This is a genomic window from Pseudoleptotrichia goodfellowii (assembly GCF_007990505.1).
Taxonomy (GTDB): Bacteria; Fusobacteriota; Fusobacteriia; order Fusobacteriales; family Leptotrichiaceae; genus Pseudoleptotrichia; species Pseudoleptotrichia goodfellowii.
In genome coordinates this window covers 2,249,185-2,290,729 of sequence record NZ_AP019822.1, presented here as the reverse complement: position 1 = coordinate 2,290,729, position 41,545 = coordinate 2,249,185, and the positions used below count along the sequence as shown (strand labels likewise).

At 28.6% G+C, this 41,545-nt stretch carries 46 protein-coding genes and 1 pseudogene (1 of these 47 cut by a window edge); 42 read left to right on the top strand and 5 right to left on the bottom strand.

Annotated features, from left to right (window positions below):
- Positions 1 to 61 precede the first annotated feature (61 nt).
- The 12 genes and pseudogenes from FVE72_RS11115 to mnmG form a co-directional block, all read left to right on the top strand.
- A pseudogene (locus FVE72_RS11115) lies at positions 62 to 544 on the top strand (ABC transporter substrate-binding protein); the annotation flags it as partial.
- A gap of 9 nt (positions 545 to 553) precedes the next feature.
- The gene (locus FVE72_RS11110) at positions 554 to 1,339 is read left to right on the top strand and encodes an ABC transporter ATP-binding protein (protein WP_026738375.1); all 786 of its coding nucleotides are present in this window, start codon (positions 554 to 556) and stop codon (positions 1,337 to 1,339) included.
- Positions 1,323 to 2,135 carry an ABC transporter ATP-binding protein gene (locus tag FVE72_RS11105; protein ID WP_232049451.1) on the top strand — a complete coding sequence of 271 codons (813 nt, stop codon included), beginning with the start codon at positions 1,323 to 1,325 and terminating at the stop codon, positions 2,133 to 2,135. Before FVE72_RS11110 ends, FVE72_RS11105 begins: the two co-directional genes overlap by 17 nt.
- A gap of 153 nt (positions 2,136 to 2,288) precedes the next feature.
- Positions 2,289 to 2,426 carry a 50S ribosomal protein L34 gene (rpmH, locus tag FVE72_RS11100; RefSeq protein WP_026738373.1) on the top strand — a complete coding sequence of 46 codons (138 nt, stop codon included), beginning with the start codon at positions 2,289 to 2,291 and terminating at the stop codon, positions 2,424 to 2,426.
- Positions 2,427 to 2,486: 60 nt separating this feature from the next.
- Positions 2,487 to 2,813, top strand: coding sequence for a ribonuclease P protein component (rnpA, locus tag FVE72_RS11095; protein WP_036056236.1), 327 nt, complete (start codon positions 2,487 to 2,489; stop codon positions 2,811 to 2,813).
- Entirely contained in the window at positions 2,813 to 3,022 is a 210-nt protein-coding gene (yidD, locus tag FVE72_RS11090) for a membrane protein insertion efficiency factor YidD (protein WP_026738371.1), read from the top strand. Before rnpA ends, yidD begins: the two co-directional genes overlap by 1 nt.
- Positions 3,023 to 3,043: 21 nt before the next feature.
- Entirely contained in the window at positions 3,044 to 3,718 is a 675-nt protein-coding gene (locus FVE72_RS11085) for a YidC/Oxa1 family membrane protein insertase (RefSeq protein WP_051411803.1), read from the top strand.
- Between the two features lie 4 nt (positions 3,719 to 3,722).
- On the top strand, positions 3,723 to 4,592 hold the full coding sequence (locus tag FVE72_RS11080; RefSeq protein WP_146966596.1) for a Jag family protein: 870 nt from the start codon (positions 3,723 to 3,725) through the stop codon (positions 4,590 to 4,592).
- Positions 4,593 to 4,615: 23 nt separating this feature from the next.
- Complete coding sequence (gene mnmE / locus FVE72_RS11075; RefSeq protein ID WP_026738369.1) at positions 4,616 to 5,983, top strand: tRNA uridine-5-carboxymethylaminomethyl(34) synthesis GTPase MnmE; 1,368 nt, start codon at positions 4,616 to 4,618, stop codon at positions 5,981 to 5,983.
- A 12-nt stretch (positions 5,984 to 5,995) separates the two neighbouring features.
- Positions 5,996 to 6,766 carry a ParA family protein gene (locus FVE72_RS11070; protein ID WP_006807097.1) on the top strand — a complete coding sequence of 257 codons (771 nt, stop codon included), beginning with the start codon at positions 5,996 to 5,998 and terminating at the stop codon, positions 6,764 to 6,766.
- Positions 6,760 to 7,677, top strand: coding sequence for a ParB/RepB/Spo0J family partition protein (locus FVE72_RS11065; RefSeq protein WP_026738368.1), 918 nt, complete (start codon positions 6,760 to 6,762; stop codon positions 7,675 to 7,677). Before FVE72_RS11070 ends, FVE72_RS11065 begins: the two co-directional genes overlap by 7 nt.
- A 1-nt stretch (position 7,678) precedes the next feature.
- Complete coding sequence (gene mnmG / locus FVE72_RS11060) at positions 7,679 to 9,583, top strand: tRNA uridine-5-carboxymethylaminomethyl(34) synthesis enzyme MnmG (protein WP_026738367.1); 1,905 nt, start codon at positions 7,679 to 7,681, stop codon at positions 9,581 to 9,583.
- A 276-nt stretch (positions 9,584 to 9,859) separates the two neighbouring features.
- Here the strand turns inward: mnmG and FVE72_RS11055 are convergent, their stop codons facing one another.
- The 3 genes from FVE72_RS11055 to FVE72_RS11045 form a co-directional block, all read right to left on the bottom strand.
- On the bottom strand, positions 9,860 to 10,546 hold the full coding sequence (locus tag FVE72_RS11055) for a TMEM164-related integral membrane acyltransferase (protein WP_026738366.1): 687 nt from the start codon (positions 10,544 to 10,546) through the stop codon (positions 9,860 to 9,862).
- Between the two features lie 137 nt (positions 10,547 to 10,683).
- Positions 10,684 to 11,295 carry an outer membrane beta-barrel protein gene (locus tag FVE72_RS11050; protein WP_006807096.1) on the bottom strand — a complete coding sequence of 204 codons (612 nt, stop codon included), beginning with the start codon at positions 11,293 to 11,295 and terminating at the stop codon, positions 10,684 to 10,686.
- 91 nt (positions 11,296 to 11,386) lie between these two features.
- On the bottom strand, positions 11,387 to 12,667 hold the full coding sequence (locus tag FVE72_RS11045; RefSeq protein ID WP_026738365.1) for an O-antigen ligase family protein: 1,281 nt from the start codon (positions 12,665 to 12,667) through the stop codon (positions 11,387 to 11,389).
- A gap of 180 nt (positions 12,668 to 12,847) precedes the next feature.
- Between FVE72_RS11045 and FVE72_RS11040 the strand changes: the two genes are divergently transcribed.
- From FVE72_RS11040 to FVE72_RS10915, 26 genes are all read left to right on the top strand, one after another.
- Positions 12,848 to 14,143, top strand: a complete 1,296-nt coding sequence (locus tag FVE72_RS11040) for a sugar transferase (RefSeq protein WP_026738364.1) — start codon at positions 12,848 to 12,850, stop codon at positions 14,141 to 14,143.
- A 28-nt stretch (positions 14,144 to 14,171) separates the two neighbouring features.
- A complete protein-coding gene (locus tag FVE72_RS11035; RefSeq protein ID WP_026738363.1) occupies positions 14,172 to 15,131 on the top strand; it encodes a type I phosphomannose isomerase catalytic subunit in 960 nt (319 codons plus the stop codon).
- Between the two features lie 33 nt (positions 15,132 to 15,164).
- Complete coding sequence (gene rfbA, locus FVE72_RS11030; RefSeq protein WP_026738362.1) at positions 15,165 to 16,028, top strand: glucose-1-phosphate thymidylyltransferase RfbA; 864 nt, start codon at positions 15,165 to 15,167, stop codon at positions 16,026 to 16,028.
- Positions 16,029 to 16,052: 24 nt separating this feature from the next.
- On the top strand, positions 16,053 to 17,129 hold the full coding sequence (locus FVE72_RS11025) for a mannose-1-phosphate guanylyltransferase (protein ID WP_036056231.1): 1,077 nt from the start codon (positions 16,053 to 16,055) through the stop codon (positions 17,127 to 17,129).
- Positions 17,130 to 17,160: 31 nt separating this feature from the next.
- Entirely contained in the window at positions 17,161 to 18,192 is a 1,032-nt protein-coding gene (gene gmd, locus FVE72_RS11020) for a GDP-mannose 4,6-dehydratase (RefSeq protein ID WP_026738360.1), read from the top strand.
- Positions 18,193 to 18,209: 17 nt separating this feature from the next.
- A complete protein-coding gene (locus FVE72_RS11015; protein ID WP_026738359.1) occupies positions 18,210 to 18,566 on the top strand; it encodes a cupin domain-containing protein in 357 nt (118 codons plus the stop codon).
- The gene (locus tag FVE72_RS11010; RefSeq protein WP_051411802.1) at positions 18,541 to 19,464 is read left to right on the top strand and encodes a sugar nucleotide-binding protein; all 924 of its coding nucleotides are present in this window, start codon (positions 18,541 to 18,543) and stop codon (positions 19,462 to 19,464) included. The genes FVE72_RS11015 and FVE72_RS11010 overlap by 26 nt, the downstream gene beginning before the upstream one ends.
- A gap of 49 nt (positions 19,465 to 19,513) precedes the next feature.
- A complete protein-coding gene (locus tag FVE72_RS11005) occupies positions 19,514 to 20,803 on the top strand; it encodes a glycosyltransferase family protein (RefSeq protein ID WP_026738357.1) in 1,290 nt (429 codons plus the stop codon).
- A 3-nt stretch (positions 20,804 to 20,806) separates the two neighbouring features.
- Positions 20,807 to 21,580, top strand: coding sequence for an ABC transporter permease (locus tag FVE72_RS11000; RefSeq protein WP_026738356.1), 774 nt, complete (start codon positions 20,807 to 20,809; stop codon positions 21,578 to 21,580).
- Positions 21,577 to 22,338, top strand: a complete 762-nt coding sequence (locus FVE72_RS10995) for an ABC transporter ATP-binding protein (protein ID WP_051411801.1) — start codon at positions 21,577 to 21,579, stop codon at positions 22,336 to 22,338. Before FVE72_RS11000 ends, FVE72_RS10995 begins: the two co-directional genes overlap by 4 nt.
- Before the next feature lie 80 nt (positions 22,339 to 22,418).
- Entirely contained in the window at positions 22,419 to 22,706 is a 288-nt protein-coding gene (locus FVE72_RS10990) for a hypothetical protein (RefSeq protein WP_026738355.1), read from the top strand.
- A gap of 42 nt (positions 22,707 to 22,748) precedes the next feature.
- Positions 22,749 to 23,645, top strand: a complete 897-nt coding sequence (locus tag FVE72_RS10985) for an alginate O-acetyltransferase AlgX-related protein (protein ID WP_026738354.1) — start codon at positions 22,749 to 22,751, stop codon at positions 23,643 to 23,645.
- Between the two features lie 286 nt (positions 23,646 to 23,931).
- Positions 23,932 to 25,083, top strand: a complete 1,152-nt coding sequence (locus FVE72_RS10980) for an MBOAT family O-acyltransferase (protein ID WP_197734917.1) — start codon at positions 23,932 to 23,934, stop codon at positions 25,081 to 25,083.
- Positions 25,084 to 25,176: 93 nt separating this feature from the next.
- Positions 25,177 to 25,521, top strand: a complete 345-nt coding sequence (locus tag FVE72_RS10975; protein ID WP_081724214.1) for an RloB domain-containing protein — start codon at positions 25,177 to 25,179, stop codon at positions 25,519 to 25,521.
- Positions 25,522 to 25,545: 24 nt separating this feature from the next.
- On the top strand, positions 25,546 to 26,646 hold the full coding sequence (locus tag FVE72_RS10970; protein ID WP_026738351.1) for a glycosyltransferase: 1,101 nt from the start codon (positions 25,546 to 25,548) through the stop codon (positions 26,644 to 26,646).
- A gap of 60 nt (positions 26,647 to 26,706) precedes the next feature.
- Positions 26,707 to 27,753, top strand: a complete 1,047-nt coding sequence (locus tag FVE72_RS10965; protein WP_026738350.1) for a glycosyltransferase family 4 protein — start codon at positions 26,707 to 26,709, stop codon at positions 27,751 to 27,753.
- Positions 27,754 to 27,766: 13 nt separating this feature from the next.
- On the top strand, positions 27,767 to 28,882 hold the full coding sequence (locus FVE72_RS10960; RefSeq protein ID WP_036056229.1) for a glycosyltransferase family 4 protein: 1,116 nt from the start codon (positions 27,767 to 27,769) through the stop codon (positions 28,880 to 28,882).
- A gap of 28 nt (positions 28,883 to 28,910) precedes the next feature.
- Positions 28,911 to 29,768 carry a dTDP-4-dehydrorhamnose reductase gene (gene rfbD / locus FVE72_RS10955; RefSeq protein WP_026738348.1) on the top strand — a complete coding sequence of 286 codons (858 nt, stop codon included), beginning with the start codon at positions 28,911 to 28,913 and terminating at the stop codon, positions 29,766 to 29,768.
- A complete protein-coding gene (locus tag FVE72_RS10950) occupies positions 29,768 to 30,349 on the top strand; it encodes a DapH/DapD/GlmU-related protein (protein ID WP_026738347.1) in 582 nt (193 codons plus the stop codon). The genes rfbD and FVE72_RS10950 overlap by 1 nt, the downstream gene beginning before the upstream one ends.
- An 18-nt stretch (positions 30,350 to 30,367) precedes the next feature.
- On the top strand, positions 30,368 to 31,375 hold the full coding sequence (locus FVE72_RS10945; RefSeq protein WP_026738346.1) for a glycoside hydrolase family 16 protein: 1,008 nt from the start codon (positions 30,368 to 30,370) through the stop codon (positions 31,373 to 31,375).
- 14 nt (positions 31,376 to 31,389) lie between these two features.
- Positions 31,390 to 33,108, top strand: coding sequence for a phospho-sugar mutase (locus FVE72_RS10940; protein ID WP_026738345.1), 1,719 nt, complete (start codon positions 31,390 to 31,392; stop codon positions 33,106 to 33,108).
- An 83-nt stretch (positions 33,109 to 33,191) separates the two neighbouring features.
- Positions 33,192 to 34,400 (top strand): dTDP-glucose 4,6-dehydratase, encoded by a 1,209-nt coding sequence (locus FVE72_RS10935; RefSeq protein WP_026738344.1) that lies wholly within the window; start codon positions 33,192 to 33,194, stop codon positions 34,398 to 34,400.
- Between the two features lie 45 nt (positions 34,401 to 34,445).
- Positions 34,446 to 35,018: a dTDP-4-dehydrorhamnose 3,5-epimerase gene (rfbC, locus tag FVE72_RS10930; RefSeq protein WP_026738343.1), complete on the top strand. Its 573-nt coding sequence runs from the start codon at positions 34,446 to 34,448 to the stop codon at positions 35,016 to 35,018.
- Positions 35,019 to 35,230: 212 nt separating this feature from the next.
- Entirely contained in the window at positions 35,231 to 35,446 is a 216-nt protein-coding gene (locus tag FVE72_RS10925; protein WP_026738342.1) for a Thoeris anti-defense Tad2 family protein, read from the top strand.
- A gap of 182 nt (positions 35,447 to 35,628) precedes the next feature.
- Entirely contained in the window at positions 35,629 to 35,826 is a 198-nt protein-coding gene (locus FVE72_RS10920; RefSeq protein WP_026738341.1) for a hypothetical protein, read from the top strand.
- Between the two features lie 234 nt (positions 35,827 to 36,060).
- Positions 36,061 to 36,816 carry a hypothetical protein gene (locus FVE72_RS10915; RefSeq protein WP_026738340.1) on the top strand — a complete coding sequence of 252 codons (756 nt, stop codon included), beginning with the start codon at positions 36,061 to 36,063 and terminating at the stop codon, positions 36,814 to 36,816.
- 90 nt (positions 36,817 to 36,906) lie between these two features.
- Here FVE72_RS10915 and FVE72_RS10910 read toward each other — a convergent pair whose 3' ends face one another.
- On the bottom strand, positions 36,907 to 37,986 hold the full coding sequence (locus FVE72_RS10910) for a helix-turn-helix transcriptional regulator (protein WP_026738339.1): 1,080 nt from the start codon (positions 37,984 to 37,986) through the stop codon (positions 36,907 to 36,909).
- A gap of 70 nt (positions 37,987 to 38,056) precedes the next feature.
- Entirely contained in the window at positions 38,057 to 38,407 is a 351-nt protein-coding gene (locus FVE72_RS10905; protein ID WP_051411800.1) for a type II toxin-antitoxin system RelE/ParE family toxin, read from the bottom strand.
- A 73-nt stretch (positions 38,408 to 38,480) separates the two neighbouring features.
- Between FVE72_RS10905 and FVE72_RS10900 the strand changes: the two genes are divergently transcribed.
- The 4 genes in view from FVE72_RS10900 to FVE72_RS10885 are tightly spaced (at most 29 nt apart) and all read left to right on the top strand, a layout consistent with a single transcriptional unit that may run on beyond the window.
- Positions 38,481 to 39,386: a glycosyltransferase gene (locus FVE72_RS10900; protein WP_026738338.1), complete on the top strand. Its 906-nt coding sequence runs from the start codon at positions 38,481 to 38,483 to the stop codon at positions 39,384 to 39,386.
- A 10-nt stretch (positions 39,387 to 39,396) separates the two neighbouring features.
- Positions 39,397 to 40,413, top strand: a complete 1,017-nt coding sequence (locus FVE72_RS10895; RefSeq protein WP_026738337.1) for a glycosyltransferase family 9 protein — start codon at positions 39,397 to 39,399, stop codon at positions 40,411 to 40,413.
- Between the two features lie 3 nt (positions 40,414 to 40,416).
- The gene (locus FVE72_RS10890; protein WP_051411799.1) at positions 40,417 to 41,445 is read left to right on the top strand and encodes a glycosyltransferase; all 1,029 of its coding nucleotides are present in this window, start codon (positions 40,417 to 40,419) and stop codon (positions 41,443 to 41,445) included.
- A gap of 29 nt (positions 41,446 to 41,474) precedes the next feature.
- A protein-coding gene (locus FVE72_RS10885) for a glycosyltransferase (protein ID WP_051411798.1) crosses the window boundary here: on the top strand, positions 41,475 to 41,545 show its 5' end (the start). Its footprint extends 898 nt past the window's final position; the window shows 71 of its 969 coding nt (coding positions 1-71); it begins with the start codon at positions 41,475 to 41,477; its stop codon lies off the right edge, out of view.

The window sequence follows — 41,545 nt, the reverse complement described above, 5'->3', positions numbered from 1 at the left end:
ACAAAAACTCCTACACCTTTAAACATAAAAAAAATAAAACCTTAACTATTATATCATAAAAAAACTTGACTTGACTTTCGTAATTTATACAAGTAGAGAAGAATTGGGAGTTTACGCTCAGGCACTTCAGGCTAATATGAAAGATATAGGAATAAAAGTTACTCTAAAACCTGTAAGCTATGAAACGACTTTAAGCATGAGAGATGCTTCAAACTTTGATTTACTCATTTGGAACGTACTTGCTGCAAATACCGGAGATCCTGAAAAATACTTGAATGAAAACTGGTACAGTAAAGCAAAAACAAATCAGGTAGGATATTCCAATCCTGAAGTGGACAAATTATTGACAGATCTGTCAAAAGAATTTGATGCAGCAAAAAGAAAAGATATGATAGTAAAAATACAGCAGCTGATTATGAATGATGCAGCTACTTTATTCTTCGGATATGAAACAACATTCTTATATAGCAATAAATCCGTAGAAGGATTGAAAATGTATCCTATGGATTACTACTGGATAACAAAAGACGTATCTAAAAAATAAGGAGAACCTATGCTGGAGATAAAAAATATAAAAATTCAATACGGGGATAAAGATCCGGTAGTTGAAAATTTCTCTATGTCATTAAAAAAAGGTCAGATAATAACAATAGTAGGAGAAAGCGGTAGCGGAAAATCTACCATTCTTTCTTCTATTTTAGGATTATTGCCTAATGACGGAAAAGTAGTTTCGGGAGATTTGATTTATAACGGCAAATCTCTTTTGAATAAAGACATTAACGAATGGAGAAAATTAAGAGGAACTGAAATTACAATGATTTCACAGGATTCAGGAGGAACTTTGAATCCTATAAGAAAAATAGGAAAACAGTTTGTAGAATACATTCAGATCCATTCAAATTTATCAACTAAAGAAGCTGAAGAAAAAGCCAAATCTTTATTTTCCAAAGTAAATTTGCCTGACCCGGATATTATTATGAAAAGTTATCCTCATCAGCTGTCGGGAGGAATGAAACAAAGAGTGGGAATAGCTATGGCTCTGACTTTCGAGCCTAAAATAATACTGGCTGACGAGCCTACAAGTGCTCTGGATGTAATAACTCAGGAACAGATAGTAAAAGAAATTATGAATTTAAGAGAAATAAGTGATACATCGATAATCATGGTAACACACAATTTAGGAGTTGCAGCTTATATTTCCGATTGGATAATAGTTATGCAGAAGGGAAAAGTAGTTGATGAAGGTACAGCAGAAGATGTTATAAGCAATCCGAAAAGTGACTATACAAAACAACTGTTAAAAGCAGTTCCTGAAATAGGAGGTGAAAGACTTGTATAAAGAAAATGATATAATTCTGGAAACTAAAAATCTTACTAAAATTTATGAAAAGTCCGACAACAAAAAAGTAATTGCGTGTAACAATGTAAATTTACAGATACACAAAGGAAAAACATTGGGAATAGTGGGAGAATCGGGTTCAGGAAAATCAACTCTTGTAAATATGCTTATGGATCTTGAAAAACCCACTTCAGGAGAAATACTTTATCACGGAAAAGACATAAGTAAGTTTACAAAAGAAGAAGTCTGGCTGAACAGACAGAATATACAGATAGTCTTTCAGGATCCGTGGTCCGCTTTCAATCCTAAAATGAATGTAATGCAGATACTTACAGAGCCTCTTATGAATTATAACAGACTTAAGAAATCCGAAAGAAAGGAAAAAGCCGTAGAACTTTTAAAAATGGTTGATTTGCCCGAAAAATTTGTAACAAAATATCCTCAGAATATGAGTGGAGGGCAAAGACAGAGACTGGGAATAGCAAGGGCTATTTCATTGGAACCTGAAATACTTATATACGACGAAGCAACTTCCGCACTGGACGTATCCATTCAGAAAACTGTAGTTGAACTCCTTGTCAGACTTCAGAAAGAAAAAGGGATAACAATGATTTTTATATGTCATGATATTGCATTGATAGAGTCTTTTGCCCATCAGATCGCTGTTATGTATCATGGAGATGTAGTGGAATTTATCGAAGGAGGACAAATCTCCGAAAAGGCGAAACATCCTTATACAAAAGCATTGTTAAATGCCATATTTCCTGTGCATGAGAAAAAAGAAACTACAAAATAATTCCCAAAATACTTAACTGTATTATAAATAATTTCATGAAATTGCAATTTTTAAGAAATATTTCTTGACTTTTTTGCAAATTTTGTTTATTATATTATGTAAATAACTTAAATAATAGAGAATTATTAAATATAATTTGAGAAAGGAAAGAAAATGACAAAAAGAACATACCAACCGAATAAAAGAAAAAGAAAAAAAGATCACGGATTCAGATCAAGAATGAAAACTAAAAGCGGAAGAAACGTTTTAAAAAGAAGAAGAGACAAAGGAAGAGCGAAACTTTCAGCATAACCCGGTGATAAAAAAACAACACCGGGTTTTTGACAAAATATAAAGCTAAAGAGTACAAATATGCAGATTAATAAAATAAAGAAAAATAAAGATTTTTCTTTTATATATAATAATTCTAAGAAAGTATACACAAGGTATGCTATTATTTTTATAAAAGAAAATAATAAAAATGAACAGAGATTCGGCTTTGTAGCCAGTAAAAAAACAGGAAAAGCTGTTCAGCGAAACAGAATTAAAAGACTTTTTAGAGAATTTGTAAAAGTAAACAAATCAAAATTTAAAGAGAGTTCAGATTATATTTTTGTAGGAAAATCAAATTTGAAAGAAAATATAAAAAGTTTAAAATATAAAGACATTGAAAAGGATATGTTAAAGGCGGTAAAATGATGAAACATATACTTTTGTTTTTGATAAAAATATATCAGAAATTTTTTTCCGGAGCTTTCGGGAGAAAATGCAGATTTTATCCGACTTGTTCGGAATATGCAAGACAGGCTGTTACAAAATACGGTGCGATAAAAGGAGTATATTTAAGTGTAAAAAGGGTCTTGAAATGTCATCCTTTTCATAAAGGCGGCTACGATCCTTTGAAATAATAAAAATGGAGGAAATTGAAAATGGCGAAAGCAAAAGGAGGCTTTCTTAGAATACCTGCGTTGGAAGCTCTTGTTGTTACAATATTGAAGGCAATAAACGGGATAGTAGGGAATTACGGAATAGCAATAATAATAGTCACTATAATAGTAAGAATATTAATATTTCCTTTGACTTTAAAACAGGAAAAGTCGATGAAAAGAATGAGGGAACTGCAACCTCAATTAGATAAATTAAAAGAGAAGTATAAAGACGATCAGCAGATGTTACAGCAAAAAACAATGGAAATATACAAAGAAAATAATGTGAATCCTTTAGGAGGATGTCTTCCTATATTGATTCAGATGCCTATATTTATAGCATTGTTTTATGCTTTCAGCGGAGATGCTATACCTAATGATGCCACTTTTCTTTGGTTTCATTTGAAGCATCCTGACAATCTTTTTAAAATAGGAACATTTGCTGTTAATTTACTTCCAATTTTAAATACAGTAGTAACTTTCTTCCAGCAAAAAATGATGTCGGGACCGTCAAAAGAACAGGGAGTAAACAGTCAGATGCAGTCAATGATGTATACAATGCCTATATTGATGCTTGTACTTTTCTATAACATGCCGTCAGGTGTAACATTGTATTATCTCGTGTCGGGAGTACTTTCAGTTGCTCAGCAATATATCATAATGAAAGGGAGAGACTGATTAAATGGATAAAATAATATTAAATGCACAAAACAGAGAAGAACTTGATAAAATGATTAAAAGAACTTTGACTTTGGAAAAAGACGAAACTTTTAAAATAACAGTTATTAAAGAGCCTAAGAAAATATTATTTTTTAATCTTAAAGGAAAATATCAGATTGATATTGTAAAAAAATATGAAATTGAAAAAAATGAATTTAAAAATGACAGATATGAAAAGAAAAATTTTGAAAAATTCGATAAATTTGAGAAAAAAGATGTAAGAAAAGATAAAAGAAATAACAGAGAAAATTTTAAAAAAGAAAAAAATGAAAAATACGGTTTTGAAAATAAAAAGTTTTCAGGAAACAGGGCAAACAGAAACTTTGAACAAAATGTAAATACTTCAGGAAATAAAGAAAATGAAGTAAAAGAAATAAGAAACGATGATTCTAATTATGACAAAATAAGAAGTTTCATGAAAGAATTTATAGTAAATTCAAAACTGGATTTAAGAGTAGTGGACATAAAAAGAATTGGAGAAAGATACGTTGTAAATGTTGACGGAAAAGATATAAGATACTTGATAGGAGAAAAAGGAAGTACATTAAACAGTGTTGAATATTTGCTAAGTTCCGTTAAAAACTTTAAAAATATAAGAGTAGTAATAGATTCCAATGATTATAAGCAGAAAAGAGAAGAATCTTTAAGAGATTTGGCGAGAAAAAAAGGGAAAAAAGTATTGGAAACAGGAAGAAACGTTAAACTTAATCCTATGTCTGCGAGAGAAAGAAAAATAATACATGAAGAAATATCTTTTATGAAAGGTCTGAAAACAGAAAGTGTAGGAGAAGAGCCTAAAAGATATCTGGTAATAAAGAGAACAAAAGATTAAAAAATTCAAAATGAGGTATAACAATGTTATTTGATACGATAGCTGCCATTTCCACTCCTAAGGGAGAAGGGGGAATAGGAATAATAAGAATATCGGGAGATAAATCATTTGAAATTTTAAGCAAAATATTTAATATGAAAAACCCAAATAAAGATTTGGGTTTTTATAAATTTAATTACGGATTTGTCCACGATAACGGGAAAATAATAGATGAAGTTATGACCGTAAGAATGAAAGCCCCTAAAACATATACTTGTGAAGATATAGTCGAGATAAACTGTCACGGGGGAAATCTTATAACCGAAAAAGTTCTCGAACTGGTTTTAAAAAACGGAGCAAGACACGCGGAACAGGGAGAATTTACAAAAAGAGCTTTTATGAACGGGAGAATAGATTTATCACAGGCTGAAGCGGTTATAGATCTGATACAGGGGAAGACTGAAAAAAGTATCTCTCTTTCAATGGATCAGCTGAGAGGGGATTTGAAGGAAAAAATAAATAAGTTTAAAAAGGCTTTACTTGATGTAACAGCCCATGTAAATGTAGTCCTCGATTATCCCGAAGAAGGGATAGACGATCCTCTGCTTGAAAATCTGAGAGAAAATCTTGAAAAAGTATATAAAGAAGCGAATATCCTTATAGAATCTTACGATAAAGGGAAAAAGATAAAAGAAGGTATAAAAACCGTAATAGTCGGAAAGCCTAACGTTGGAAAGTCGACTTTGCTTAATTCTCTTTTAAAAGAAGAAAGAGCCATTGTAACTCATATTCCCGGAACGACAAGGGATATAATAGAAGAAATAATAAATATAAAAGGGATTCCCCTTGTTCTCGTGGATACAGCGGGAATAAGAAAAACTGAAGATATAGTGGAAAATATCGGTGTAGAAAAATCTAAACAGTTTATAGAAAAAGCCGATTTGATACTGCTTGTACTGGACGCATCCAAAGAGCTTGAAAAAGAAGACATTGAAGTTATAGAAAAAATAAAGGAAAATAACAAAAAAACAATAGTTTTATTAAATAAAATAGATTTGGAAAGAAAAATAGATTTAAGTAATTATGACTTGGAAAATATACTGAAAATATCGGCTAAAGACAATATAGGAATAGACGAAATGGAAGAAAAAATATATTCTTACATTGTGGAAGAAGATGTGGAAAATACTTCGGAAAAATTGATAATTACAAATATAAGACATAAAACGGCTCTTGAAAAAACAAAAGAAGCTGTAAACAATATTTTTGAAACAATAGATAACGGAATGCCTATGGATCTTATATCTGTAGACTTGAAAGAGGCATTGGATGCTTTGTCCGAAATTACGGGAGAAATTTCTTCGGAAGATATACTGGATCATGTTTTCGGAAATTTCTGCGTAGGGAAATAAGGAGGAAAATTTATGAAAAAAATAGTTATAGCAAATAATAAAGGCGGAGTTGCCAAGACAACAACAGCCTATAATCTGGCTTCCTATTATGCGAAAAAAGGAAAAAGAATTTTGGTAATAGACTGTGATCCTCAGGGAAATCTGACTGATGCTCTGGGAGTGGACCCTAATGAAGTGGACTGTACTATTTTAAATGCTTTAATGAAAAGAAATATAAAAGAAGCAATAATAAAACTTCCTCAAGCGGATAATTTTTATCTTATACCGAGTAACCTTGAAAGTGAAAGGGTGAATATAAATCTGTCTTCTCAACTGAACAGAGAAAGCGTGCTGAAAAAAATATTGAGAGAAGTGGAGGATGAATTTGATATGTGTATAATGGATACTTCTCCTTCATTGTCCATACTTACCCTTAATGCAATAGTTGCTGCGGACAGTATATATCTGACATTGAGATCGGGATATTTTGAATTGAGAGGTGCAGGACTTCTTATTTCGACGATTAACGAGATAAAAGAGGACTTAAACGACAAACTTCAGGTAAAAGGGCTTATACTGACTCAATACGATATAAGAACAAGTTTGTCTTCAGATTCCAAAGAGCAGCTGGAAGAACATTTTAAAAGTACGATTATGAAAACAGTAATAAGACAGAATGTAGATTTGGCAAAGGCTCCGGCACATGCCCAGGACATATTCGACTATGCTCCCGCTTCAAACGGAGCGAGAGATTATGAGGATTTGGCTTTGGAAGTACTGGAAAGAGAGGGATTGGAATGGTAAAAAAATCAAAAAATATTTTTGAAAAAAGAAATCCTTTTTCCAATTTAAACAATGAAAAAACAAAAAACTTTGTAAAACAGCTGGAAGAAGACGAAAATATAAAAACAGAAGTTCTTAAAATAAAAGGTGCCGAAATAACTTCAATAAATGAAAAAATATTGAGAAAGATAGATTTTTCGGATAGAGAATTTATAAACAGAGAAATAACTTTTGAGAAAATAATGGAAACAGAAGCATTGAGAAATCTGGCTGAATCCATAAACGAAATAGGTATAATAAATCCCGTTTACGTGATTCGGAAAGAGGACGGAAAATACAAAATTTTATCAGGATTCAGAAGACTTTCGGCAGTGTATTACGGTTATGAAAATATAAAAGATTTTAATCCTGCAGGAACAAAAAACTTTATTATTATTCCTGAAGATGCCGGTTACGAGATTCTGGATAAAATTTCTTTACATGAAAATACATTGAGAGAAGACCTTACTACCCTTGAAATATCCATGAAAATATGGAGAGAAAGCAGAAATAAAAAGAAAAATGCCGAACAGATAGCACAGGAGTACGGAATTTCCAAAAGGACCGTTGCGAGATATTTGAGAGTGGAAAAATATCCTGAACAGTTGCTTGAAAAACTTGACGAAATAAAAAACATAAGAAAATCCGACACTATTTTCAACTATCTGAATAGAACAAATTTTGAAAATATGGAAAAAAATATAGAAAAACTTTCTGCAATGGAAATTTCTGATATAGAAAGAGAAATAAAAAAATTGGCACTGACAGTCGATGATAATAAGATTATTGTCAAAAAAGGTAAAAAATCGACGTCATTTGAAATACAGGGAAGACTTACAGACGAAGAAATCGAAAAAATAAAACAAATAATTTCAAAAAGGATTTTAATATAAAATGAATAAAAATTATGATGTAATAGTAGTGGGAGCAGGTCATGCAGGAGTGGAGGCAGCTCTTGCAGCTTCACGACTCGGACTTAAAACTGCTCTTTTTACAATTTATCTTGATAATATAGCTATGATGTCATGTAATCCCTCTATAGGCGGTCCGGGGAAAAGTCATCTTGTTTCGGAACTCGGAATGCTGGGCGGAGAAATAGCAAGGCATATAGATAACTATAATTTGCAGCTTAAAAATCTCAATCATACAAAAGGACTTGCTTCGAGAATAACAAGAGCCCAAGCCGATAAATACAGATACAGAATAAAAATGAGAGAAGTCCTTGAAAAACAGGAAAATCTTGATATTATTCAGGGAATTGTTGCGGATTTGATGTTGGAAAATGGTGAAATTAGAGGAGTAGAAGACAAATTAGGTGTAAAATACGGAGCAAAAGCTGTTATACTTTGTACAGGAACATTTTTAAAAGGGCAATTTATAATAGGGGACGTGAAATATTCGGCAGGACGTCAGGGAGAGCCTTCAAGTGACGAATTGCCTGATAAACTTGCAGAATACGGCTTTGAACTGGACAGATACCAGACAGCAACACCTCCGAGAATAGACAAAAGAACGATCGACTTTTCAAAAACTCAGGAATTAAAAGGAGAAGAAAAGCCGAGATATTTTTCCTACGAGACTGAAAAAGAATACAATCCTGTTTTACCTACATGGCTTACGTTTACTACTGAAAAAACAATAGAAACAGGAAAAGAAATGTTAAAATATTCTCCCATAGTAACGGGAATAGTCAGCACGAAGGGACCAAGACATTGTCCGTCACTGGACAGAAAAATACTTAATTTCCCTGAAAAAACCGATCATCAGATATTTCTTGAACAGGAATCAGTTGAATCCAACGAAATATACGTGAACGGATTTACCACTGCAATGCCTCCTTTTGCTCAGGAAGCGATGTTGAAAACAATAGCAGGACTGGAGAATGCAAAAATATTAAGATACGGCTATGCAGTAGAGTATAACTTTATACCTGCATATCAGTTAAATCTTACTCTTGAAACAAAGGTCATAAAAGGACTTTATACAGCAGGAACTATAAACGGAACGAGCGGCTATGAAGAAGCTGCCTGTCAGGGATTTATTGCAGGAGTGAATGCAGCGAGAAGAATATTAGGAAAAGAAGAAATAGTTATTGACAGAAGTGAAGGATATATAGGAGTCCTTATAGATGATATAATAAATAAAAAAACTCCGGAACCTTACAGAGTGCTGCCGTCAAGAGCAGAATACAGGCTGACTTTAAGACAGGATAATATATTTATAAGACTTCTTGAAAAATCCAAAGAAATAGGGCTACTAAGCAAAAAGAAACTGGAAGAGCTTGAAAAGGCAAAAAATCAGATAGATGAAGAAACAGAAAGATTAAAAACCATAACTGTTTATCCGACAAAAGAAACAAACGAAAAGTTGAAAGAGCTCGGAAAAATATTTAATCAGAAAAATAATAATGAGGAAAAAACCGTAAACAGTACAAACAGTCCTGTTTCGGCATTTGAATTTTTAGCAAGAAAAGAGATAATTTACGACAATTTATCCGAATTTATTGAAACAAAAGAGTTTTCCCCTATTGTAAAAGAACAGATAGAAATAAATGCGAAATATAATGTATTTATTGAAAGAGAAAAAACTCAGATAGAAAAATTTAAAAAACTTGAAGAAATGAAAATCCCTGAAAATATTGATTATGAAAAGATAAGAGGATTAAGTAACATAGCTGTATCTGGATTAACTTACGGAAAACCTCATACAGTAGGTCAGGCAAGTCGTATAAGCGGAGTTACTTATAACGATATAGGAATTTTAATTGCTAATATATCTTCTTTTTTAGAAAAAAAGTAGCAAAAAACTTTCCAACTTTAAATTTAATTTGAAATCCTTTATTTAGATTTTGTAAATTATAAACAACAGATTTTTTAGAATAATATATTTATTAGAATTTTAGATTTTAAAGAATGAGTTTTAAATGGATATTCTTGAATAGTACGAAAGTATTCCCGCATTTTCAGAGTCGACGAAGTCGCGTAGAACATGGGTGGCGGAAGTATGAGGGCGGCAATGAGCCCTCATGAATCTCTCCACATCTTTTCCACGTGAAACAAAATACATTTCCACAAATTAATTTTTTGAATACCTTTTTGAAAAAGGTAAATACATTAAAAACATAATAAACAGCATACTTATAATTAAAACAAAAATATATAATCTGAAAGGTTTGATAAAACTCACCATAGGAGCAATATAATCATTTATAAACATGGCATTCGTACCGAATCTCATATTATAAAAATGGGAAAATAAGAACAGTCCCAATAGAACAATACAAGATCCTGTAAATCCTTTAAAAGTAATTTTTTCTTTCAAATACACAAATCCGTAAATAACTCCTACAAATTCCAAAGCATGCATAATCATAAAAATATATACATAAACAGGATAATAATAATAAGTAACTCCGGGTAAAACAAGAGCAAAAGCTGCTCCAAAACTGAGAAAATAAAGTAAATTAAAGAAAAATCTTTTTCTCGTAATCAGGTAAACTCCTGCAGCAATAGCTGCAAAATTGCAAAGATGAATAGGCACTGTATTGTAAACAGGTTCGTATTGATATAAAACTCTGTATACTGAATCAAGCAATTTAAATGATAAAACAAAAATACCCAAAAAAACAGAATACTTTTGTAAATTTATCTTTTTATATAATTTCGGAATAATAAGAAGAATTATGCTTATCAAAGCCGAGGCAATAAAACTGTATAAATGAATAGTACTAAAATATGAAAAATATAAAGTTTCCGGTTTCAAAATATACCTCCATAAAATTAAAAATTTAAATTAGAAACAAAAATATTATATCATTTTATTAAATAAAAAACTACCCTTGCATAAGCAAAGGTAGTAAGTTATTATAAATTTCAAAATTTTAGAATTCAATTTAGTAATTAGAATCCGAATGAGTATCCTAAACCTAAAGTAAGAGTTCCGTGACTAAGAGTAAATTTATCTTCATATCTGTATGGAGCAACATATCCTTTTCTATCTACTCTCATTCTATTCCAGTTATAAGATAAATCAGCTACAAAGTTTTTATATTGGATACCGGCTCCTACTCCTGAATATAATCCGCCTTTAAATTTAGCTTCTCCATAATAAGAAGAATTGTTGAACCATTTTAAACTTCCTGAATTAAAAGCATATCCTAAATTAGCTTTTACATAAGGAGTCACTTCAGAAGAATTTTTAAAGTTATATCTTGCAGTAAAGTATACAGGAACAGAATCTACACCTTTATGTTCATAGTATCCTTTAGAATCTACTTTATTATGTTTATAAGAAATTCCTCCACCGATTTCAAAGTTTTCAAGAACAGGTGTTCTGTATTCAGCAGAAAGTTCAATTCCTCTTTTTATAGCTTTTTTTTGAAGATTAGCACCGTCAGAAAATCCTCCTTTGAATTTTCCGCTATTAGATAAATCTCCTCCGATTCTTACTTCTACAACTTGAGCCATAGCAACTGAACTTATTAAAGCTCCTAATAATAATAATTTTTTCATTTTGTTTCCTCCTATAAAATTAGTTTTTAACTTTATTACTTAATGTATTATAACTCAATTAAAATGAAAAAGCAATAAAAAAACAAAGGATTTAGTTTAGTTTCATTTTAAAATTTTTATGAATAACAAAATTTAAAATATAAATTAAAACGGAAAAAGCTAAAATAATACTTTTATTATTCAGATTGATTTCAGTCAATCCTTGAATTAAATAACAAGCGTAAGAAGCTTTTAAAGCTATTTCAAGAGCGATAAATTTGCTGTATTCACTACTTTTTTCATTTTTTTCTCTATTTTTATAAAAAGAAATACTGAGAAGTCTTTTCGGAATAATGAAAAAGAAAAAGAAAATTAATGAAATAAATCCTATAATACCGAAATAAGTTAAAAATTGCAGATACATATTATGAGTATCAAGAACATTTCTTGTTTTTACAAATTCATAATTTGCAACAACATAGTCATATACCCCTTTCTGCTTATAGTAATTTTCCACAAAATCACGTCTCTGTTCGGATTTCATTCCGATTAAAGGGCTTTCTTTAATGGAAGATACTGCTCCGTCCCAGAAAATAAGTCTTAGATTACTTGAAGGATCTTTTTGAACTTTTACTATATATTGAAGTCTGTCGGATATAGTGTGAGGCAGTAAGAAGAAACCGCCTATACAGAATATAAAGAAAACTGCTATATATTTTTTATTTTTCTTATACAGTATATAAATAACAGTAGGAATCAGGCATATATATACCATTTTTGAACGATTGACAAGAAGAATAAAAACATTTAAAACTATTATGAAAAAATAAAGCAGCTTGAATTTAAAATTATCTTCTTTTTTTTCAAATTTGTAAAAAAGAAAAAATGAAATAAGAAATAATAAAAGAAGGCACATAATATTTGCAAAATCCTGAGGGTCAAGCTCAAAGAAAACTCTCGGATAAACAAAACCTTTAGGATGAGCCCATTCATCATAATTTTTAATAAAAATAAATAAAGTAATTATTAACGAAAGAGTTCCGCCTGTGAGAAGACTTTTAAGGAAATTCCAAAATTTCTTTTCGCTGTCTAGAAAAAATACCAAAGGAAGAAATAATATAAACTTTATATAATCGTCCATATCGATTCTTGCTTTCAATCCTCCGTCAATTAAAGCAATAATATAAGGGGTCACTATGAAAACCGTTAAACCGAGTATAATCTGTTTATCTGTCAGAAGTTTTAATTTCTCTCTATTTTCTTTTGAAAACATGGAAATGATAAACAAGAGCAAAAGCAGTATACCTAAAACATTTTGTGCTTTTACAGATAAAAAAACTGAAAGTGCAAAAAGTAAACAAACATAATATCCTGTATTATATAATTTTTTCATTATTATCGCTCCTTATAATTTATATTGTAAAAGTATTGTATCATTTATTAGCTTGAAAAGCAAAAGAAAATGGTACAATGAGCAGATTTAAAGAAAAAATAATACTTCGAGTTGTAAATATAAAGAAAAAGTGATATAATTCAACAAAAGATTTTATAAATTTTTAAGAAGAGGAAATTTATGAAAATTGAGAAAAACACAAAAATATCGGGAATTTACATAATAGTCCTGTATATAATTTACAATATACTTTTAAATAACTTCGGTTATTCTATAAAATATTTGACAAATTTCCTGTTTATGATTTTCATTTTTACGGAATTTGTATTCGGACAACTTGATTTTTATGCTGAAAGATTCAGATATAAAGACGTGTTTATAAATTTAGGAATAGATTTTATATTTTCCATTATAATATTTGTTTTTTTAAGAGACTGGGATATATTTTTAATTTTTTCAATAATTTTCATTTTTCAGGTAATATTCAGAAGACAGATATGTTTAAAACATGTGAAAAAACAGAGAGTCCTTATTTTCGGCTCCAATCATATAGTGAACAATGTTCAGAAAGATTTGATAAACAGCCCGGACTATGAATATATAGGATATATTTCAAATAATAAAAACAAAGCGACAGAATATCTTGTCGGAAGATATGATGAGATGGAAAAAATAATTAAAGAAAAGGAAATAGATGCTCTGGTAATAGTTAAAGATATAAAAAGTGAGAGTTTTAAAGAATATCTGAAAAGAATTTTCGATTTGAAAATAAATGGTTTGAAAGTTCTCAGTTACGAAGAATTTAACGAGAGTATACAAAAAAAAATAGATATAAATCAGATAGATGAAGAATGGCTTCTGGAATCAAACGGCTTTGATATATTAAGTAATGAAAGCCAGAGAAACATTAAAAGGGGACTGGATCTGATAATAGCATTTATTTTAATGATAGTATTATCTCCGATAGCACTTATAACTGCAATAATAATAAAACTCGAATCGCCGGGTCCCGTTATATTTAAACAGGTCCGTATAGGTCAGAATATGAAAAAATTTAAAATATACAAATTCAGAAGTATGAAAATACATGACAGTACAAAATATCCCAAATATACAAAAGATGATGATGACAGAGTAACTCCTTTCGGAAACTTTATAAGAAAGACAAGAATAGACGAATTGCCTCAGTTGTTCTGTATTGTGAAAGGAACAATGAGTTTTGTAGGTCCAAGACCCGAATGGGATTTACTTGCAGAAGAATACAATGAAAAAATACCTTATTATAATTTAAGACATATGATAAAACCCGGAATTACAGGATGGGCACAGGTGATGTATCCTTACGGGGAAAGTGCGGAAGATGCAAAGAAAAAACTCGAATATGATTTATACTATTTAAAAAATCAGGATTTAATAATGGATGTTCTGACAATTATGAAAACAGCAAAAATAGTATTATTCGGAAAAGGGAAATAAGAATATAACGCTTTAATTAGGAGGAAAAATGCTGTATCCGTTAAAATTTAAGAAAGTATTTATTGAAAAAGTCTGGGGAGGACGGGAATTTGAGACAAAACTGAATATGAAACTTCCTGAAAATAAGAAAATAGGTGAATCCTGGGAAATATCGGCTCATCCCAACGGAATGAGTATCGTTGAAAACGGAGAACTTGCAGGTAAAACTTTACAGGAAGTTTACGATGAGTATAAAGAAAAACTTGTAGGAAATAAAGTTTACAATGAATACAAAGACAGATTTCCTTTACTTATTAAATATCTTGATGTAAATGACAGACTGTCCATACAGGTTCATCCCGATGATGAAACGGCTTTGAAAAATCATAATGAATTGGGAAAAAGTGAATCATGGTATATTATGGAAGCAAGCGACGATGCCGTTCTTATAATGGGAATGAAACCGGGAATTACGAAAGAACAGTTTTTAACAAAAGCCGAAAATAATGATTTTGAAGGAATGTTTGAAGAAAAGTCTGTTAAAAAAGGAGATTTTATTGATATTGTGCCGGGAACGGTACACGCTTCACTGAAAGGAAGTGTGCTTTTTGCTGAAATACAGGAAAATTCCGATATTACTTACAGAATTTATGATTTTGACAGAATTGAAAACGGTGTGAAGAGAAAACTGCATATTAAAGAGTCTGCAGATACTATCGATTTTGACAGAAAAGTGAATATTGTAAATACTGACTTCAAAGAAAATGAAACAAGAAAAAATTTAATAAGAAAAAAATATTATTCTATTGATAAAATCAAAATAAACAAAACTTTTGACGACAGAAATAATGAAAGTATGATTATTTACTCTATTTTGGAAGGAAAAGGAACAATAAATCAGGATGATTACTCACTGGAAATCAGAAAAGGAGAATCGATACTTGTTCCTCCTCATATGAATGTAACATTAAAAGGAGATCTCCAAATATTGAGAACTGTTATAGAATAAAAGTGAATATTTAAAACTTAGGAGAATATTTTTATGAAAGGAATTATTCTTGCAGGAGGAAGAGGTACAAGACTTCATCCGTTGACAGTTTCTATTTCAAAACAGATACTTCCGATATATGATAAACCCATGATATATTATCCGTTATCTGTTCTGATGCTTGCAGATATAAGGGAAATTCTTATAATCTCTACATGCAGAGATTTGCCGATTTTTAAAGAATTGTTGGGAAACGGAGACGGATTAGGATTAAAGATAGAATATGAAATACAGGAAGAACCTAACGGACTGGCAGAAGCATTTTTGATAGGAGAAAAATTTATAGGAAGTGATAATGTTGCTCTCATACTCGGAGACAATCTTTTTTACGGAAATGGCTTTTCAGGACTATTGGAAGAAACAGCAAAATTGGAAAACGGGGCTGTGATATTCGGGTATCCGGTAAAGGATTCGACAGCTTATGGAGTAGTGGGATTTGATAAAAACGACAATGTAACTTCATTGGAAGAAAAACCTGAGAATCCTAAGTCCGACTATGCAATAACGGGATTGTATTTTTATGACAATTCCGTAATAAAAAAAGCAAAAAATGTAAAGCCGTCGAAACGGGGAGAGCTGGAAATTACTTCAGTAAATAAAATGTATTTAAAAGAGAATTCATTAAAGGTAAATAAACTCGGACGCGGTATGGCATGGCTCGATACAGGAACTCATGACGCTTTACTTGAAGCAGCTAATTTTGTTGAAGCAATTCAAAAAAGACAGGGATTTTATGTTGCATGTATAGAAGAAATAGCTTATAATAAAGGCTGGATAGAAAAAAGAGAAATAATGGAAAAAGCCGGAATAATGAAAAATACCGAATATGGAAAGTATTTAAAATCATTAATTAAATAAAAAAATTGAAGGAGAAATATAATTATGGTTTCAGTAGTAATAATGGCCGGAGGAAAAGGTGAAAGATTTTGGCCTAAAAGCAGAGTAAATTTACCCAAACAGTTTTTATCGTTGACAGATGACGGAAAATCAATGATACAGCATACAGTTAAAAGATTAGAAAGTTTGGTCGAAATGGATAATGTATATGTGGTTACAAATGAACTTTATAAAAATTTAGTAAGCGAGCATATACCCGACATACCTAAGGAAAATATAATTGTAGAACCTGCATCGAAAAATACAGCTCCATGTATCGGTCTTGCAGCAATTCATATAGCAAGAAAAGATCCTGAATCAAAAATGATAGTATTGCCGTCGGATCATTTGATTAAGTTTAATGAAATTTTTATAGACACTTTAAAGACAGCACTGGAAGTTATAGAAGAAGGAGATAATCTTGCAACAATAGGAATTACGCCTAATTATCCCGAAACAGGATACGGATATATAAATTTTAAAAAAGGAGAGTCTCTTCCAAAAATAAAAAATATTTATGAAGTTTTAAAATTTGAAGAAAAGCCTAATTTGGAAAAAGCAAAAGAATATCTTACTTCAGGACAATATTTATGGAACAGTGGAATGTTTATATGGAGAGCTTCCACTATTTTAAAAAATTTTGAAAAACTTTTACCGAAAGTATATAACGGTCTTAAAATAATAGAAAGTACAATCGGAACCGAAGAGTATAATGAAGTTTTAAAAACCGAATTTTTTAAACTTCCTTCAGAATCAATAGATTACGGAATAATGGAAAAAGCATCAAATATATATGTAATACCGGGAAATTTCGGATGGGATGATGTAGGAAGCTGGTTATCGCTTGAAAGAATAAATCAAAGTAATCAGGACGGAAATGTAATAAGCGGAAATGTAATAAGTATAAAAACTAAAAATACGATTATTCAGGGAACGGATAAACTTATAGCGACAATAGGTTTGGAAGATATAATAGTTGTAGATACTGAAGATGCAATTTTAATATGTAATAAAAATAACACTCAGGAAGTAAAAGAAGTTATAAACAATTTAAAAATATGTAACAGAACAGAATACTTATAAAATTTATATTAAATTAAATGGAGGATTAATAATGAAAAAAGCTTTAATAACAGGAATAACAGGACAGGACGGCTCTTATTTGGCAGAACTATTATTGGAAAAAGGATATAAAGTATACGGTCTTATCAGAAGAAAAAGCAGAACGACTTTTGGTAATATAGAACATAGAAAAGACGATATAAAATTTATTTATGCCGATATGACGGATTTGGTATCTTTAGTAAATGCAATGAAAATATCTCAAGCTGACGAAGTATATAATTTGGCAGCACAATCATTTGTAGGAACTTCCTGGGAACAACCTTCGGCGACAGCTGATATAGACGGAATAGGAGCTTTGAATATGCTGGAAGCCATAAAAATAGTAAAACCTGAGGCAAGATTTTATCAGGCATCTACAAGCGAGATGTTCGGTCTTGTTCAGGCTATACCTCAAAATGAAGAAACTCCTTTTTATCCGAGAAGTCCTTACGGAGTAGCTAAGTTATACGGACACTGGATAACTAAAAATTATAGAGAAAGTTACGGAATGTATGCATGTTCAGGAATTTTGTTTAATCATGAATCTGAGAGAAGAGGAAAAGAATTTGTTACGAGAAAAATAACAGATGCAGTTGCAAGAATAAAATTAGGGGTTCAGGATGTATTGGAATTAGGAAATATTGATGCAAAAAGAGACTGGGGACATGCAAAAGATTATGTAAAAGCTATGTGGTTAATGTTACAACAAAATGAAGCGGATGATTATGTAATAGCTACAAATGAAACAAGAACAGTAAGAGAATTTATTGAAAAAGCATTTAAACATGTTGACATGGATGTAGTTTGGGAAGGAAAAAATGAAAATGAAATCGGAAAAGATGCTAAAACGGGAAAAATATTAATTAAAATAAATCCTGAATTTTTCAGACCTGCAGAAGTAGATATACTTATAGGAGATCCTAAAAAAGGAGAAGAAAATTTAGGATGGAAAAGAGAAATTTCTTTTGAAGAATTAGTTGAAAGAATGGTAAAAAATGATTTAAAATTAGTGGAAAAAGAAATAAAAATAAAATCTATTTAATAAAGTAGGAGGAAAATATGTTAGTCGAAATGATGAAACCAGATTTTGAATTTAGAAATTCTGGAGGGGCATTGATACAGTTAGTAAGAGAAGGATGGAAACAAGTAAATGTATTATATTCAAAAAAAGACTCTGAACGGGGAGGTCATTATCACAAAATATGTAATGAAGCATTTTATATTATAGAAGGAAAAATAAAATTGTTATTAGAAAAAGGGGAAGAAAAAGAAGAAAATACGTTCAAAAAAGGTGATATGTTTATGATACATTCTTTTATAAAACATAGGTTTATTTTTTTAGAAGATACAGTTATGGTATCAATGTATGATAAAGGAGTCGAATTAGAAAATGGAGAAAAAGATATTTATGAATAATGAAAAACAAAATGTATACTTAATTGTAGGAGCGAATGGATTTATAGGTTCTTATATGATAAAAAATATCATAGAAAAAACTGATAAAAAAATATTGGCTGTTGATTGTAACATAGAAGGAAAAGAGAATACAAGTCGTCTTGAGTGGTTAGAGTGTGATATAACAAAACAATCAGATATAGAAAAATTAAATATAAAATGTAAAGAGTATGGAAAAGTAAAAGTACTTTATCTTGCAGCTTATCATGCTCCCGATTTGGTAAAGAAAAATCCGAGAAAAGCATGGAATATAAATGTAACATCGTTATCATCTTTTGTGAATTCAATAGAAAATGTAGAGTGTTTCTTTTATTCTTCAACAGAGATGGTTTATGGAGCAGGAGAAAAAAATAAAAAATTTTCCGAAGAAGATATTTTAAATCCTGTGAATATCTATGGAAAAAATAAAGTTGTAGCAGAAGCTATTGTAAAAGGCTACGGTTATAATGTATTAAGATTTCCTTTTTTAATAGGTCCAAGTTTAGAAAAAAATAAAAAACATTTTTATGATGTAATAGTGGATAATATTACAAATAAAAAATCGATTGAAATGTTTTCAGATGCTCTAAAATCAGCATTAGATTTTAATACATTAACAGAATTAATATTAAAATTGATGGAGAGATATACTTCAGAAATGCCGAAATGTATTAATGTTTCGGGAGATGAAAATTTGTCTAAGTATGATATAGGTTTAATGATTGCTGAGAAGTACAATTGTGATAAGAAACTTATAGTGCCGATTTTAATGGAAAGTGATAATAAAATTTTTACAGAAAAAAGAGCTAATTGTACGTTATTGGATAATAAATTATTAAAAAATATACTGGGGATATCTGAAATAAAAATAAAAATATAAAAAGAGAAAGGAGTCGTATTTTAATATATATTTTAAAATACAAATATAAATGAAAAAATTAGCAATAATAAGCAGTTATAATGAATCATGCGGAAATGCATCCTATACAGAAGTATTGAGACAAGGGTTTTCAAAATATTATGAAGTTGATGTTTTGCCGTTACAAATAGATCTTTTATCAAGTAATAATTCAAATATAAAAAAAATAGCTGATAAACATATAGATGAGATAGCAGAGTCTTTGAAAAAATATGATTATGTTAATATACAGTTTGAAGCAGGGTTATACGGAAATACAAAAGGTGATATATGCAGAAGAGTCAAAAAATTAATAGAAACTTCCAATAATTTAATAGTAACTATGCATAGAGTTGATTTGCCAAAAGCAATGTTCAGTTTAAAAACTTTAAAAATATTGTTCTCAAGCAAAAATATTGTTGAAAATATGAGAAGAATAAAAAATGAAATATATTTTAAACAATTATATAAAGACGTGATAAAATTAATAAAAATTCATTCTAAGAAATATAATTCAAATATAATCGTTCATACAAAAAAAGATAAAAAAAATATAGAAAGATTTTTTGATTTTAATAATGTATATGATTTTCCTTTGACGTTTTTAGATGAAAAAGCTCGTTTAAGAAAAAGAAATGATAGTGAAGTTGAGAAATTCAAAGAAAAATATGATTTGGAAAAGAATGATAAAACAATTGGAATATTCGGATATATATCAGAATATAAAGGGCATGAAACTATAATAAAAGCACTTCCTTATTTACCTGATAATTATAAACTTTTAATATTCGGTTCACAACATCCTATGTCTATATTGGAATACTGCCCTTGTGATGGGTATTTAGCAAAACTTATGCATATTATAGAGACAATAGATGAGAAAAAAAAGGAAGAGGGAAAAGAAAAAATATTTAAAGATAGCATCAGCATGAAATTTGAAGAAAATAAAAAAGAAAATTCCTTATCGGGCAGAGTTCGTTTTTTAGGTAATTTAAATGATGATGATTTTTTAGATGCTTTATATTGTTGTGATTTTGCAGTATTACCTTACTTAGAGGTAAATCAAAGCGGTTCAGGAATAGCATCTTTAGTTCTGGAAACAAAAATAAAATCACTTTATTCAAATAATAAAGCATTTACTGAATTAAATAAATATTTTCCTGATACTTTCAGTAGATTTGATATAGGAAATTATATTGAGTTGGCAGGAAAAATAAGAAACTATAAAGAGGACTATACTTCAAAAATAGATGAATGCTTGAAAATTTACAATCTTGAAAATAATATAAAATTACATGTAAAAATTTTCGAAGGAGAATAAGAAATGTTTAAAAACAAAGAAATATTATTTGTAATATCTCAAATGGATTTGAAAACAAGATATCAAAATAGTAAAATAGGTTTTTTATGGTCATTTTTAAAACCGTTATTACAATTTTTTGCATATTATACAGTTTTTAAAGTTTTTTTAAAGATAGATGTTTCAGAAGATTATCCGTTAAGATTGTTTTTAGGAGTTTTGTTGTGGAATTTTTTTGTTGAAGCAACGGGAAATGGTTTAAATTCATATATCGGTAAAAAATCAATTGTTACAAAGATAAAAATAGATAAAGAAATATTGCCTGTAGCTTCGTATTTAACGGCATTAATGAACTTTTTTTTAACAATGATAATATTTCTTATTGTTTTTTTTATTCAAAAAAAGATACTTATAAATTCTTTTAGTGATATTTTTAGATTTTTGTTTTTTTTGATTTTATATGGTATTTTTATAATTTCAATAAATATTCTTTTAGCTACTGTAAATGTCTTGTTCAGAGATTTACAGAATATATGGGATATTATATTGACATATGGTGTTTTTCTTACTCCGATAATTTATACAATAGCTATTCCGCAAGAATATTTGAAAATATATTATTTTTTGAATCCGTTGGCGTATCCTATTGAAGAGATAAAAGCTGCTTTCTTCGGTGTTAACGGATCTTGGGAATCTACAGCTCATTTAACTTCTTTTATTTTATCTGTGATATTGTGGACTGTAATTTCAATGATTGTAAAAAGAAAATTAGGGACAAAGGTGGCTGATTACTTATGATTGAAATAAATAATGTAACTAAAAGATATAAAAAATATGTTGTTCCTTTTAACTCTTTAAAAAGTTTTGTATTAAATTACAAAAAATATAAAGAAGAAAATAAAAAAATAGAAGAATTAATTGCAGTGGAAAATCTAAGTATGAGAATAGAAGCCGGAGAAATATTGTGTATTGTCGGAAGAAATGGGGCAGGAAAGTCAACTTTAGCTAAAATGATTGCCGGCACAACTTCCCCTACAAAGGGAAAAATTACAACTGACGGGAGAATTATTCCCTTTTTGGAACTTGGTGTAGCATTTAACAGTGAGTTAAGCGGTTATGATAATGCTTTATTAAATGGAGTATTATTAGGTATGAAAAAGAAATATATAAAAGAAAAAATACCGGAAATTTTTTCTTTTGCAGAAGTTGAAGATTTTATCGAAACTCCTTTAAAATTTTATTCATCCGGAATGTTAATGAGACTTGCTTTTTCTATAGGGATGTACGCTAATGGGGACATTTATATTTTTGATGAAATACTGGCAGTGGGAGATGCCAATTTCCAAAAAAAATGTTTTGATTCTTTTCAAAACCTTATCGAAAAGAAAAAAACTATAATACTTATAACACACGATTTAGGTACAGTAAGTAAATATGCTACACGAGTCTTATTATTAAACGGAAAAAGTCATAAAATAATTGATGACAGAAATACAATTAAGCAAATGGAAGATATTTCATTTGATGAATTATATATGAGAGAAAAATTTTTATAAATCCGATTTTAATTATTCTGTAAAATTTAAGATAGAGTTTAATAGAAGGAGAGTTGTAATTTATTACAAATACTATTTATATGAAAGTCAAAACAATAAGAAAGTTTTTTATTTTTATATTCGGTACAATGATAGGAATTATTACAATATTGTTTATATTTAAAATTAATCTGCAAACAAAAATTATTGGAAACACAGAACATATTGAAAAACCTGAAATTAATTTTAATAATATTTTATCAGGAAAATATCAACAAAAATATGATAATTATTTTAAAGATACATTTCCGATAAGAACTTTTTTAATAAAAGGAATGAATCAAATTTTATATAATTTCGGTACTTTAAATAATATTGAAAAAGGTTAAAGTAACAGTTTATATTTAGAAACATGGACAAGAAGGTATCTAATGTACGATCTTAGTAAAAAAGAGGAACCGATTTATAAAGACTTACAATGGGAAATTATGTATGAAGCAAATGATGAAGAGATAGATAATTATTTAGATAATATAAAATATATAGATAACTATCTAAAATCTCATAATAAAAGATTGATTTATTTGATAACACCCAATAAATCAGAAGTATATGATGAAAAATTACCTTTAAGATTTAAAGTAATAAACTCTATTATGACAAAAGATCAGAAATCCGTTCTTAGAAAAAAATTAGGGACATACTTAAATAAAAACAAGATTTTAAATATAGATGCTACCGAAATTATGAAAAATCTTAAAAAACAGGGAATAAAAACATTTCCGAATACAGGTGTTCACTGGAATAAAATAGGAAGTTCAAACACAATTATTGAAATGGTGAAATTACTTAGAAACAACGGGTTAGAATTACCAAAAGTAAAACTTTCTGATATAAAAATTCAAAAAGAACCTGCATTTGAAGGTGATCATGATGCCAGGGACTTAATGAATGTTTACTTTGCAACTCCTTTTGATGAAGAGTACTATAATATTGATTTAATAATTGATAAAAGTAACAGAACTGCAAAAGTTTTTGCTATATCTACAAGTTTTATGATATCAATACAAAATTTTTTTGTTATAGATATGCCGTTTAAAAAATTCAAAAAATATGATTATAATCAATATTCTTTGACATTGTCTTATGAAAAAGAAGGTGAAATTTCTACTAATATAGATAATAAAGGATTTGATGACAATAGCTATATAGAAATGCTTAATGAATATGATATTTTATTGATTGAACATACAAGTGCAGCTTTACCGAAATCTCATTTAGAATTTGTAGAAAATTTTGTAAATTATTTAAAAAAAATTCAAAAATAAAATTAAAATAGAAAGGTTTATAATTTTTATGGTTTTTGTATCACCGGTATTTTTATTTTTATTTCTACCTTTAACAATTTTAGGTTATTATTTTATGCATCCTAAACTTAAAAATGTATGGCTGTTTCTAATGTCATTTATATTTTATTCTTGGGGTGGATTAGCATATTCTCTGTTGTTTCTATTTTCTTCATACATCAATTTTTTATTTGGAATATGGATGGAAAAGTCAAATAATAAAAAGTTAATTTTAATTATTTCAATAATTTGGAATTTAGGAATATTAATGTTTTTTAAATATACTTTCTTTTTCTTATATAATATCCAAAGAATTGTAAGAATATTTAACTCCGATTTTGTTATGAATATTCCTAAAATCACTTTACCTATAGGGATTTCTTTTTTTACTTTTCAGATAATGACCTATGTTATTGATTTATACAGAAAAGAAATAAAAGTACAAAAAAAGTTTATAAATTTAGGATTGTATATTTTTCTTTTTCCGCAATTGATTGCAGGGCCGATTGTAAGATATATTGATGTGGAAAATGAAATTAATAATAGAAAAATTGATTTTGAAATGATAAATTACGGAATTAAAAGGTTTATTTCAGGGCTTTTTAAAAAAATGCTGATAGCAAATACTATGGGTATTTGGGCAGATACAGTGTTTAATACATCTTGGGAAAACATGAGTACACCTCTTGCATGGTTAGGTATCTTCGGATATACTATGCAAATATTTTTTGATTTTTCTGCGTATTCAGATATGGCTATAGGATTAGGAAAGATTTTCGGATTTAATTTTTTGGAGAATTTTAATTATCCTTATATTTCAAAAAATGTTCAGGAATTCTGGAGAAGATGGCATATATCATTATCTACATGGTTTAAAGATTATCTTTACATACCTTTAGGAGGAAGTTATCGTGGAAAAAAAAGAACCTATATTAATCTTATAATTGTATTTTTTCTAACAGGTTTATGGCATGGAGCAGCATGGAATTTCGTATTTTGGGGATTGTTTCATGGATTTTTTTTAATTTTGGAAAGGTTGGGATTAAATAAAATATTAGAAAAAATACCTCGCTTTTTCCAACATTTTTATACATTAACTGTAGTAGCTATAGGTTGGGTCTTTTTCAGATCTGAAAATTTTTTAAAAGCTTTAATCTATATAAAAAGATTATTTTTTATCAATTTTGATCATTTGGAATATTTCTTTTTGGAACTCGAAAACTGGAAACTTTTTATAGGGTTTTGTGCTATTATTTTATCTACTCCAATTTTTCCTTATTTAAAAGAAAGAATGATTAAAAAAGTAGATAATGTGAAATATGAAATATTTGAAAGTATAGTGTATATTTTATTATTTTTAATATCTCTAATGTTTATTGCCGGTTCAAGTTTTAATCCTTTTATTTATTTTCAGTTTTAAAAAATAAAAAAGAAATAGGAAAACAAAAGAAAATTATAAGAAATGGAAATATAGAAATATGGTGTGTTTTAGATAAAGATAAAAATGATTTAGATGAGATTTATCAGCAATGGTAAAAAGAATAATTATAAGTTGGTATATTCTAATTGTTCTTTTGAAGTATGGCTTTTATATCATTATAAAGATATAAAAATAGGAGAATGCAGTCAAAAAAATTATGAAAAACTTCTCACTAAACAATTAAATAAGAAATATGAAAAGAAGAGAGGTATAAAGTTTTTCGATGAACAAAAAGAAACAGCTATAAAACAGTCTAAAAAAGTACACGAAAGATATTTAGCAGCAAAAGAAAAAATCAATAACAGAACTAACAGTACAAATTTTTATATTATTCTTGAAAAATTTAAAGAAATCTTTAATAAATATGAATTTAAGTAAAAAACTGAAATCTTTGGAGAAAATATGAAAAAAATAGTAATTTCAGGAATAAACCTTACAGAAGGCGGTCCGTTGACCATTTATAAAGAATGTTTAAAATATATAAAAGAAAATCTTTCCGGGAAATATGAAATAACAGCATTAGTTCATAATAAGAATCTGTTTTCCGAATTTAGTTCGGATATAGAGTTTATTGAATTTAGAGATTCAAAAAAAAGCTATTTGAAAAGATGTTATTATGAGTATTTCTATTTTAAAAAACTTTCTAAAAAAATAAAACCTTATTTATGGTTTTCGTTACATGATATGACACCGAATGTTATTTCTGAAAAAATGGCGACATATTGTCATAATCCTATGATTTTTTATAAAGTAAAGAAAAATAAAATAATAAAAGAATTTAAAATGTTTCTTTTTTCAAAGCTTTATAAATATATTTATAAGATAAATATTAAGAAAAATGATTTTGTTATAGTACAGCAGAATTGGATGAGAAAAGAATTTGAAAAAATTTTTAAAATAAATAATATAATTGTAGCTCATCCCAATGTAAATATAAACGATTTAGAAGTAGATAGAGAAACGGTTCAGGAAGAAAACAGTTTTTTATATCCTGCTTTTCCCAGAATTTTCAAAAATTTTGAAGTTATATGTGAAGCAGTTAAAAATCTTGAAGAGCAGGAAATAAAAAATTTTAAAGTATATTTGACAATAAACGGAAAAGAAAATAAATATTCAGAAGAATTATATAATAAATATAAAACTTCTGAATGTATAAAATTTACAGGATTACTAAATCGCCAAGAGTTGATGAAATATTATAATAAAGTTGAAAATATAATTTTTCCCTCTAAACTTGAAACATGGGGATTGCCGATAACTGAAACAAAAGAGTTTAATAAACCTATAATACTTTCGGATTTAAAATACGCACATGAAACATTGGGAACTTATGAAAAAGTTTTGTTTTTTAATCCCGATTCTGCAGAAGAATTATCCGAAAAAATGAAAATAATGATTTTTAAGAAAAATATAAAATATGATGGTAATATTGCGGGAAATATAGAAAATCCATATTGCAGAAATTGGGATGAGCTGTTTAAAATACTTTTACAGGAAAAATAAATTAAGATATGGTATAATATATCTAATTTGGAAAAATTTTGTGAGAGGCATAAGGCATAAATGGAAAATCAAAATAAATCAATTATATATTTAGGGTTTAATAATCCGATGATTCATAAAAGAGGGGTTGAAAATGTTATTTTATTTCAATCCCGTTCTTTGGAGAAAAATACAAAAAAATATTATATTTTTTTTGGAGAAAAAGATGAAAGATTTATGTGGGAAGATATAAACTGTATTTCTATAAAACATAATTTATTCAGATTTTTAAAGATGAATAAAAAAATAAAAGAAATATCTAAAAAGGAAATGACAATAATTCATTCCCATAATTATTTAATGAGTTTCTTTTTATTAAAAAAAACGGATATTTTTACAGTACATGACGGTCTTTATTATTTGTCAAAGCAGGTAAATCATAAATTTAAAAATATTTTTAAATTTATAGAAAAGAGAGTGTATAAAAAAACTCGATTAGTGCATTTTATTTCCGAGTTTTCAAAAGAACAATCTTTGTATCAAGGGAATAAATCCCGAATAATATACAATACAACACCGCTTGAAGAAGTAAAAATTAATTACGGTAAGAAGAAACAGGAAACGGATAAATTAAAAATATTTACGGTAAGAAGTATGGAAGAAAGAGCAAATATAGATTTGTTAATCGAATTGGCAGAGAAAAAACAGGATTATGATATAAAGATAGCGGGAAAAGGACCTTTACTGAATAAATATAAAAAAATAATAAATGATAAAAAATTGAGTAATATTGAGCTGTTAGGTTATATTTCCGATGAAGAAGTCGGAAAATACTATTTTGATTGTGATATAGTAGTAGTAACGGCAAAATATGGAGAGGGTTTCGGACTTCCGATAATAGAGGGATATTTATATAATAAGCCTGTGTTTGCTTCAAATATTTGTGCTGTTCCTGAAATTATAATTAACAAAGATTTTTTAGTAGAGAATAATTTAAAAGATTTGGAAATGAAGATAGAGAAATATTTGAGTAAAAAGGAGAATATAACTGATTTTAAAGAATATTATAATAAAAAATTTTCTTATAAAAAAATATTGGAAAAATACAAAGAATTACTATATAAATAAAACGAGGTCGGGAATGAAAAAAATATCTTTGGAATTACAATGGGCAATAGGGGAAAAAACAGGAATAGGCTGGTACATCTATAATATAGTTAAAGAATTAAGTAAGTCCGATAAAAATGAATATATAGCTGAATTTATTAATTTTATGGGTAGACATAATATAAAAAGTCAAATAAATTATGATTTAAGAATAAGGCAAAATAGATTTTTAACATATACTATGTATAATTTTTTAACAAAAAAAATGAATATAAGTCATAATTTGATTTTAGGAACAAAATCCAACATATATCATTTTTTTAATTTTACCATTCCTAAAAATATAAAAGGAAAAGTGATTAATACGATTTATGATACAGTATTCATAACAGCTCCCGAAACTATGGGAGATATGAAAAAGATAGAAGAATACAGATATGGTGCCGAGAAATCGGATTTGATTATAACTATTTCCGAAAGTGCTAAAGAAGATATAATTAAAAATCTCAATATAAATGAAAATAAGATAAAAATAGTTTATCCCGGAATAGATATAGAAAATTATTTTAAGAAATGTGAAGAAAGAGAATTGGAAATAGTCAGAAAAAAATACAGTTTACCGAAAAATTATATTCTTTATTTAGGAACGATAGAACCCAGAAAAAATATAGAAAGAATAATAAATTCTTTCCTTAAATATAAGAAGAAAAACAATGATGATTTAAAACTCGTATTGTCAGGGCGAAAAGGATGGAAATATGAAAATATAATGAATCTGATCAAATCAAGCCCGACGGACATAATTTTTACTGATTATATAGAAGAAAAAGATAAAAAAGCTATATACAAAATGGCTAAAATATTTGTTTTTCCTTCTTTATACGAAGGATTCGGTATGCCCGTTCTGGAAGCTATGGCAGCAGGAGTGCCTGTGATTACTTCAAACATTTCATCTTTACCTGAAGTGGCGGGAGATGCATGTATTTTAGTTAATCCGTTGGAAGAAGAAGAAATTTTAAAAGGATATGAAAAAGTCATTTTTGACAGTAATTTCAGAAATAATATGATAAAAAAAGGAATTGAACAATCTAAAAAATATCAATGGAAAGAATCGGCAAAACAACTGGAAAAAATATATGATGAAATATAGATTGTGATATTAACGGTAAGATAAAATGTTGAAAATATTAATAACAGGAGCTGACGGTCAATTAGGATATGATTTTAAAAAGTTATTTGACGGTCTCGGAATAAATTATATAGCAACAGATTATAAAGAATTGGATATAACAAATACAGAGCAATTAAATAAATTTTTCTTAAAAAATAAAAATTTTTCTCATATTATAAATTGTGCAGCTTATAATAATGTAGATAAAGCTGAAAAAGATAAAAAGGTAAATTTGTTAAATATAGAAGCACCTAAAAATTTAGCTGAAATTTCTAAAAAGTTGAATGCAGTTTTTGTTACTTATTCTACAGATTTTGTATTTGACGGAAAGCAAAAAATACCATATAATGAAGAGGATATTCCTGCTCCTTTGTCTGAATACGGAAAAACAAAATTACAAGGCGAAAAGGAGGTTATAACAACTTATAATAAGTCGTTTATAATAAGGACTTCATGGCTCTTCGGAGTAGGGAACAACAATTTTTGCAAACAAGTAATAAATTGGAGTAAAACAAAAAATATATTAAAAATAGTAGATGATCAGATTTCTTCACCTACATATTCCAAAGATCTTGCTTTTCTTTCATGGAAATTAATACAAACAGAAAAATTTGACATATATCATATTTCAAATAATGGAGAAGCAAGTAAATATGAACAGGCAAAATATATTTTAAACAAGATTGGATGGGGAGGAGTTCTTAAAAAAGGAAAGACAAAAGATTTCGATTTGTTTGCTAAAAGACCTGAATATTCCAAATTGTCTTCTGAAAAAATAGAAAAGCTTTTAGGAGAAAGAATACCTGTTTGGCAAAATGCAATAGATAGATTTTTGCAAGAAATGAAAGAAAAGGGAGAATTATAATGGACAGATCTTTTTATGAATTAGTAAAATTAGGAAAAAATTTTATAAAAACAAAAATATTTTTTCCTAAAGCAAGATTAATAAGATTTCCATTTGATGTAAGAGGAAAGAGATATATAAGATATGGTAAGAATTTTACGACAGGAGTAGGCTGCAGAATAGAAGCGTATAAATTTTTTGATTATATTCCTGAAATGAGGATAGGAAATAATGTTCAAATTAACGATTATGTTCATTTAGCTTGTGCGGAAATGCTGATAATAGAAGATGATGTCCTTATAGCAAGTAAAGTATATATTTCTGATATAAATCATGGAAATTATTCTGGAAAAAATCAAACCGATCCGGAAGAAAGAGCAAAAGAAAGAATAATTTCTACAAAATCTGTAAAAATAAGAAAAAACGTATGGATTGGAGAGAATTGTACAATTTTACCGGGAATAGAAATAGGAAGAAATTCTGTCATAGGTGCAAACTCTATAGTAACTAAAGATATTCCTGAAAATTGTATAGCAGTGGGGAATCCTGCTAAAGTAATAAAAAGATACAATCAAAATAGTAAAAAGTGGGAAAGACTATAAAAAAGAAAGGAAGATAAGATGAAAAAAATATTAATGTTTATTACACTTGTATCATTAATAGGAAACCTTGGATTTTCAGCTAATAAAACGAATACTAAGTTTGTGAAAGAGCAGCAGACAACAGGTCCTGATAATAGAGTAAAAGTGACAGAAAATACAGGTATTAATCCTGAAGAACAGAAAATAGAAGAAATGAATAAAATACAGGGAAAAATTGGAAAAAAGAAAAAAGAATCTGAATGGAAATTAGTATGGAGCGATGAATTTAATACGAATCAGCTTGACAGAACAAAATGGAATTATTGGGAAAACAATAATCCCTGGAATTCAGGAAATTATTTGGATGAAAACGGAAATTTGGTAGATCAGTATGGATTTAAAGCAAAACAATATTATTTGAGAGATAATGTAAAAGTAGAAAACGGAAATTTGGTAATAACAGTAAAAAAAGAAGAAAATAAGTTTGTAAAAATAGACGGAAAAGATAGAAAAATATTATACAGTTCCGGTGCGATACATACAAAAGGATTATTTACAATAAATGAGGGAAGAATAGAAATGAGAGCTGCTATGCCTGAAGGTGTAGGAGTTTGGCCTGCATTTTGGACATGGCCTGAAAATTTTTCTCCTGAGTCGGGAAAACTCGCAAATGGAGAAATTGATATTTTTGAAATATATGGAGATAATCTGAGAAGAGTTACAGGAACTGCTCATGCTTTAAAATCTGATAATACTTATCAGTCTTTTACAGGAAGTAATTTGAGAATAAGAAAGTCTGAAGATTTGACAAAATTTAATGATTACGCTGTAGAATGGAATGAGAAAGAGATAAAATGGTTTTTTAATAATAGAATGTATAAAAAAGTTACTTTCAAAAAAATAGAAAAATATACAGATAATCCTTTTGTTGAACCCCATTTTTTAATGATTAATGTTGCTTTACAGGAAAAAACAGGAGAAGACGGGAATATAAAATTTCCTACAGAAATGAAAGTAGATTATGTAAGAGTATATAAAAAAAATTAAAGGAGACAAATTTTATGGAATTTATGGAAAAATACGAATACTGGTTAAATTCAGATTCTGTTGATGAGAAAGACAAAGAGGAATTAAGAAGTTTAAAGGACAATCCTAAAGAAATAGAAGACAGATTCTTTAAGGATTTGAGTTTCGGTACGGGGGGAATAAGAGGAGTAAGGGGAATAGGAACAAACAGAATCAACAAATATGTTATAAGAAAAGCGACTCAGGGGCTTGCAAATTACATGCTTAAATATAATGAAAAAGAAGCTAGGGAAAAAGGTATAATAATAGCTCACGACTGTAGAATAGGTTCGAGAGAATATGCTTTAAATACTGCAAGAGTAATGGCTGCAAACGGTATAAAAGCGTATATTTATTCCGATTTACGTTCCACTCCGGAATTGTCTTTCGGTGTCAGATATAAAGGCTGCCTTGCAGGAATAGTAGTTACTGCGAGTCATAATCCTCCTGAATACAATGGATATAAAGTTTACTGGAGTGATGGAGGTCAAATCGTAGCACCTGAAGTAACAGGAATATTAGAAGAAGTAAATAAAATTAAAACTTTGGAAGAAATAAAAGTCATGTGTGAAAAAGAAGCACGGGAAAAAGGACTTATAATAGAACTTGACGGGAAAATAGATGATGATTACCTTTCTGAAATAAAAAAACAGACTTTAAAAACGAATATTCCGGGAAAAGAAAACTTTAAAATAGTTTATACGCCTTTGCATGGTACAGGCGGAAGACCGATGAAAAGAATATTGTCCGATTTCGGGTACAGTTTTGAAGTAGTAAAAGAGCAGATAGAGCCTGACGGGAATTTTCCTACAGTAGTATATGCCAATCCTGAAGAAGTGGCAGCATTTAAACTTGGAGTAAAATTAGCCGATGAAATAGGAGCAAAACTTGTAATGGCTAATGATCCTGATGCCGACAGAATAGGGATAGCGGTAAAAGACGACAGCGATAACTGGTATTATCCTAATGGAAACCAAATGGGACTGTTATTACTTCAATATTTGTTAAATAATAAAAAAGATATTCCTGCAAATGCAAAAGTGATAACTACAATAGTGTCGACACCTATGATAGATGTTGTGGCACCTGCGAAAAATGTAGGTGTTATGAAAACATTGACAGGATTTAAATACATAGGGGAAAAAATAAGAGAATTTGAAACAGGAAAGCTTGACGGAAGCTATTTATTCGGATTTGAGGAAAGTTACGGATATTTAATAGGAGCTCATGCCAGAGATAAAGATGCGTTGGTAACATCAATGGTAATAGCTGAAATGGCTGCATATTATAATTCGATTGGAAGTTCGATATATAAAGAATTACAAAAATTGTACAAAGAATTCGGATATTATCTTGAAGGAATAAAATCAGTAACATTAAAAGGAAAAGACGGAATAGAAAAAATGACGGCACTAATGTCGGATTTAAGAGAAAACATAAAAGATACGTTGATAGGAAAGAAAATAAAAATCAAAAGAGATTTCGATTCGCATAAAGAGTATAATTTGGAAACGGGAGAAGAAAAAGAAATCAAACTTCCGAAAGAAAATGTATTGCAGTTTGTGTTGGAAGACAATACATATATCACTGCAAGACCTTCGGGAACAGAGCCTAAGATTAAATTTTATTTCAGTGTAAATGCCGATTGCGATGAAAAAGTAAAAGAAAAACTTGAAAATACAATGGAAGAATTTTTGAAAATTTTGAAATTATAAAAAAATGATAATTTACTAGAATAAAACCTCACAGATATTAAGATGTGAGGTTTTTATAAGTAAACTGACAGGAGGATTCTTAAATGAAAACATACTTGGTAACAGGAGCTGCAGGATTTATCGGAGCAAATTATTTGAAGTATATTTTGAAAAAATATGAAGGAAAAGAAGATATAAAAGTAATAGTTGTAGATTCTTTGACTTATGCGGGAAATTTGGGAACGATAAAGGAAGAGTTGGAAGATAAGCGTGTAAAATTTGAAAAAGTGGACATTAGAGACAGAAAAGAAATAGAAAGAGTTTTTGCTGAAAATAATGTAGACTATGTAGTGAATTTTGCAGCAGAGTCTCATGTGGACAGATCTATTGAGGATCCTCAAATATTCCTTGAAACAAATATTCTGGGAGCACAGAATTTACTTGAGAATGCTAAAAAAGCATGGACTGTAGGAAAAGATGAAAACGGATATCCTGTATACAAAGACGATGTAAAATATTTACAGGTTGCAACAGATGAAGTATACGGAAGTCTGCCGAAAGATTATGATGATGCTGTAGACTTGGTAATCGAAGATGAAGATGTAAAAAAAGTTGTAAAGAACAGAACAAATTTAAAAACATACGGGGATAAATTTTTTACCGAAAAAACACCTCTTGATCCGAGAAGTCCTTATTCCGCCTCAAAAGCAGGAGCCGATCATATTGTTATAGCATACGGAGAAACATATAAAATGCCTATAAATATAACAAGATGCTCAAATAATTACGGGCCTTATCATTTTCCGGAAAAGCTCATTCCGTTAATGATAAAAAACGTTCTTGAAGGGAAAAAACTACCTGTATACGGAAAAGGAGATAATGTAAGGGATTGGCTTTATGTGGAAGATCATTGTAAAGGTATAGACCTTGTTTTAAGAGAAGGAAAAGTAGGAGAAATTTATAATATCGGCGGATTTAACGAAGAAAAAAATATAAATATTGTAAAATTGGTAATAGACATATTAAAAGAAGAAATTGAAAACAATGAAGAGTATGAAAAAGTATTGAAAACAGATATAAACAATATAAATTATGACTTGATTACTTATGTTCAGGACAGACTGGGTCATGATATGAGATATGCTATAGATCCTTCTAAAATAGCTAAAGATCTAGGGTGGTACCCGGAAACCGATTTTGAAACAGGAATAAGAAAAACAGTAAAATGGTATTTGGAAAATCAAAATTGGGTAAATGAAGTTGTGTCGGGAGATTATCAGAAATATTATAATAAAATGTACGGCGGAAAATAGGAAAAAAGTTGGAATAAAGATAATTTGCAGTGAAGGAGAATAACTATGAATAATTTTACAATAAAAAATACTCCGATAAAAGATTTGGTAATAATAGAGCCGAAAGTATTCGGAGATTCGAGAGGATTTTTTATGGAAACCTATAATCAAAAATCTTTTGAAGAATTGGGACTTACTATGAATTTTGTTCAGGATAATCATTCCAAGTCAAAAAAAGGGGTTTTGAGGGGATTGCATTTTCAGACAAAACATACACAGGGAAAACTGGTAAGAGTGATAAAAGGGCGTGTTTTTGATGTTGCAGTAGATTTAAGAAAAGAAAGCGAGACCTACGGGCAATGGTACGGAGTTGAACTTTCCGAAGAAAATAAACTTATGTTTTATGTTCCTGAAAGATTTGCTCACGGATTTTTGACTTTGGATGAAGATACGGAATTTGTATATAGATGTACTGATTTATACGCACCTGAATATGACAGCGGTATTTTGTGGAATGACAAGACATTGAATATAGACTGGAAATTTGAAGAGTTCGGAATAAATCCCGAAGAACTGACAATTTCTGAAAAGGATCAAAAACAACAAAATTTTCAACCTGAAAAAAATTATTTTGAATAAAAATTTTACAAAAGCACTATTTACGGTATTTGATACTTTAAATGGTGTTTTTATTATAAAAATAATTGATTTTCAAGTATTGCTTTTTGAATTTTTCGTATTATAATTATAATGTAAAAAGATAGTTTCATTTTCTATAACATCAAAATCGATTTTGCAAACAAACAAGTTTTTAAATAATTTGATTATAAAATTCAAAGGAGCTGATGTTTATGACTTTTTCGGAAGCATTTACTGCAATAAGAGAAGATGGAGGTAAGGCAATGAGATTGCCTAAATGGAACAACGATGTCAGAGTAAGAGTTCAAAATCTTGATGGAACATTATGTAACACACATCCTTATTTATACGTAGAAAGCAGATTCGGCAGAGTACCTTGGATTCCTAATTATGTTGAAATGTTTTCTAAAAATTGGGAAATAGTTTAGTTAATATAGAAAATAGAGGAGTTATTTTTGAATAAATCATTTCTGATCGTTTAAAATAGCTCCTTTTTATATTGAGTTGTAAAAAACATATAAAGTTTATACTTGAATATTAATACAGAACATGATAAAAATAAGCTATAATAAAAAATGGAGGAAATGGAGGCATAATTTCTCTGTTTTTAATGATTGCAGCTTTATTTTTTATATTTGGATTCTTGTATTTTAAACCGCTATATATTTCAAGAAATACAGGCTTTGAAGAAGCAATAAATTATAATTTTCGTTTGTCAAAAGGTAACAAAATAAGAATGTTTGTACCTATATTTTTAATAAGATTGTTGTTTGGAATTATTACGGTAGTAATAACTGATAAATGTTGAATATTTATATAAAGAAGATGATATTAGTTAAATGATCAAAAATAGAAAATGTTGCAGTAATTAGAAGGATAAATGTTTTAAGTATAATTACTGCAATTTTTTTGCAAATATAATCATATCATATTGTCAATTCTTAAAATACAGATTTTTTGAAATAATATTAAATTCTCTACTTGAATATTATTATCCGATATGATAAAAATAGTTATATAAAATTTAACAGGAGAAAAGTTTATGAAAAATTTAAAGGAAATACTTGGAAATAGGTACTTGGGTATACAGGAATATTACAAATTGGCTTTTAAATTAACCGGGAAAATATTTAGAGAAAATAAGATATGGATTTTTGTATTGATATTTGCAGTTTCAATTGATGATATATTTATCTTGCCCGCAGGGCTTAAAAATCTGGAATGGATAAAATCAATATTTTCAACTTTAATTTTAAGTATTTCTTGTATGTTATTTTATAGAAAAGTTATTTATAAAATAGAAGGAAAAGAAAATTCGGAAATAAAAAAAGGATTTTTCAGAGCTGTCATCTGGGGAATAGGTGAAGTAAGTACAATATATTTATTTGTAAATAATTATCTCAAAAATAAAATTCCAAGCACTGTTTTGTTTTTGGCAGGGATAATGTACATAGTTATTTACTTTTCATTTTTATATTTTAAAGTTTTATATATTTCAAGAAATATAGGCTTAAAAGACACTTTGGAATACAGTTTTTATTTAGGTAATGGAAACAAAATGAGAATGTTTTTTCCTTTGTTTTTATTGGAGATGCTTTTTTGGCAAATATATTTATGGCTTGATTTTTTACTGAAAGCATCAGTAGAAAATAAAATATTAATTTTATCGGGAACTTTTGCATTAATAATATTTCAAACGGTATTTAAGATATTGAGTGTAACTTTGAACGATATTATTTATTTGAATGTTGAATATATGGATAGGAAGAAAATCAATAAAACGAGTGATGAAAAATAAGTTCCGAAAAATACCGTAAATTTCCCTCATTTGTGTTAAAAAATAAACGAGGAGGGAAATTTATTTTACAGTATTCTTATATCAAAAATATCAATTAAAAACATATTTCTGTTTTAACGAGTTCAAATTAGTCTTATAAGGCATAAATCCTTCTTTTTGAAGAATTGTAATGATTATCCCCGGATGAATTTCAAGGTCTTTTGAAAATTTGATAATCGAAATTTCGTCAAATCTTTTATTACTTATAAAGTTGTTATATTTTTCTTCAGGAATTAATAAATTTTTTGAAAACAAATTTGATTTCTTTTCCAGAATTTTGGGTTCATCATTTTTATGATTTATAATAATAGAAGCAATTCTTTTTTTGATAACGTTATCTAATTCCTGAAATAAAGAAAACCAGAAAGTATCAGAATATTTTCTTTTATCATTAATAACCAAAATAACTTTATCTTTATTTTGCCATTTTATAATTCCGCTGATTTCACAGTTTTTTAAGTCAGGAAGAAAAACTAAAGCAATGCCGCATTCAGAAAATATTTTCTTTAAAAAAGGAGAAAATACTTCAGGAGATTGTAAAGTCATTTTTTTTATATCTGAAAAATAATTTCTGAGTTTTTTTTCATTAAATTTTTCTACTTGAATATTATTTCCCAGGTTAATAGCAGTTTGAGCCCATGCATTTGAATTTATGACATTTATTTCTCTAATTTTGGAAATTTCTGTTCGGTATCTCACTAAAAAATCTCTTCTTTTTAATACTGAAAGAGAAGAAATTTTAAAATATTTTTGTAATTCTCTGACTTTTTCAATTTCTTTTTTGACAGGTTGAATTAAATTTAATTTAACCCAAAAATTATAATCAAGATTCTTTAGAAGTTTTGTTTCTTCATCGTTCCGAATAAGTTCGCTGATTTCTATTTTTTTTTCAATAAAAGTTTTATTGAGATTAAGCCATAATGAAATTGAAGTTCCGAAAACAGTCGACAGTTTTGATGCCATTTCATCAGTCAAATCAATTTTACCGTTGATAAGAGTACTTACATATTTTCCTGAAGTATCTAAGCGTTTACTCAGTTCATCCTGTGTCATTCCCGTTTCTTCAATTAATTTTTTTATATAGTATCCGGGATGAAAAGTAATAATATCTTTATAAATAATTTTATTCATAATGATTTGACACCTCCAATATTAAAATTATTCTTGTTTCTTTATAAATGATATTGATATCTTTTGTATTTCATTTATTTTGATTATCGTCTAACGGAAGAATTATAAGTCTGAATCCTGAAGTTTTTCCTAAGTATAAGGAATACTCACTTTCTCTTTTTCCTTTTAAAGAATGAAGATTATATATTTTCAGAATATTAATATCATCTAATGTTTCCGAAGAATTAAATAAGTTAATTAAAGAATGTAATTCTTCTGCTACTTTTAAAGGAAGAATCTTTTTAGCTTGTTTAAAGTCTTCACAAATTTTTTTAAGCTTTTTATTTTTATATTCTATTTTTATAGTTTTCCACCGCCCTTTTAAAAATATTACCAAAAAAGTAATATTTTTTATTATAGCAATTTTTTTAATTTTTTTCAACAGATATGAATAAACTCTTAAATATGGTATAATAGTAATAATAAATTTAAGTAATCGGTAAAAAGGAGAAAATATGTATGATATAACTGCGGGAATAGTAGTTTATAATACAAAAAGAGAAGACTTGAAAAAAGCTGTAAGTTCATTTTTGAATACGGATTTAAACGTAAAACTCCGTATTTCGGATAACTCTCCGACTGATAAGTTTTTGCAAGAGTTGGAAGATTTTCTGAAAGAATGTGAAAAAGACTACGGACTTAAAAATATAAAAGATAAAGTCGAATATATATTCAATAACAACAATGGCGGCTACGGTTGGGGTCATAACAAAATAATAGAAAAGTTGACAGACAACCCTGAAAAATCGGCAGAGAGCCGAAAGGGAAAAATGATTTCCAAATATCATTTAATATTAAATCCTGATATTTATTTTGAAAAAGGAACATTGGAAAAGCTATTTGATTATATGGAAAATAATCCCGAAACAGGACAGATTATGCCGAAAGTAATATATCCTGACGGAGAACTGCAGTATTTATGTAAACTTATACCTACTCCCGTAAACCTTGTATTCAGAAGGTTTTTACCGATAAAAAAAATAAAGGAAAAACTGGATTATGATTATGAAATGAAATGGAGCGGTTATGATAAAATAATGGAAGTTCCTATTTTATCAGGCTGTTTTATGTTTTTCAGGACAGAAAAACTGCTTCAGTTAAAAGGCTTTGACGAGAGATATTTTATGTATCTTGAAGACTATGATTTAAGCAGAAGAATGAACGAAATAAGTAAAACCGTGTTTTATCCTTATGCTCAAATAGTTCATAATCATGCAAAAGAGTCGTACAAAAGCCGAAAGATGACTGTAATTCATATAAAATCGGCTATAAAATATTTCAATAAATGGGGCTGGATTTTCGATCGGAAAAGAAAAGAAACAAATAAAAAAATAAAAGAAAAATTTTTTGAAAATAAATAAAGGAAATAAAATGAAAATATTGATAATCCATACGGCTTTTATAGGAGATATAGTCCTTTCTACGCCGTTAATACAAAAAATAAAAGATAAATATCCCGACTCTCAAATAGATTATATGACATTGCCGGGGAATAAAAGCATTATAAGCAATAATCCCAATCTGCATGATATAATAATCTATGATAAAAAGCATAAAGACAAAGGGATAAAAGGATTTTTCAGAATATTGAAAACAGTAAAAAATAACAGATATGATTTGGCGATTATTCCTCACAGATTTATAAGATCCATTCTTTTGGCAAAAATGGCAGGCATAAAAAAGACTGTGGGATTTGATGTGGCAACAGGCTCATTTTTACTCAATGAAAAAAGACATTACGATATGTCGAAACACGAAGTGGAAAGATTGCTTGACTTAATTGATTATAAAGGAGAAAGGGTTCCTCTCGGAATTTATCCTTCAAAAGAAGATAATGACAAAATATGTGGACTTTTAAAAGGAAAAAGTTATAAAAATCTTATTACAATAGCACCGGGAAGTCAAAGACCGGAAAAAATATGGCCGATAAATAAATATGACGAACTTATAAAAAGGCTTTCGGAAAATAAAGAAAATCTTATAGTTATAACAGGTGGAAAAGCCGAAAAAAATCTGGAATTAAAGTCGATCGGCAAAGAAAATACGTTAGATTTAAGAGGAGAAATATCTTTACTCGAATTTGCGGTACTGCTTTCAAAATCAGACATTATAATAAGTAATGACAGTGCTCCCATACATATAGGAAGTGCTTTTGAAAAGCTTTTTGTTATAGGAATTTTCGGACCGGGCAAAAAATCTCTCGGATTTTTCCCATGGACTGAGAAAAGTAATGTTATAGAAGATAATACATTTTTTGAAAATAACATAACAACTGAATACAAAGGAAAACATAAATATTCCAAAGACTATTTTAAAGGAATACCTGAAATAACAGTGGACAGAGTATACGAAGAAGTTGTAAAAAGGCTTGAGGAAAAGGAGAAATAGAAAATGAAATTAAGTATAATAGTTCCTATGTATAACGTTGAGCATTATTTAAGACAGTGTCTGGACAGTATTTATAAACTGGGTAGAATAGAAAAAGAAGTGATACTTGTAAATGACGGCTCTAAAGACGGGACTTTAGAAATAGCAAAAGAATACGGAGAGAAATACAGAGAAATAACAACGGTTATAGATCAGCCTAATAGCGGAGTTTCCGTTACAAGGAACAAAGGATTGGAAAAGGCTCAAGGAGATTATATTTATTTTTTTGACGGAGATGATTTTTTAAATGTAGATATTTTTCAGGAGGAAGTATTAAAACTGTTTTCTGAAAATGGCGAAACCGATATACTTTACGGGAACAGAATACTTTATTTCAACGAAAAAAGGCTTGAAATGACTTATGAAATTCCTCAGGAAATGGAAAATAGAGTTTGGACAGGTCCTGAATATATGATGAGGGCTTTAAAAGAGAAGTTTTGGAACGTACAGGTAGGAGCGGCTATATATAAAAGAGAATTACTGGTCGGTAACAATATTGATTTTCCCGAAAAAAGAATACATGAAGATGAACTTTTTACAATAAAGGTTTTACATGCGGCAAAAAAAGTAAGAGCTGTAAATAAAATTTTCTTTTATTATATGCAAAGAGAAGGCAGTATAATGAAAAGTCCGAGTATAGAACATTCTACAGATGTATTTAAAAATGTCAAAGATTTAATAGAAATATTTAAAGATGAAAAAGATGAAAAACTGAAAGAAGTAATGTTTAACCGAATAAAAAAATACTATCTGGAAACAATGAAATATGCTTTAAGACAGAAAAACAAGGAAGTTTATAAAGAAATACATAAAGAATTTAAAAAAGACTGTAAAAACTATTTCTTCAAAATGAAAAAAACATCTAAAGATATAGAGTTATATTTAATCTGTTATTTTGATAAGATTTATTATCTTGTGAGAAACGGAACGAAAGAATACAGAGATAAAAAACATTATGAAAGAGAAAGAAAAAGACTTGAAAACTCAAAATAATAAAATGTCCGAAAAAGGAGAAATTAAAGTTGAAGTTAAGTATAATAGTACCTGTTTATAATGTTGAAAAATATATCGAAAAATGTTTAAATTCTTTGTG

What these genes read in the sequence shown, in the direction of transcription:
- FVE72_RS11110 (WP_026738375.1), top strand. Translation starts at nt 554, where the DNA reads ATGCTGGAGATAAAAAATATAAAAATTCAATACGGGGATAAAGATCCG.
- rpmH (WP_026738373.1), top strand. Translation starts at nt 2,289, where the DNA reads ATGACAAAAAGAACATACCAACCGAATAAAAGAAAAAGAAAAAAAGAT.
- rnpA (WP_036056236.1), top strand. Translation starts at nt 2,487, where the DNA reads ATGCAGATTAATAAAATAAAGAAAAATAAAGATTTTTCTTTTATATAT.
- yidD (WP_026738371.1), top strand. Translation starts at nt 2,813, where the DNA reads ATGAAACATATACTTTTGTTTTTGATAAAAATATATCAGAAATTTTTT.
- FVE72_RS11085 (WP_051411803.1), top strand. Translation starts at nt 3,044, where the DNA reads ATGGCGAAAGCAAAAGGAGGCTTTCTTAGAATACCTGCGTTGGAAGCT.
- FVE72_RS11080 (WP_146966596.1), top strand. Translation starts at nt 3,723, where the DNA reads ATGGATAAAATAATATTAAATGCACAAAACAGAGAAGAACTTGATAAA.
- mnmE (WP_026738369.1), top strand. Translation starts at nt 4,616, where the DNA reads ATGTTATTTGATACGATAGCTGCCATTTCCACTCCTAAGGGAGAAGGG.
- FVE72_RS11070 (WP_006807097.1), top strand. Translation starts at nt 5,996, where the DNA reads ATGAAAAAAATAGTTATAGCAAATAATAAAGGCGGAGTTGCCAAGACA.
- FVE72_RS11065 (WP_026738368.1), top strand. Translation starts at nt 6,760, where the DNA reads ATGGTAAAAAAATCAAAAAATATTTTTGAAAAAAGAAATCCTTTTTCC.
- mnmG (WP_026738367.1), top strand. Translation starts at nt 7,679, where the DNA reads ATGAATAAAAATTATGATGTAATAGTAGTGGGAGCAGGTCATGCAGGA.
- FVE72_RS11050 (WP_006807096.1), bottom strand. Translation starts at nt 11,295, where the DNA reads ATGAAAAAATTATTATTATTAGGAGCTTTAATAAGTTCAGTTGCTATG.
- FVE72_RS11045 (WP_026738365.1), bottom strand. Translation starts at nt 12,667, where the DNA reads ATGAAAAAATTATATAATACAGGATATTATGTTTGTTTACTTTTTGCA.
- FVE72_RS11040 (WP_026738364.1), top strand. Translation starts at nt 12,848, where the DNA reads ATGAAAATTGAGAAAAACACAAAAATATCGGGAATTTACATAATAGTC.
- FVE72_RS11035 (WP_026738363.1), top strand. Translation starts at nt 14,172, where the DNA reads ATGCTGTATCCGTTAAAATTTAAGAAAGTATTTATTGAAAAAGTCTGG.
- rfbA (WP_026738362.1), top strand. Translation starts at nt 15,165, where the DNA reads ATGAAAGGAATTATTCTTGCAGGAGGAAGAGGTACAAGACTTCATCCG.
- FVE72_RS11025 (WP_036056231.1), top strand. Translation starts at nt 16,053, where the DNA reads ATGGTTTCAGTAGTAATAATGGCCGGAGGAAAAGGTGAAAGATTTTGG.
- gmd (WP_026738360.1), top strand. Translation starts at nt 17,161, where the DNA reads ATGAAAAAAGCTTTAATAACAGGAATAACAGGACAGGACGGCTCTTAT.
- FVE72_RS11015 (WP_026738359.1), top strand. Translation starts at nt 18,210, where the DNA reads ATGTTAGTCGAAATGATGAAACCAGATTTTGAATTTAGAAATTCTGGA.
- FVE72_RS11010 (WP_051411802.1), top strand. Translation starts at nt 18,541, where the DNA reads ATGGAGAAAAAGATATTTATGAATAATGAAAAACAAAATGTATACTTA.
- FVE72_RS11005 (WP_026738357.1), top strand. Translation starts at nt 19,514, where the DNA reads ATGAAAAAATTAGCAATAATAAGCAGTTATAATGAATCATGCGGAAAT.
- FVE72_RS11000 (WP_026738356.1), top strand. Translation starts at nt 20,807, where the DNA reads ATGTTTAAAAACAAAGAAATATTATTTGTAATATCTCAAATGGATTTG.
- FVE72_RS10995 (WP_051411801.1), top strand. Translation starts at nt 21,577, where the DNA reads ATGATTGAAATAAATAATGTAACTAAAAGATATAAAAAATATGTTGTT.
- FVE72_RS10990 (WP_026738355.1), top strand. Translation starts at nt 22,419, where the DNA reads ATGAAAGTCAAAACAATAAGAAAGTTTTTTATTTTTATATTCGGTACA.
- FVE72_RS10985 (WP_026738354.1), top strand. Translation starts at nt 22,749, where the DNA reads ATGTACGATCTTAGTAAAAAAGAGGAACCGATTTATAAAGACTTACAA.
- FVE72_RS10980 (WP_197734917.1), top strand. Translation starts at nt 23,932, where the DNA reads ATGTTTTTTAAATATACTTTCTTTTTCTTATATAATATCCAAAGAATT.
- FVE72_RS10975 (WP_081724214.1), top strand. Translation starts at nt 25,177, where the DNA reads ATGAGATTTATCAGCAATGGTAAAAAGAATAATTATAAGTTGGTATAT.
- FVE72_RS10970 (WP_026738351.1), top strand. Translation starts at nt 25,546, where the DNA reads ATGAAAAAAATAGTAATTTCAGGAATAAACCTTACAGAAGGCGGTCCG.
- FVE72_RS10965 (WP_026738350.1), top strand. Translation starts at nt 26,707, where the DNA reads ATGGAAAATCAAAATAAATCAATTATATATTTAGGGTTTAATAATCCG.
- FVE72_RS10960 (WP_036056229.1), top strand. Translation starts at nt 27,767, where the DNA reads ATGAAAAAAATATCTTTGGAATTACAATGGGCAATAGGGGAAAAAACA.
- FVE72_RS10950 (WP_026738347.1), top strand. Translation starts at nt 29,768, where the DNA reads ATGGACAGATCTTTTTATGAATTAGTAAAATTAGGAAAAAATTTTATA.
- FVE72_RS10945 (WP_026738346.1), top strand. Translation starts at nt 30,368, where the DNA reads ATGAAAAAAATATTAATGTTTATTACACTTGTATCATTAATAGGAAAC.
- FVE72_RS10940 (WP_026738345.1), top strand. Translation starts at nt 31,390, where the DNA reads ATGGAATTTATGGAAAAATACGAATACTGGTTAAATTCAGATTCTGTT.
- FVE72_RS10935 (WP_026738344.1), top strand. Translation starts at nt 33,192, where the DNA reads ATGAAAACATACTTGGTAACAGGAGCTGCAGGATTTATCGGAGCAAAT.
- rfbC (WP_026738343.1), top strand. Translation starts at nt 34,446, where the DNA reads ATGAATAATTTTACAATAAAAAATACTCCGATAAAAGATTTGGTAATA.
- FVE72_RS10925 (WP_026738342.1), top strand. Translation starts at nt 35,231, where the DNA reads ATGACTTTTTCGGAAGCATTTACTGCAATAAGAGAAGATGGAGGTAAG.
- FVE72_RS10920 (WP_026738341.1), top strand. Translation starts at nt 35,629, where the DNA reads ATGATTGCAGCTTTATTTTTTATATTTGGATTCTTGTATTTTAAACCG.
- FVE72_RS10915 (WP_026738340.1), top strand. Translation starts at nt 36,061, where the DNA reads ATGAAAAATTTAAAGGAAATACTTGGAAATAGGTACTTGGGTATACAG.
- FVE72_RS10910 (WP_026738339.1), bottom strand. Translation starts at nt 37,986, where the DNA reads ATGAATAAAATTATTTATAAAGATATTATTACTTTTCATCCCGGATAC.
- FVE72_RS10900 (WP_026738338.1), top strand. Translation starts at nt 38,481, where the DNA reads ATGTATGATATAACTGCGGGAATAGTAGTTTATAATACAAAAAGAGAA.
- FVE72_RS10895 (WP_026738337.1), top strand. Translation starts at nt 39,397, where the DNA reads ATGAAAATATTGATAATCCATACGGCTTTTATAGGAGATATAGTCCTT.
- FVE72_RS10890 (WP_051411799.1), top strand. Translation starts at nt 40,417, where the DNA reads ATGAAATTAAGTATAATAGTTCCTATGTATAACGTTGAGCATTATTTA.